The 57,671-nt window shown below is 67.9% G+C and carries 46 protein-coding genes and 2 pseudogenes (2 of these 48 running past the window's edge); 13 read left to right on the forward strand and 35 right to left on the reverse strand.

Annotated features, from left to right (window positions below; translation table 11 throughout):
• The 10 genes and pseudogenes from ACLJPD_RS17635 to ACLJPD_RS17680 form a co-directional block, all read right to left on the reverse strand.
• Positions 1 to 1,189: pseudogene (locus ACLJPD_RS17635) on the reverse strand (SDR family NAD(P)-dependent oxidoreductase) (its annotated part extends 3,365 nt beyond the left edge of the window); the annotation flags it as partial.
• A 16-nt stretch (positions 1,190 to 1,205) separates the two neighbouring features.
• The gene (locus ACLJPD_RS17640) at positions 1,206 to 13,976 is read right to left on the reverse strand and encodes an SDR family NAD(P)-dependent oxidoreductase (protein WP_410873280.1); all 12,771 of its coding nucleotides are present in this window, start codon (positions 13,974 to 13,976) and stop codon (positions 1,206 to 1,208) included.
• 169 nt (positions 13,977 to 14,145) lie between these two features.
• Entirely contained in the window at positions 14,146 to 16,953 is a 2,808-nt protein-coding gene (locus ACLJPD_RS17645; protein ID WP_410873281.1) for an AAA family ATPase, read from the reverse strand.
• A gap of 838 nt (positions 16,954 to 17,791) precedes the next feature.
• Positions 17,792 to 18,553: a thioesterase II family protein gene (locus ACLJPD_RS17650; protein ID WP_410873282.1), complete on the reverse strand. Its 762-nt coding sequence runs from the start codon at positions 18,551 to 18,553 to the stop codon at positions 17,792 to 17,794.
• 238 nt (positions 18,554 to 18,791) lie between these two features.
• Entirely contained in the window at positions 18,792 to 19,181 is a 390-nt protein-coding gene (locus ACLJPD_RS17655; protein WP_410873283.1) for a hypothetical protein, read from the reverse strand.
• A 178-nt stretch (positions 19,182 to 19,359) separates the two neighbouring features.
• Positions 19,360 to 20,808, reverse strand: a complete 1,449-nt coding sequence (locus ACLJPD_RS17660) for a S8 family serine peptidase (RefSeq protein ID WP_410873284.1) — start codon at positions 20,806 to 20,808, stop codon at positions 19,360 to 19,362.
• A gap of 69 nt (positions 20,809 to 20,877) precedes the next feature.
• Positions 20,878 to 21,150, reverse strand: a complete 273-nt coding sequence (locus tag ACLJPD_RS17665) for a hypothetical protein (RefSeq protein ID WP_410873285.1) — start codon at positions 21,148 to 21,150, stop codon at positions 20,878 to 20,880.
• On the reverse strand, positions 21,147 to 22,697 hold the full coding sequence (locus tag ACLJPD_RS17670) for a radical SAM protein (protein WP_410873439.1): 1,551 nt from the start codon (positions 22,695 to 22,697) through the stop codon (positions 21,147 to 21,149). The genes ACLJPD_RS17665 and ACLJPD_RS17670 overlap by 4 nt, the downstream gene beginning before the upstream one ends.
• A 5-nt stretch (positions 22,698 to 22,702) precedes the next feature.
• Positions 22,703 to 23,077: a hypothetical protein gene (locus tag ACLJPD_RS17675; protein WP_410873286.1), complete on the reverse strand. Its 375-nt coding sequence runs from the start codon at positions 23,075 to 23,077 to the stop codon at positions 22,703 to 22,705.
• Complete coding sequence (locus tag ACLJPD_RS17680) at positions 23,074 to 23,829, reverse strand: prolipoprotein diacylglyceryl transferase (RefSeq protein WP_410873287.1); 756 nt, start codon at positions 23,827 to 23,829, stop codon at positions 23,074 to 23,076. The genes ACLJPD_RS17675 and ACLJPD_RS17680 overlap by 4 nt, the downstream gene beginning before the upstream one ends.
• 233 nt (positions 23,830 to 24,062) lie before the next feature.
• Here ACLJPD_RS17680 and ACLJPD_RS17685 point away from each other — a divergent pair.
• Positions 24,063 to 24,716 (forward strand): annotated as a pseudogene (locus ACLJPD_RS17685) (DUF1906 domain-containing protein); the annotation flags it as partial.
• A 492-nt stretch (positions 24,717 to 25,208) separates the two neighbouring features.
• Positions 25,209 to 25,775 carry an LGFP repeat-containing protein gene (locus ACLJPD_RS17690; RefSeq protein ID WP_410873440.1) on the forward strand — a complete coding sequence of 189 codons (567 nt, stop codon included), beginning with the start codon at positions 25,209 to 25,211 and terminating at the stop codon, positions 25,773 to 25,775.
• Positions 25,776 to 25,779: 4 nt separating this feature from the next.
• On the opposite strand, the gene ACLJPD_RS17695 is transcribed toward ACLJPD_RS17690, so the two are convergent.
• Positions 25,780 to 25,965 (reverse strand): hypothetical protein, encoded by a 186-nt coding sequence (locus ACLJPD_RS17695; protein ID WP_410873288.1) that lies wholly within the window; start codon positions 25,963 to 25,965, stop codon positions 25,780 to 25,782.
• Positions 25,966 to 25,975: 10 nt separating this feature from the next.
• Positions 25,976 to 27,133 (reverse strand): hypothetical protein, encoded by a 1,158-nt coding sequence (locus ACLJPD_RS17700; protein ID WP_410873289.1) that lies wholly within the window; start codon positions 27,131 to 27,133, stop codon positions 25,976 to 25,978.
• Between the two features lie 350 nt (positions 27,134 to 27,483).
• Here ACLJPD_RS17700 and ACLJPD_RS17705 point away from each other — a divergent pair, with 350 nt between their 5' ends.
• The gene (locus tag ACLJPD_RS17705; protein WP_410873441.1) at positions 27,484 to 28,323 is read left to right on the forward strand and encodes an alpha/beta fold hydrolase; all 840 of its coding nucleotides are present in this window, start codon (positions 27,484 to 27,486) and stop codon (positions 28,321 to 28,323) included.
• A gap of 62 nt (positions 28,324 to 28,385) precedes the next feature.
• Here the strand turns inward: ACLJPD_RS17705 and ACLJPD_RS17710 are convergent, their stop codons facing one another.
• The 8 genes from ACLJPD_RS17710 to ACLJPD_RS17745 all read right to left on the reverse strand — a co-directional run bounded on the left by ACLJPD_RS17710 (position 28,386) and on the right by ACLJPD_RS17745 (position 34,108).
• Positions 28,386 to 29,012 carry a CatB-related O-acetyltransferase gene (locus ACLJPD_RS17710; protein WP_410873442.1) on the reverse strand — a complete coding sequence of 209 codons (627 nt, stop codon included), beginning with the start codon at positions 29,010 to 29,012 and terminating at the stop codon, positions 28,386 to 28,388.
• Between the two features lie 90 nt (positions 29,013 to 29,102).
• Positions 29,103 to 29,843 carry an ABC transporter permease gene (locus tag ACLJPD_RS17715; protein WP_410873290.1) on the reverse strand — a complete coding sequence of 247 codons (741 nt, stop codon included), beginning with the start codon at positions 29,841 to 29,843 and terminating at the stop codon, positions 29,103 to 29,105.
• Positions 29,843 to 30,742, reverse strand: a complete 900-nt coding sequence (locus ACLJPD_RS17720) for an ABC transporter ATP-binding protein (protein WP_410873291.1) — start codon at positions 30,740 to 30,742, stop codon at positions 29,843 to 29,845. The genes ACLJPD_RS17715 and ACLJPD_RS17720 overlap by 1 nt, the downstream gene beginning before the upstream one ends.
• Complete coding sequence (locus tag ACLJPD_RS17725; RefSeq protein ID WP_410873292.1) at positions 30,739 to 31,503, reverse strand: SDR family NAD(P)-dependent oxidoreductase; 765 nt, start codon at positions 31,501 to 31,503, stop codon at positions 30,739 to 30,741. Before ACLJPD_RS17725 ends, ACLJPD_RS17720 begins: the two co-directional genes overlap by 4 nt.
• A gap of 13 nt (positions 31,504 to 31,516) precedes the next feature.
• A complete protein-coding gene (locus tag ACLJPD_RS17730; protein ID WP_410873293.1) occupies positions 31,517 to 32,137 on the reverse strand; it encodes a TetR/AcrR family transcriptional regulator in 621 nt (206 codons plus the stop codon).
• Between the two features lie 167 nt (positions 32,138 to 32,304).
• Positions 32,305 to 32,943, reverse strand: a complete 639-nt coding sequence (locus ACLJPD_RS17735; RefSeq protein WP_410873294.1) for a DUF4097 family beta strand repeat-containing protein — start codon at positions 32,941 to 32,943, stop codon at positions 32,305 to 32,307.
• Positions 32,944 to 33,077: 134 nt separating this feature from the next.
• Complete coding sequence (locus ACLJPD_RS17740) at positions 33,078 to 33,608, reverse strand: pyridoxamine 5'-phosphate oxidase family protein (RefSeq protein ID WP_410873295.1); 531 nt, start codon at positions 33,606 to 33,608, stop codon at positions 33,078 to 33,080.
• A gap of 107 nt (positions 33,609 to 33,715) precedes the next feature.
• Positions 33,716 to 34,108, reverse strand: coding sequence for a nuclear transport factor 2 family protein (locus ACLJPD_RS17745; RefSeq protein ID WP_410873296.1), 393 nt, complete (start codon positions 34,106 to 34,108; stop codon positions 33,716 to 33,718).
• A gap of 62 nt (positions 34,109 to 34,170) precedes the next feature.
• Here ACLJPD_RS17745 and ACLJPD_RS17750 point away from each other — a divergent pair, with 62 nt between their 5' ends.
• Positions 34,171 to 34,749, forward strand: coding sequence for a TetR/AcrR family transcriptional regulator (locus ACLJPD_RS17750; RefSeq protein ID WP_410873297.1), 579 nt, complete (start codon positions 34,171 to 34,173; stop codon positions 34,747 to 34,749).
• A gap of 2 nt (positions 34,750 to 34,751) precedes the next feature.
• On the opposite strand, the gene ACLJPD_RS17755 is transcribed toward ACLJPD_RS17750, so the two are convergent.
• Positions 34,752 to 35,873 (reverse strand): acyl-CoA dehydrogenase family protein, encoded by a 1,122-nt coding sequence (locus tag ACLJPD_RS17755; RefSeq protein ID WP_410873298.1) that lies wholly within the window; start codon positions 35,871 to 35,873, stop codon positions 34,752 to 34,754.
• Between the two features lie 90 nt (positions 35,874 to 35,963).
• Between ACLJPD_RS17755 and ACLJPD_RS17760 the strand changes: the two genes are divergently transcribed.
• Positions 35,964 to 36,662 carry a winged helix-turn-helix transcriptional regulator gene (locus tag ACLJPD_RS17760; RefSeq protein WP_410873299.1) on the forward strand — a complete coding sequence of 233 codons (699 nt, stop codon included), beginning with the start codon at positions 35,964 to 35,966 and terminating at the stop codon, positions 36,660 to 36,662.
• Between the two features lie 23 nt (positions 36,663 to 36,685).
• Here ACLJPD_RS17760 and ACLJPD_RS17765 read toward each other — a convergent pair whose 3' ends face one another.
• Positions 36,686 to 37,243 carry a hypothetical protein gene (locus tag ACLJPD_RS17765; RefSeq protein ID WP_410873300.1) on the reverse strand — a complete coding sequence of 186 codons (558 nt, stop codon included), beginning with the start codon at positions 37,241 to 37,243 and terminating at the stop codon, positions 36,686 to 36,688.
• Between the two features lie 129 nt (positions 37,244 to 37,372).
• Here ACLJPD_RS17765 and ACLJPD_RS17770 point away from each other — a divergent pair, with 129 nt between their 5' ends.
• Together ACLJPD_RS17770 and ACLJPD_RS17775 are read left to right on the forward strand one after the other, a co-directional pair.
• Positions 37,373 to 37,606 carry a hypothetical protein gene (locus tag ACLJPD_RS17770; protein ID WP_410873301.1) on the forward strand — a complete coding sequence of 78 codons (234 nt, stop codon included), beginning with the start codon at positions 37,373 to 37,375 and terminating at the stop codon, positions 37,604 to 37,606.
• Between the two features lie 108 nt (positions 37,607 to 37,714).
• Entirely contained in the window at positions 37,715 to 38,917 is a 1,203-nt protein-coding gene (locus ACLJPD_RS17775) for a site-specific integrase (RefSeq protein ID WP_410873302.1), read from the forward strand.
• Here ACLJPD_RS17775 and ACLJPD_RS17780 read toward each other — a convergent pair whose 3' ends face one another.
• Together ACLJPD_RS17780 and ACLJPD_RS17785 are read right to left on the reverse strand one after the other, a co-directional pair.
• Positions 38,918 to 39,325: a nuclear transport factor 2 family protein gene (locus tag ACLJPD_RS17780; protein ID WP_410873303.1), complete on the reverse strand. Its 408-nt coding sequence runs from the start codon at positions 39,323 to 39,325 to the stop codon at positions 38,918 to 38,920.
• A 91-nt stretch (positions 39,326 to 39,416) separates the two neighbouring features.
• Complete coding sequence (locus ACLJPD_RS17785) at positions 39,417 to 39,899, reverse strand: nitroreductase family deazaflavin-dependent oxidoreductase (RefSeq protein WP_410873304.1); 483 nt, start codon at positions 39,897 to 39,899, stop codon at positions 39,417 to 39,419.
• A 374-nt stretch (positions 39,900 to 40,273) separates the two neighbouring features.
• On the opposite strand from ACLJPD_RS17785, the gene ACLJPD_RS17790 reads away from it, so the two are divergent.
• Positions 40,274 to 41,596, forward strand: a complete 1,323-nt coding sequence (locus ACLJPD_RS17790) for a family 1 glycosylhydrolase (protein WP_410873305.1) — start codon at positions 40,274 to 40,276, stop codon at positions 41,594 to 41,596.
• A gap of 38 nt (positions 41,597 to 41,634) precedes the next feature.
• On the forward strand, positions 41,635 to 42,357 hold the full coding sequence (locus ACLJPD_RS17795; protein WP_410873306.1) for a TetR/AcrR family transcriptional regulator: 723 nt from the start codon (positions 41,635 to 41,637) through the stop codon (positions 42,355 to 42,357).
• 16 nt (positions 42,358 to 42,373) lie between these two features.
• On the opposite strand, the gene ACLJPD_RS17800 is transcribed toward ACLJPD_RS17795, so the two are convergent.
• From ACLJPD_RS17800 to ACLJPD_RS17815, 4 genes are all read right to left on the reverse strand, one after another.
• Complete coding sequence (locus ACLJPD_RS17800) at positions 42,374 to 43,372, reverse strand: AurF N-oxygenase family protein (RefSeq protein WP_410873307.1); 999 nt, start codon at positions 43,370 to 43,372, stop codon at positions 42,374 to 42,376.
• A gap of 122 nt (positions 43,373 to 43,494) precedes the next feature.
• A complete protein-coding gene (locus ACLJPD_RS17805) occupies positions 43,495 to 44,088 on the reverse strand; it encodes a hypothetical protein (protein WP_410873308.1) in 594 nt (197 codons plus the stop codon).
• A gap of 83 nt (positions 44,089 to 44,171) precedes the next feature.
• On the reverse strand, positions 44,172 to 44,912 hold the full coding sequence (locus ACLJPD_RS17810) for a TetR/AcrR family transcriptional regulator (RefSeq protein ID WP_410873309.1): 741 nt from the start codon (positions 44,910 to 44,912) through the stop codon (positions 44,172 to 44,174).
• A gap of 7 nt (positions 44,913 to 44,919) precedes the next feature.
• The gene (locus tag ACLJPD_RS17815; protein WP_410873310.1) at positions 44,920 to 45,633 is read right to left on the reverse strand and encodes a MerR family transcriptional regulator; all 714 of its coding nucleotides are present in this window, start codon (positions 45,631 to 45,633) and stop codon (positions 44,920 to 44,922) included.
• Between the two features lie 99 nt (positions 45,634 to 45,732).
• On the opposite strand from ACLJPD_RS17815, the gene ACLJPD_RS17820 reads away from it, so the two are divergent.
• Together ACLJPD_RS17820 and ACLJPD_RS17825 are read left to right on the forward strand one after the other, a co-directional pair.
• The gene (locus ACLJPD_RS17820; RefSeq protein WP_410873311.1) at positions 45,733 to 47,460 is read left to right on the forward strand and encodes a GMC oxidoreductase; all 1,728 of its coding nucleotides are present in this window, start codon (positions 45,733 to 45,735) and stop codon (positions 47,458 to 47,460) included.
• 100 nt (positions 47,461 to 47,560) lie between these two features.
• Entirely contained in the window at positions 47,561 to 48,496 is a 936-nt protein-coding gene (locus ACLJPD_RS17825) for a saccharopine dehydrogenase NADP-binding domain-containing protein (protein WP_410873312.1), read from the forward strand.
• A gap of 16 nt (positions 48,497 to 48,512) precedes the next feature.
• Here the strand turns inward: ACLJPD_RS17825 and ACLJPD_RS17830 are convergent, their stop codons facing one another.
• From ACLJPD_RS17830 to ACLJPD_RS17860, 7 genes are all read right to left on the reverse strand, one after another.
• On the reverse strand, positions 48,513 to 49,394 hold the full coding sequence (locus ACLJPD_RS17830) for a DUF5995 family protein (protein WP_410873313.1): 882 nt from the start codon (positions 49,392 to 49,394) through the stop codon (positions 48,513 to 48,515).
• Between the two features lie 149 nt (positions 49,395 to 49,543).
• Positions 49,544 to 51,127, reverse strand: a complete 1,584-nt coding sequence (locus ACLJPD_RS17835; RefSeq protein WP_410873314.1) for a regulator — start codon at positions 51,125 to 51,127, stop codon at positions 49,544 to 49,546.
• Positions 51,128 to 51,142: 15 nt separating this feature from the next.
• The gene (locus tag ACLJPD_RS17840) at positions 51,143 to 51,826 is read right to left on the reverse strand and encodes a cysteine hydrolase family protein (protein WP_410873315.1); all 684 of its coding nucleotides are present in this window, start codon (positions 51,824 to 51,826) and stop codon (positions 51,143 to 51,145) included.
• Positions 51,823 to 53,208, reverse strand: a complete 1,386-nt coding sequence (locus tag ACLJPD_RS17845) for an allophanate hydrolase (protein ID WP_410873316.1) — start codon at positions 53,206 to 53,208, stop codon at positions 51,823 to 51,825. Before ACLJPD_RS17845 ends, ACLJPD_RS17840 begins: the two co-directional genes overlap by 4 nt.
• A gap of 57 nt (positions 53,209 to 53,265) precedes the next feature.
• A complete protein-coding gene (locus ACLJPD_RS17850; RefSeq protein ID WP_410873317.1) occupies positions 53,266 to 53,931 on the reverse strand; it encodes a GntR family transcriptional regulator in 666 nt (221 codons plus the stop codon).
• Between the two features lie 42 nt (positions 53,932 to 53,973).
• On the reverse strand, positions 53,974 to 55,281 hold the full coding sequence (locus ACLJPD_RS17855; RefSeq protein WP_410873318.1) for a hypothetical protein: 1,308 nt from the start codon (positions 55,279 to 55,281) through the stop codon (positions 53,974 to 53,976).
• A 195-nt stretch (positions 55,282 to 55,476) separates the two neighbouring features.
• Entirely contained in the window at positions 55,477 to 56,409 is a 933-nt protein-coding gene (locus tag ACLJPD_RS17860) for an IclR family transcriptional regulator (RefSeq protein ID WP_410873319.1), read from the reverse strand.
• Positions 56,410 to 56,495: 86 nt separating this feature from the next.
• On the opposite strand from ACLJPD_RS17860, the gene cysD reads away from it, so the two are divergent.
• Complete coding sequence (gene cysD, locus ACLJPD_RS17865; RefSeq protein ID WP_410873320.1) at positions 56,496 to 57,401, forward strand: sulfate adenylyltransferase subunit CysD; 906 nt, start codon at positions 56,496 to 56,498, stop codon at positions 57,399 to 57,401.
• Positions 57,401 to 57,671 carry the 5' end (the start) of an adenylyl-sulfate kinase gene (gene cysC / locus ACLJPD_RS17870; protein ID WP_410873321.1) on the forward strand. The gene runs 1,598 nt beyond the window's last position, so the window shows 271 of its 1,869 coding nt (coding positions 1-271); it begins with the start codon at positions 57,401 to 57,403; the stop codon falls past the right edge of the window. The genes cysD and cysC overlap by 1 nt, the downstream gene beginning before the upstream one ends.

A 57,671-nucleotide genomic window follows, 5' to 3' on the forward strand; every position in this document is an offset into this window, starting at 1 on the left:
GATTGCGCAGGGCCATGACCATCTTGATCACCCCGGCGATGCCCGCCGCCGCCTGGGTGTGCCCGATATTCGACTTCACCGTGCCCAGCGCCACCGGTTCCTCCCGGCCGCGGCCATAGGTCGCCAGGATCGCCCCGGCTTCGATCGGGTCGCCCAGCGTCGTCCCCGTGCCGTGCGCCTCCACGACATCCACCTCGGACGCGGACAACCCGGCATTGGCCAGCGCCTGTCGGATGACCCGTTGCTGCGCGAGCCCATTGGGCGCGGTCAGGCCGTTGGACGCACCGTCCTGATTGACCGCCGACCCCGCGATGACGCCGAGCACCGGATGCCCGAGTCGACGGGCGTCGGACAATCGCTCCAGCAGCACGAGTCCGGCGCCCTCGCCCCAGCCGACACCGTCGGCCGCGTCGCCGAAGGCCCTGCAGCGGCCGTCGGGCGACAATCCGCGCTGCCGACTGAACTCCACGAGCACCGCCGGGTTCGCCATCACCGCGGCCCCACCGGCCAGCGCGAGCGTGCACTCTCCGTTGCGCAGCGCCTGCGCCGCCAGGTGCAGCGCGACCAGCGCGGACGAGCACGCGGTATCGATCGTCACAGCGGGGCCTTCCAGCCCGAGCGTGTACGCGATCCGGCCGGTCAGCACGCTCGGCACGGTGCCGATCAACAGATTGCCCTCGACGCTCTTTGGCGCGAGTCCCGGGTCGCCGCCGTACTGGAACGAGGTCGCGCCGGCGAAGACGCCGGTAGCCGATCCGTCCAGCGACTGCGGATCGATACCGGCCCGTTCGATTGCCTCCCAGGCGATTTCGAGCAGCAGGCGCTGCTGCGGATCGGTGGCCAACGCTTCTCGCGGCGAGATGCGGAAGAACTCGGCGTCGAAATCGCCCGCGTCATAGAGGAACGCGCCCTCGGCGGTGGTACAGGAGCCAGATCGGGTGGGGTCCGGGTCGTAGAGCGTGCCGAGATCCCAGCCGCGATCGGTGGGGAAGTCCCCCACCGTGTCGACGCCCGCGGCGACCAGATCCCACAGGTCTTCCGGGCTGCACACCCCACCTGGGAACCGGCACGCCATCGAGACGATCGCGATCGGCTCATTGTTGCGCGCCTCGGCTTCGCGCAGCCGCTGTCGGGTGCGTTGCAAGTCGGCGGAGACTCGCTTGAGGTAGTCGAGCAGCTTTTCTTCGGTCGGATTCGACATGGCCTCACGCCCCGAGTTCGTTGTCGATGAAGTCGAAGATCTCCTCGGCGGTCGCGGCGCCGACCTGGTCGACGCCGAGCGCGGGGCTCTCGTCGAACCGGGCGAGCAGCACCCGCAGCCGGGCCGCCACCTGCGTGCTCTCGGCCACCGAGCCGGGACCGAGCCGGGCGAGCGCCTGTTCCAGGCGGTCCAGTTCGCCGAGGACCGAGTCGTCGGTTCCGAACAGCTCGGCCAGCAGATGTTCGGCGATGGACGCCGCGGACGGATGGTCGAAGACCACAGTGGTCGGCAGCCGAAGGCCGGTTGCCAGGTTCAGTCGGTCCCGCAGTTCGACCGCGGTCAGCGAATCGAAGCCGAGGTCGGTGAAGGCCGCGTCCGCGGCCAGCGCGTCCGGGGACACGTGCCCGAGGACCGCCGCGGCGTTCTCACGCACCATCGCGTGCACGGCGGCGGATCGGTCCGCGACAGGCAGGTCGGCCAGTGTCGCGGGCAGTGTGATGCCGCCGGGCTCGTCCTCGGTCGCGGGCGCGCTGTAGGCGCGGACCTCGGGCAGGTCGGCGATGAGTGGGCGCGCGCGTGCCGCGGTGTAGCCGGGTGTGAATCGGTCCCAGCGCACGTCCGCGAGGACCGCGCCCGCGGCCGATGTGGTGATCGTGTCGCGCAGTGCGGCGATGGCCAGATCGGCGGGCATCGCCGCCAAACCGCGGCGCTCGAGCAATTCCTCGACCTCGGCGCCTTCGATCATCCCCTCGCCTGCCCACGGACCCCAGGCGATCGAGGTGGCCGGGTGGCCCGCGGCCCGGCGCTGCTCGGCGATCGCGTCGAGCACGGCATTGGCCGCGGCGTACGCACCCTGACCGCCGCTGCCCCAGGTCGCGGCGATCGAAGAGAACAGCACGAACGCGTCGAGTTCGGCGGTGCGGAACAGGGAATCGAGTTCCAGCGCGCCGTTCACCTTGCCCGCGGCGGCCTCGGCCAGATCGGCCGCGGCCAGGTCGGCCACCGCGCCGAACCGGACGATCCCCGCCGCGTGCAGTACCGCCCGGATCGGCGGCCCGTCGGCCCGCACCCGCTCGATCAGCGCACGCACGGCGATGCGGTCCGCGGTATCGCAGGCTGCGATGACTACGTCCGCGCCGAGCGCGGTCAGTTCCGTGTGCAACGCTTCGGCGCCCGGCGCTGCGGAACCGCGCCGCGAGGCCAAGACGAGTCGGCTCGCCCCGTTGACGGCGGCCCAGCGCGCGATCTGCGCGCCGATTCCGCCGGTGCCGCCGGTGATCAGCACCGTGTCTCGCGGTGCCCATCCGGTGGTGGCGCGCAGACTCGCTCGACCGAGCCTGCGTGCGAAGACGCCGGACTTGCGGATCGCCAACTGGTCCTCGGTGCCGGACAGCGCGCCCGCCAACCGACTCGCCGTGTGCTCGTCCAAGACCGAGGGCAGGTCGATCAGGCCGCCCCAGCGACGGGGCTGTTCCAGTCCGATCACCCGGCCGAGGCCCAGGACCGCGGCCTGGGCGCCGCCGCGCGCCCGGTCGCCCTCGGCCACCACGAGCGCGTCCCGGGTCACCAGCCACAGCGGTGCGCCGACACCGAGCTCGTCGAGTGCCTGTACCAGTGCGAGAGTGGAGGTGAGACCCGTTGGAAGGCAGTCATATTCGGGGTGCGGCCGCTCGTCGAGGGCGAGCAGCGAGAAGACGCCGCCGATCGTCGCGCCGTGCTCGCCGTGAGCGGCGAGCACCGCGGCCCGGACCGCCTCCGCGATCGCGGCGGATTCGGCGCCCGCGGTGACGGCGACCCGCACTACATCCGCGCCGAGACCGCCGATCGCGGTGCGGACGAAGTCCTCGTCCGCGTGCCCGGCCGGAGCGAGCGCGAGCCAGCATCCCGACGGCGCGGCGGCGGGCGCCGATTCGACCGGTTTCCAGGTGATCCGGTATCGCCACGAGTCCACTTCGGAACGCTGTGGTGCCGTCGGCACCTGCGGAGCGTCGAACCAGAGGCGACGGCGCTGAAACGGATACGTCGGCAGGTGCACCCGCACACCGGTATCGGGCACCAACGCAGCCCAGTCGACCGGGACGCCGCTGGTATGCAGGCGAGCGAGGGCAGCCAGCGCGGCCTGATCCTCCGCGACACCTTTGCGTGCGACCGATTCCACAACCGCGTCGGCACCGGCGCAGTCACGTACCGCGGGCGCGAGTACCGGCGTCGGACCGATTTCCAGGAACGCGGTGACACCGTGCGCGGCGAGCGCGGCGAGGCCGTCGGCGAACCGGACGGTGTCGCGCACCTGCCGCACCCAGTAGTCCGGTGCGCCGAGTTCGGCGAGCGAGATCGCCGCACCGGTCACGGTGGAAACCAACGGGATCGTCGGCTCGGTGAACTCGATCGTTTCGACGATCGACCGGAACTCCGCCAGCATCGGGTCCATGCGGTGCGAGTGGAAACCGTGCGACACCTTCAGTGTGCTGATCCGATGACCGCTCGCCGAGAGCAGACCCGCCACCGCCTCGACCTCGTCGGCGTCGCCGGACAGCACCACGGCGCGCGGACTGTTGATCGCGGCCAGGTCCACGTTCGCCGACAGCAGTGGGCGCACCTCGTCCACACCTGCCGCCACCGCGACCATCGCCGCACCCGCGGGCAACTGCTGCATCAACCTGCCGCGCGCGGCGACCAGTCGGGCCGCGTCGGCCAGCGACATCGCCCCGGCCACGTAGGCCGCGCTGAGTTCGCCGATCGAATGCCCGGCCACATGATCGGGCCGCACACCCCAGGACAGGAACAGTTGGGCGAGCGCGGTTTCCACCGCGAACAACGCGGGCTGGGTGTATCCGGTCGCGTCGAGCAGATCGGCCTCCGTTCCCCACATCACCTCTTCGAGCGGTCGGTCCAGCAGCGGATTCAGCGCCGCCACGGCCGCGTCGAGCGCCGCGGCGAAAACCGGGAACCGGGCGTGCAATTCCCGGCCCATGCCGAGTACCTGCGCGCCCTGTCCGGCGAACAGGAAGGCGAGCTGACCGGACGAACGGACCACGCCCACCTCGAGACCGGGCGCGTCTTCGCCGGCGGCGCAGGCACGCAGCCCGCGCAGCAACTCCGCGCTGTCGCGCCCGAGCGCGACGGCCCGATGTTCGAAGGCCGTCCTGGTCCCGGCGAGCGCGCTACCGATCGCGACCGGATCGCCGACGACGGTGTCCAACCGGCGCGCCTGCTCGCGCAAGGCCTCGGGGGTGCGGGCCGAGATCGGCCACGCTTTCCATTCCGGTCCCGATGGCGCCGCGACCACCGGTGCCACCTGATCGCCCTCGGCCAGAATCACATGCGCGTTCGTCCCGCTGATACCGAACGCCGAGACGCCCGCGCGGCGCGGACGCCCGGTCGCGGGCCAGTCGAGATGTTCGGTCAGCAACTCCACCGCGCCCGCCGACCAGTCGACATGGGCGGACGGTTCGTCCACGTGCAGGGTCGCGGGCAACTGCCGATGCCGCATGGCGAGCACCATCTTGATCACGCCCGCGACACCCGCGGCCGCCTGGGTGTGCCCGATATTCGACTTCAGCGCGCCCAGCCACAGTGGACGCTCGCGGTCCTGGCCGTAGGTGGCCAGCAGCGCCTGCGCCTCGATCGGATCGCCGAGCCGGGTGCCGGTCCCGTGCGCTTCCACCGCGTCCACCTCCGCCGCGGACAGCCCGGCGTCAGCGAGCGCCTGCCGGATCACCCGCTGCTGAGACGGACCGTTCGGCGCGGCGAGCCCGTTGGACGCACCGTCCTGATTGACCGCCGAACCCGCGAGGCGCGCAAGCACTTCGTGCCCGTTGCGCCTGGCATCGGAGAGTCGTTCGAGCAGCACGAGGCCGACGCCCTCACCCCAGGCCGTGCCGTCGGCGGCAGTCGCGAACGCCTTGCAGCGCCCGTCCGGCGCCAGCCCGCGCTGCCTGCTGAACTCGACGAACAACCCCGGCGTCGACATCACCGTCACGCCACCGGCCACCGCGAGTGTGCACTCACCGTTGCGCAGCGCCTGCGCCGCCCAGTGCAGCGCGACCAGCGACGACGAGCACGCCGTGTCCAGCGTCACCGCGGGCCCCTCCAGCCCCAGTGTGTAGGCCACTCGGCCCGACACCACGCTGGCCGCCTTGCCGGTGAGCAGATAGCCCTCCAGATCCTGCGGCGCGTGCTGTAGGTGCGCGGCGTAGTCCTGACCATTGGTGCCGATGAACACACCGGTATCGGTGCCGCGTAACGAGTCCGGTGCGATTCCCGCCCGTTCGAACAGCTCCCACGCGCTTTCCAGTAGCAGTCGCTGCTGCGGGTCCATCGCGAGCGCCTCGCGCGGTGAGATCCCGAAGAACGCCGGGTCGAATTCGTAAGCGTCGTAGAGGAATCCGCCGGACCTGACGTAGCTCTTGCCGCGCCGGTCCGGATCGGGGTCGAACAGATCGTCGACGTCCCAGTTGCGATCCTCCGGAAACGCCGAGATCACGTCCCGGCCCTCGGCGACGACCTGCCACAGCTCGTCGGGCGTGCGCACGCCGCCGGGGAAACGGCAGCTCATTCCCACGAGCACGATCGGGTCGTCGGACAGGGCCGCGGTCCGGCCGAGTTCTGGCGCGGGCGCACGCTCGCCGCGCAGTTCCGCGTCGAGATGGGCGGCGAGCACGGCCGGGGTCGGGTAGTCGAAAAGCAGCGTCGTCGGCAGCGGCAGACCGGTCGCGGCCTTGAGCTGATTGCGCAGTTCGACCGCGGTGAGCGAATCGTAACCGGCGTCTCGGAACGCCTGATTCGCACCGACCGCGTCCGACGCGGCGTGTCCGAGCACCGCGGCCGCGTGCCCGCGCACCAGTTCGAGCAGCACCTGCCTGCGTTCGGCGGCGGGCATCTGCGCGAGCCGATCGGTGAACGAGGACTGCGCGGCGGTCGTGGCCGCCGCACGGCGCTTGCTCCGGACGCGGACCAAGCCGCGCAGCGGCGGCGCGACGCTGTCGCGTTCTGCCCTGGCGCGCAACGCGGTCAGATCGAGGTCGACCGCGAGCAGTGCGGGCGCATCGGCCACGAGGGCGGAATCGAAAAGGGCCAGGCCATCCGCCGAGTCCAGCGGACGGACGCCGGACTTGGCCATCCGCCGTAGATCCAGCTCGGACAGATGCTCGCTCATCCCGCTGCGCTCGGCCCAGAACCCCCACCCGATCGACAGCGCGGCCAGCCCCGCGGCCCGACGGTGCTGCGCGAGCGCGTCGAGGAACGCGTTGGCCGCACCGTATCCGGCCTGGCCCGCACCGCCGAGGGTGGCGACCATGGACGAGTACATGATGAACGCGGTCAGGTCGAGATCCGCGGTCAGCTCGTGCAGATTCAGGGCGGCGTCGACCTTGGCCCGCAGCACCCGGTTCACCTGTTCCCGGCTGAGTTCGGTGAGCACACCGTCGTCGAGGACGCCCGCCGCGTGCACCACCGCGACCAGCGGATGCGCCGGCTCGATCTCGGAAAGCAACTGGCGCAACGCGTCTCGGTCGGCGGCATCGCACGCCGCCACCGTGACCCGCGCGCCGAGTTCGCTCAGCTCCGCGACGAGTTCGGCCGCGCCTGCCGCGTCGGGGCCGCGACGGCTCACCGCCAGGATGTGGCGAACGCCGTGCGCGGTGACCAGATGACGGGCGAGCAGCGCGCCGAGTGTTCCGGTCGCGCCGGTGATCAGCACCGTGCCGGTGGCCGGGAACACGGGGGCAGCAGCCGCCGACCGAGCGACCCGGACGAGCCGGGGTGCCCGCACAACGCCCGACCGCACCGCCAGCTGCGCTTCGTCCACGGCGAGCGCCACGCCGAGCTCGGCCGAATCCCGTTCGAGGTCGACCAGCGCGATGCGATCCGGATGTTCGGCTTGCACCGATCGCACGAACCCCCACACCGCGGCGCCCGCCAGGTTCAGCACGTCCTGCCCCGGGTGTGCGGCTATCGCACCTCGGGTCACGATCACCAACCGGGCGTCGTCGAAGCGCGGCGCGCTGATCCACGCGCGGGTCACATCCAGCGCGCGGCCCACTGCGGTATAGACGTCGACCTCGCTGCCGAAATCGGCGACCACGACAGCCGGGCAGGGATCGGGCAGGACATCGAGATCGGCATAGTGTGCGGCCAGGAGGCCGAAATCGTGCGTTCCGAGCACTGCCACTGTGCCGGCGGACGGAACGCCGACATCATTCGAGGGGGTCCCCACCGCGCCGTGGGGCACTTCCGGCCATTCCACCTGAAACAGTGCGTCCAGCGACCGGGCCGCCGCGAGCCCGTCGGTGAACCGCACCGTTTCGATAGTCGCGACCGGCGTTCCGATCGCATCGGCGATCCATATCGACGCCGTATCGGAACCGGTCCGTGTGCACCTGGCCCGCACCGTGGTCGCGCCGATCGCATACAGCGAGAAGCCGTGCATTGTCGTCGGTTCACCCGAACTGCCTACGCGCAGAACTGTTTCGAGCAGCAAGGGGTGCAGGCCGAAGGAACCGGCGTCGGCGGGCAGCGTCGTTTCGATGTAGACGTCGTCGCCCGCCAACCAGACGGGATGCCCGGAGCGCACATCCGCGACAGCGTCCACGGGTGGCCACGCGGCGAGGTCGAAGTCCGCGGCCGGAGACCGTTCGACCAGGACACCGCTCGCGTACCGGGTCCACGGCTCCTCGGTGTCGATCGGGCGCGCGTACACGGTGACCGGCCGTTCGCCCGCGTCGTCGGACGCCGCCACCGCGACCTGGACGATCACGCTCGCGCGGTCCGCGATGGTCAACGGGGCGCCCAGCTCGAACCGGGTCAGGTGGTCCGCGCCGATGCGGCTGCCCGCGTGGATCGCCAGTTCCGCGAGCAGGGCGGCGGGCATGCGGGTTACGCCGTCACCGGCGAATTCGGCCAGCCACGGGTGGGCGCGGGGTGCGAGTACGCCGGTGAGCACGACACCGGCATCGTCGGCCAATTCCAGGGCCGCGCTGAGAATCGGATGGTCCGCCACAGCCAGACCGGTGGACCGAACGTCACCGCCCGTGCGTGGCTTCAACCAATACCGGCTGCGCTGGAACGGATAGGTCGGCAGGTCGACCCGCGCGCGTGGCCCGCCGAACACCGCGGTCCAGTCGATGTCGACGCCGCACGCCCACGCCTCCGACAGCGAGGTCAGGAAACGCTGTTTGCCACCCTCTTCGCGCCGCAGCGACGCGACGGTGACCACCGGTCGTCCGGTGTCCTCGGCGGTGTCGAGCAGGGCGGCGGCGAGCACCGGATGGCTACTCGCCTCGATGAAGACGCGGTGCTCGCCCGCGAGCAGCGCGCGGGTGGCCGCCTCGAAGCGGACCGGTTCGCGCATATTGCGGTACCAGTACGCCGCGTCCATGGTGGTGGTGTCCAGCAGCGCACCGGTCACTGTGGAGTAGAATGGAATTCGCGCCGCGCGGGGTGCCACCGGAGCGAGCGCGGCGTAGAGCCGGTCGCGGAGCACGTCGACCTGGGCGGAGTGGCCCGCGGTGTCGACCCCGGCTACGCGACGGGCTTTGACACCCTCCTCGACCAGTTCGGCGAGCAGCGCGTCCAGCTCGGCGGGATCACCGGCCAGCGCCACCGATCCCGGCGAGTTCACCGCGGCGACTTCCACGCCGGCGGGCAACCGATCCACGATCTGCGCCGCGGCCAGGTTCACCGAGGCCATCGCGCCCTTGCCGCGCAGTTCCCACCACGCCTGGCTGCGCAGCGCGACCACTCGGGCCGCGTCCTCCAGCGACAGCGCGCCCGCCACGTACGCGGCCGCGATCTCACCCTGCGAGTGGCCGACCACCGCGTCCGGCGTCACGCCGTACGCCCGCCACAGCGAGGCCAGCGACACCATCATGGTGAACAGCACCGGCTGCACGACATCCACCCTGGACAGCTCCGGCGCACCCTCGACCCGCCGCAGCACATCGAGCACCGACCAGCCGGTGAACGTCCGCAGTGCGGCGTCACACTCGGCCGCCGTAGCGGCGAACTCCGGTGCGGTATCCAGCAGTTCCCGACCCATGTCGGGCCACTGCGGCCCCTGCCCCGGAAACACCAGGACGACCTTGCCCGCACTTTCGGCCCGCCCTCGAACCACACTCGGGTCCGGTGCCTCCGCGACGACAGCGGCCAGCCCCCGACGCAGATCCGTCACCTGGTCCGCGACCACAACCGCACGATGGTCGAACATCGCCCTGCCGGTCGCGAGTGCGTAGCCGACGTCCACAGCGGCGCCCGTCCGAGCCGGATCGTCCAGCCAGGAAAGCAACTGTTCGGCCCGCTCGCGCACGGCCACCTCGGAACGGGCCGAAAGAACCCACGGCACGGCGGACTTCGACGGTGCGGCCGCCGCATTCTCGGCCAGCACAGCAGCACTCACCGCTGGTATGACGGCACTCGGCTCCGAGGCAACGGCACTCGAGTCGGACGCACCTGCTACCGGAACCGCGGAGGTTGTTTCCGGTGGCGCCTGCTCCACGATGACGTGCACGTTGGTGCCGCTGATCCCGAAGGCGGAGACGCCGGCCCGGCGGGGGGCACCGGTGTCCGGCCACGGGGTGCTCTCGGTGAGCAGGTGAAGCGCGCCGGAGGACCAGTCCACGTGAGGGGAGGGCTCGTCGGCGTGGAGCGTTCTGGGTAGCTGCCCGTGTCGCATGGCCAGCACCATCTTCAGTACGCCCGCGAGTCCGGCGGCTGCCTGTGTGTGGCCGATATTCGACTTCAGGGAGCCGAGCAGCAGTGGCCGCTCTCGTTCGCGACCATAGGTTTCCAGGAGCGCACCCGCTTCGACCGGGTCACCGAGGGCGGTTCCGGTGCCGTGCGCCTCCACGGCGTCGATGTCGGTGGCAGTCAACCCCGCGTTGGCCAGCGCCTGCCGGATCACGCTCTGCTGTGCCAGGCCGTTCGGCGCGGTGAGCCCGTTGGACGCACCGTCCTGATTGACCGCGGACCCGCGGATCACGGCGAGCACTTCGTGGCCCGCGGCGCGCGCGTCCGCGAGCCGTTCGACGAGCAGCACGACCGCGCCCTCGCTCCAGCCGGTGCCGTCGGCGGCGGCCGAGAAGGCTTTGCATCGCCCGTCCGGGGACAGCGCCCGCTGCTTGCTGAGTTCGATGAAGATGTCGGGGTTCGCCAACACGGTCACGCCGCCGACCAGGGCCAGTGGACTCTCCCCGCTGCGCACGGACTGGCAGGCCAGATGCAGTGCCGTCAGTGAGGCCGAACACGCGGTGTCCACCGTGAGCGCTGGGCCGTGCAGGCCGAGGGTGTACGCGATCCGGCCCGAGGCGACGCTCGTCGTGCTGCCGGTGAGCAGATACCCCGCGAAGCCGTCCGGGACCTGGTCCATGCGCGGCGCGTAGTCCTGTGGCATCGCACCGACGAACACGCCGGTGCGGCTGCCGCGCAGGGTGTTCGGATCGATGCCCGCTCGCTCGATCGCCTCCCACGCGGTCTCCAGCAGCAGCCGCTGCTGTGGGTCCATCGCGGTGGCCTCGCGGGGGCTGATCCCGAAGAACTCGGCGTCGAAGGATTCCGCGTCGTCGAGCAGGCCGCCGGTTCGCACGTAGCTGTGTCCGGGTCGGTCCGGGTCCGGGTCGTACCAGCGATCCACATCCCAACCGCGGTTGTCCGGGAACGGCGCGATCGCGTCGCGACCCTCGGCGAGCAGCTCCCACAATTGCTCGGGCGTGTACACGGCGCCGGGCAGTCGGCAGCTCATCGCGATGATCGCGACCGGCTCGTCGTCCGCGATCGCCCCCCGCGCGGCGAGCGTGGGCACCTCGTCGGCCTGCCGGATCCCGGCGATATGGGCTGCCAGCGCCGCCGGGGTCGTGTGGTCGAAGACCACCCCGGGCGCGAGGCCGAGTCCGGTGGCCGCATTGAGTAGTCGCACCAGCTCCAGCAGGGCCAGCGAATCGAACCCGAGCTTGTTGAACGCACGATCCTGGTCGATGGCGTCCGCGTTGTCGTAGCCGAGCACGGCCGCCACCACCGTGCTCACCAGTTCGACCGGATCAGTCTGCGCCCCATCGAAATCGGGCTCGTCGGCCTGCTGCCCCGCATCGACGAATACCGCTGCCACATGATCCCGCTCGACCTCCGGCTCGGCTCGGCCCGCGTGCTCCCGCGTGAGAGTCGGGGCGTCCGCTCGCGTACCCGCTGGGGTATCGAACCAGTACCGCCGTCGCTGAAAGGCATACGTCGGCAGCGTGTGCGGGCGCGGGCGGTGGCCACCGAACAGCGCCGCCCAGTCGATCGGTATGCCGTCGACGTGCAGCGCAGCCGCGGCGCTGAGCAATGATTCCGGCTCGGGGTGGTCTTTGCGCAGCAGCGCGATCGCCGTGTGGTCGGGACCGACGATCGTGCGGGTGAGTCCGGTGAGGACGCCGCCGGGTCCGGACTCGATGTAGCGGGTCACGCCGTGGGCGGCCAGGAATTCGATGCCGTCGGCGAAGCGAACGGTGGTGCGGGCGTGTCGTGTCCAATATTCCGGTGCGGCAGCTTGGTCGGCGGTGAGCGGTGTGCCGGTGACATTCGAGATCACCGGAATGCCGGGGGCGCGGGTGGACACCGTGGCGAACACTCTGGCGAATTCGTCGAGTATGGGGTCCATCCGGAACGAGTGGAAGGCGTGCGAAACCGCGAGGTGTTTCACTCGGCGGCCGCGCTCGGCGATGACCGTCGCGACCTGGTGCACCGCGTCCTCGTCACCGGAGACGACCACCGCGGCCGGGCCGTTCACCGCCGCGATCTCGACACCGGGGCCGAGCAGTGGAACCACCTCGTCGACGGAGGCATCCAACGCCACCATCGCTCCGCCGGTGGCGAGCGCGCCCATCAACCGACCCCGGGCCACCACCACCGCCGCGGCGTCCGACAGCGACCACACCCCGCTGACGTGTGCCGCGACCAATTCCCCGATCGAGTGACCGATCAGGTGATCCGGGCGCACACCGATCGACTCGAGCAGCCGGTACAGGGCGGTTTCCACCACGAAAAGCGCTGCCTGGGTGTACATCGTCTCATCGAGCGCTGCCCGATCCGCGCCCCACAGCACCGATCTCAACGGCCGATCCAAGTGCCGGTCCACCTCGGCCGCCGCGTCGGCGAAGGCAGCGCCGAACACCGCCGAGCTCTCACACAGCTCCTGGCCCATCCCGAACCACTGCGCACCCTGCCCCGGAAAGAGCACGGCGAGTGGGCCATCCGGCCGGGCCACCCCGCGCACGACGCTCGCGGCGGGTGTACCCGTGGCCAGTGCCGTCAGCCCGCGACGCAGTTGGTCGCCGGTTCGCCCGAGGACCACCGCGCGGTGGTCGAAAGCCGTGCGCGCGGTCGCCAGGGCGTAGCCGATATCCGCCGGGTCGACATCCGCCGGGTCGGCGCGGTCGAGTCCGGCGAGCAACCGATCCGCCTGCGTCCGCAGTGCGCCGGCGTTCGGCGCGGATACCATCCACGGCGTGACCACGGGCGCGGGCACGGCCTCGGCGGCCACACTCGGCTGATCCGCCAGCACGACATGGCAATTCGTGCCGCCCATCCCCCACGAGGACACCCCCGCGACGAGCCGTCCGTCCGGTCGCGGCCACGCTCCGAGCCGGGTCTGCACCCGCAACTTCAGTTCGGCCAGCGGGATTCGCGGGTTGGGCGTCGAGAAATTGAGCGACGCAGGCAGTTGCCGGTTCCGCAGTGCCAGCACTACTTTCAGCAATCCGGCGATGCCTGCGGCGCCCTCCAGGTGGCCGATGTTCGTCTTCACCGAGCCGACGAGCAGCGGACGGTCCGCGGCCCGTCCGGTACCGAACACCGCACCAGCACTCGCGGCCTCGACCGGATCGCCGACCTCGGTTCCGGTGCCGTGCAGTTCGAGGTACTGCACCTCCGCCGGGTCGATGCCGGCCCGTTCGTGCGCCAGACGCAGGACCTCCTGCTGCGCCGCGCCGTCCGGGGTCGCCAGACTGTCGCCGCCACCGCTGTTCACCGCGCTGCCACGGATCACGCAGTAGATGTCGTCGCGGTCGGCGAGCGCGGTCACGAGCCGTTTCAGCACGACGATCCCGCCGCCTTCGCCCCGGACGTAGCCGTTGGCGCGCTCGTCGAAGGTGTAGCACCGACCGTCCGGGGAGAGCGCGCCGAACCGATCGGCGTTCACCGCGCTGCCCAGCGCCAGATTGAGGTTCACCCCGCCCGCGAGCACGGTGTCGGATTCACCCGAACGCAAACTCTCACATGCCAGGTGGACGGCGACCAACGAAGACGATTGCCCGGTATCGACAACCAGGCTCGGTCCGCGCGCGCCCAGAAAGTACGAGACCCGGTTAGCGACGATGCTCCGATGCTGTCCGGTCAGGGTGAAGTGGTCGATCGGTTCACCCGAAGCGGTGCGCAGTGCCGCGTAGTCGTCGAGGGCGACGCCGAAGAAGACGCCGGTCCGGCTGCCACGCAGAGACTCCGGGAGCAAGCCCGCGTCTTCCAGTGCCTCCCAGGCCAATTCGAGCATGAGTCGCTGCTGCGGATCCATCGCGGTCGCTTCGCGGGGGGAGATGCCGAAGAAGCCCGGGTCGAATTCGGCCACCTCGTCGAGGAAGCCGCCGTACCCGATCGCGCCGGGCAGGTGCGCGCCGGGCCAGCGATCACCGGGCGGGCCGGTGATCGACGCGCGCCCCTGGACAAGCAACTGCCAGAACGCCGCCGGATCGGCGGCGTTCGGCAGTCGGCAGGAACTCCCGACAACCGCGATATCGAAACCTTCAGACATTACTAAACCTCTTCGTGCGCGCATTAAAATGCTGCAATTCAAATTAACACGGCGGTCGGTACGTGGATCAACCCCTAGCCGCCCCTGTCATCAATTGACGAACCCCTACAGCGGCTCGACACGACCCCGAGTTATTACCTCGGGACGGGCTGTCAGAAAAAAGTACAGGCTACGACTGATTCGCTTGACCGAGTAGCAGTTCGACCGGCAGATCCGCGCGCTTTCTCACATCCAATTTGCGATACACGCTGGTCAGATGCTGTTCTACCGTGCTGACAGTGATGTGGATCTGGTCGGCGATTTCACGATTGGTATGCCCGACCGCGGCAAGAGAAGCTACTCGCTTTTCGGATTCCGTCAATCCGGCCCGAGTCGGCTCCGACGATTTCCTGACCTCGTCGCCGATCGACCTTTCAGGTGACCGTGCGAGGGCCGAATTACCCGCATCCGCACGAATTATCTTCACCAGTTTCGCCGCACTACATTTCAGTGCCGTCGCCTGTTCACGTTGGCCCAGAATCTTGTGCGCCTCACTCAACGCGAGCATTGCCCGGTTCAGCAGGAAGACATCGCCGGAAAGGCGAAGCGATTTGATCGCCTCGCGCAATATCGGCACCCGCTGCGGTGCGCTGCGCACGTGTCCGAGCAGCAGCAGCGTCAGGCCGCGGCTACGCAAACAGTCGCCATGGGCTTGATCGAGCAGTTCGATCTGCTCCTCCAGCAGGCGTTCGGCCGCGACAGGATCGCGCATCCGCAGCCGCACGGCGGCCGCGCCGCTGCGCCACGGCACGAAGGTCGGCGTGTCCATTTCCCAGCCGCGCATCAATCTGCCGCAGAACTCGAAATCGGCGAGCGCGGCCTCCAGATGTCGGGCCGCGAGGTAGTACTGCCCACGCGCGTAAAGGTATTGCGCGCCATAGCGACTGGCGAATGTCACGTCGGGCAGCGGGTGCTGCACATGGCGGGCCGCGGTCGCCAGATCGTCCAGCCTGGTCGAGGCGAGCACGAGCGCACCGAGCGTGCGGCCGCTCTGCGCGCCCCACCCGTGCGCCGGAATGACCTCGAGCGCGGCGGTCGCGTAATTCTTCGCGGCGACCAACTGTCCTTGTCGCAGTGCGATTTCCGCGCGAACCGAGCCGAGTATCCCCGACCAGAGCGGCACACCTCGGGCGTCGGCCTCCTCGAGGAGCTCAGAACACAGCGCCGCAGCCTGCGGCACCTGCTCACTGAACACCAGGGTCTCCAGCGCGGCCTCGGCGATATCGAGGGTGTCATCGCCGAGCTGCAGAGTGGACAGCACGCGCACCGCGCAGTCACCGGCCGCGTCGTCCGCGCCGTCGGCGAGCACACGCTGAAGCGCCTCGGCCGCCGTGGTGCGCAGCCCGTCGGACACCTGGGTTGGTCGCAGGCCCGGATCGGGCGGTTCGTGCGATTCGAGATCGCTGACCAGGCGAGGGAAGCTGGCCTGCAGCAACCGCCGATACGAGGTGAACCCAGGCGTGGCGTGCGACAAGTTGCCGTCGGCGGTCCAGCCGATCAGCGCCGACGCCTCGTCCACCATGCCGTGCCAGATCAACTGCCACAGCAGCATTCCACCGTCACAGTCGGTGAGGTGGTCGTTCTTGTACGCGTCGAGCAGCGAACCGATATGCCGTTTGGCAACGGCCGGGTCGACGCGCATCTCGGTGCGTGCCAGCATCGCCTGGATACCGGCGCGCATCCGTTCGCCGTTGGCCGCGGCCATGGCCAATTCCAGATAGCGGGTCGCCGAGTCGAAGTTTTCGGCAGACGTCAGCATTAATCCGGCGCGCACAAGAATGTCTCGGGCCAGCGGGCCACTCGACTCACCGGCGGCGACCAGATGGACCGCGACCCGCACCGGCGAGACCGCCGAATTGTCCACCGCCAACTGCCGAGCCGCGCGACGGTGCAGCTCGGCCTGCCGGTGCCGAGTCATCCCGGCCAGGATCACGGCCCCACTCGCCGGATGACGGAACGCACGGCCGCCATCCTCGGTGAGCCCCATGGTGTCGAGCGCGGACAGCGCGCCCGCGACGCTTTCGGGTTCCAGATCCGCCATCCGGGCGAGCGATCGAATGCTCATCGCTGCCAACGACTCCGAGGCCGCGAGTACCGCCGCTACCTCGGCCACCGCGGCGACCTGCACATCCGCCCTGGCCAGGCATGCCGCGACGGCCTGCCGAAAATATGACCCGGTAGTCGGCTCGATCGTGTCCGACGGCGACCAGTCGTCCTCGATCAACGCCCGGACCAGACGCGGATTGCCGCCGGTGGCCCCGTGATACGCGGCCGCGGTGGCCGCGACCGCAGGGCCGGCGACCCGCTCGGGCAGCATCGCTGCCACGCCCGCTTCGGTCATATTGCCGAGCACGAACCGGCGCCAGGCCCTGGATTCGATCGGCTCGAAGGCCAGCACCGGCTGTGCGGCAGGGGTGAGCATCGACACGGTGAACACCATCGCCAGGTGTGTTCGGGACAATCGCTTCGCGAGGTGGTGCAGGCAGATGAGGGAGGCCGGGTCGACCAGGTCGGCGTCGTCCACCATGATCAGTACCGGTGTCGAGGCCACCGTGCGGGCCAGGGTCGTGGCCCACCCGTGCGCCAGCCGCAGCGCCTCGGTGTTCATATTCGCCGCAGCACCGGCGAGGTTCGCTTCGTAGTCGACGGCAACCGAATCGAGTCGTGTGATATCCGGGACGAAGTCGTCCGAGATATGCGGGACGGAATGCAGCAATTGGCATACGATGCCGAGCGGAATCGCATTTCCCTCGGGCGAACCGGCTGCCACCAGATACTGCACGCCCTTCTGCGCTGCGTACTCCGCCAAATCGCGCAATAGATCCGTTTTTCCGGTTCCGACACTTCCTCCGAGCAGCGCAACCCCGCCGGGACGCCCGCAATCACTGTCGATCAGACCGCGGAGAAATGCGATTTCCTCGGACCTCTGTACAAGCATTCGATCCCACCTGACTTTTCAACAGCTGTGCGGTGGCGCATCGTTGCTACCTCGTTACCAGGAAGTAACGTATAAATTACCGAACCGAGTTCGACTCGCATAGCAACGTCACCGGACTGCGGACTCCGACCCGAAAACGTGCGCCATCTACCCTCTTCTCGCTAAAGCCTGACTGAGCGGTTCGGCCAGTCTAGCCCGATCTCACGGGATGATGTACCCCTATAGGTGGCGTTCAAAACCCTTGTGCAACAGCGCTGTTCACCACCAAGCTTGCCACTGTGAAAGTAGCGGGTTGCGGCGGAGTTACGGCGAGTTGAACCCTAAATGCCTCACCTGGAGCCGGCTGGGCACAGAAAAAATGCTTTCACCTGGGACGACACCGAATTCACGGACCGAACCGCTACCGACCGGCACAATTCTCGCCCAGCCGTGGCATTCGCGGGTTTTTCCCAGCGAGAACCACGTGCGCGCAATGCACCTGCCGCGCTGGCACGGCATGCACCCGAACCGAGCTATAACCGATAGATCCATCGGCCACCCGGCGAGATGGTTAGCTGGGAAAACCTGAGGTATGGAAGCGAGAAAATCAACGCTGCGGCTATATATTGCGACACCGGCAGCACATGCTACCGAATCAGGAGATTTCGCTGGTTGAATGCGAAATCCGTTTGTCACTTAATGGAACAATTCCGCCGAGGTTCGAATTCGAGCCGATTCTCCGCCACCCACATCATTCAGAACGGACACCCGGCTCAGTCCGGCCGGACGCAAGCCGGGGCCGTCCACCAACGTACGTGAAAATGCAATGATCGTGAATTCGACTTTGTCTGCGACGTAACTACGCGACGAGGTCTCGTAGGGTGTCGGCGATCACCGCGATGACGCGCGAGGAATGCTGTTCCAGATAGAAGTGGCCCCCGTCGAAGGTGTGTATCGTTCCGCCCCCCGAGGTGTGCTCATGCCACCGCTGTGCTTCCGTCACCGTCGTGCGGGGATCATCGACCGCGGTCAGCACGACGATAGGCGCCGCGATCCGCGCGGACGTGGCGGGACGGTAGCTCTCGACGGCGCGGTAGTCGTTGCGAATCGCGGGCAGCACCATCTCCCGCATTTCCGGGTCGTTCAGCACGCGCGAATCAGTGCCGCCCAGTGCGCGCATCTCCTCGATGATGGTGGCATCGTCGCGAAATCGTGCGCTCTCGTCGCGAAGTATGCTCGGGGCCCGGCGCCCGGACGCGAATACGGCCAGCGCCCCAGCCCCGTCGCTCTCTTCGAATCGGCGCGCTACCTCGAAGGCCAGCACGGCTCCCATACTGTGGCCGAAGAAGGCGACCGGACCCCGCATGACCGGGATCATCGCGGTGTGGATCTGATCGGCCAGTTCCTCGATGGTCTCGATCAACGGTTCGTGGCGACGATCCTGTCTGCCCGGGTACTGCACGGCATGGACCTCGAATTCGGGAGTCAGGGCTGCGGATACGGGAAAGTAGTAGCTGGCGGAGCCGCCCGCGTGCGGAAAGCAGATCAGTCGGGCCCGGGCGGCCGACGTCTCGTGATAGGTGCGGAACCATAACCTGGTGTCGACCGGAGTCGGTGTCATCTACGAATCCTCTCGGGTACGGATACGGTCCAACGATCCCACCCTCGCACCGGGTCCGCCATCGGTGAATCATGCACTGCCCCGACCACATTCAGTGAGCAGGCGCACCAGCATGTCGACACGGCACCCGCATGCTGGGTGCGAAACCATGGCGAAGTCGTCGAGTGCGACCGCGATGGCTCGGAGTTACCTGCCCGCGAACAGCCGTCGGAGTTCTGCCCGCGGGCGAGCCACTGGGCTACATCGCTTGGGCGTACACGAAGCCGTAGTCCGATCGGTTTTCCTCGCGGGCCATCATGCGTCCGTTCACATAGATCGCGGCATAGACGTAGTTGGCGTTATCGTGCGTGATGGCCGACCAGACGAACGTTTTCTCGGTCATCACCACGTCGACGTTGCGGCACCACATGTCGCCGTCGGTCCGATCCGCCAGGGTGACGATCTGCTCGCGCTTGCCGAGCCCGTCGTAGTAGGTGATTTTGTTGTTGTCCTGGGTGTTCGAGCAGAACACGTAGCGGACATTGCCCCATTTGGGGACATCGACGGCCTGCGCGGTGCCGGCCCCCGCAACAGCAGCTCCGGCGAGCGCTGCGGCGACGCCCCACGTGGCGAGTACCCGCTGCGGCATTGTCGGTGTCATATGAACACAGTCCCTTCGATGATGACCCGTCGACGGAAGGCTCCCGCCGATGGTCGTCGCATGGCGAAGCCAGCGAACCGCACAGTTAATCACGTCGTTGCGCTCTGCGCTCATCGAGATCGAACGAATTATGTTGTTGGGCTGCGTGATTCGCAGAGTGCGGACGTCAGCCTTGCTCAGCCATGGCGCGGAGGTCGGGCAGTGCGCCGATACGTTGGGTGGTGGGACGACCCGGGGCGGCGGTCTGTGCCGAACCTGTCGCGCGGAGCAGGGATCTGACCTGGTCGGGGGTCGCGCGGCCGGGACCGAGGGCGCGCATACCCTGGTAGGCGGCGATGGCGCCGACGACGATCGGGGAGGCGCTGGAGGTGCCGCTGAATTCGTCGGTGTACCAGAGGTCTTCGTCGGGGCCGCCTTGGAGGTCGCCGTAGCCGGTGGTGGTGACTTCGCGACCCCAGCCCTGGGCGTCGAGGCGGGTGCCGTGGTTGGAGAAATCGAGGCGGGAGCGGGCGGGGCCGTGGTCTCGGCCGTGCAGACCCGGCGGTGGGGCCCCAGCGCCGACCAGGATGGCGCCCGAGTCGGCGGGGCCCGCACGGAAGGGGTTGTGCCAGGTGGCGGGAAAGTCGCCGGGGCGGGTGTCGTAGACGGCGTCGTTCAGGTTTTCGCCGCCGTTGCCCGCGGCTTCGACGACGACGATGCCGCGGCTCACGGCGTAGCGGATGGCGGCGAAGTCGTCGGGCCACCATTCGACGGCGATGTACCCGCGCTGATCAGGGGTGCCCTGGTAGTCGAATCGTGGTCCGGGGCGGTGCAATTCGATGAGGACGATGTCGCCGGGGTCCAGAGCGTCGGCGGCCGAACGGATCGCGGCGGCCGAACCGATGCCGAAGACGGAGATAGCTCTGATGTGGGCGTCGGGTGCGATTCCGGTGACGCCCACAGCGTTGAGATCGCCGCTGATCTCACCGGCCACGGCGGTGCCGTGGTTGCGCCAGCCCACATCCGCCGACGCGGTGCCACCGATCATCCCGCCCTGGTTCTGACGCAGGTCCTCGTGGGTGAACCGCCACGCACCCTCGACATCGATCACCCGCACACCGGTGCCGAGCCCGCCGGGCTGACCGTGCGCCCACACCGCGTCGATGCCGTGGGGTGCCGCGTCCAGATAGGCCTGTCTGACCCGGAAATCAGGTGTCACGGCCGGTGCGCGCGGTGCGACGATGTTCTCGGCCAGCGGCGCCAGTGGCGGTTCCGCCGCCGGCTTCACATACGCGGCGGCGACGGTGTCGTCTTCACGCAGCCGATGCGCGAGCTCGCCGAGGTCACCCAGCTCACCGTGCACCGAGTAGTAGCTCAGGTACTGACCCGCCACCGGCGCCTGCGGTGTGTCGGCCAGTCTGGCCGCCAACCGATTGTCCGGACCGAAGATCGGCACCAGATGTGCGGTGGCGGGCAGCAATTCATCGACCCTGGTCCGCACGGAGCGGTTTTCGCGCAGGGCGACCGGGGTGATCTCGGGGCCGGTCGCCGCGGTGACGACGATCAGTTCACCCGGCGGAACGGCGGGTGCGGGCACCCCTGATCGGCGCTGCCTGCTGGATCGAGTGGAGGCCATGACTACCAGTCAACCGCGCCCCGCGCCCGCCCGCTACCGTTCTGCCACACCAGCATCGGCGACACGCCGTCACCACACCGCGGCGACGACCCCGCCCACGGCGATCGCCCCGACATACACCAGTACCAGTCGGGTATCGCGCAACCAACACCGACTGCGCCGCAACCCGGCCCGCCACGCCCGCCAATATCCGACGAACGCGAGCGCCCCGAATCCGACCACCGCCCACGGTCCCACCAACCACGTCAGCAACGCCACGGTCGCGACCACACACAATGTCAGCGGGTCGGGTGGCTGTTGCCCGCGCACCGCCTCCTCGTAGTAGACCCCGCGCTGGTTCACCGCACCTCCACCGGCAACAACGCCCGCCCCGACGGTGCCGACGCCGACAACCGCTGCCGCGACAGCGCGGGCCACGCCTGCACCGCACAGAACGGCGCGCACTGATCGGCGTCAGCGCGCGTGCCGACGTGCACGCAACACTGGGTGAGCCGTTCCTCGATCATCGTCGACATGTCCATGAACGGTTTCACCGTGATCCGCACAACCCGTTCCCCGAGCAGCGTCCGCAATCGTGTGCGCCGGCCGGGCAGGGCCGAGGACGCCAAGGTGAGCAGCGTCGACATCCCCAGATCGCAGTTCTCACAGATGTTGCGCCACACCCGCCCGATCTCCGGATGCGACAGCGAGGACTGCTCCGACAGCAACCCCAACAGCGATTCCCGCACCGCCACCCGCAGTTCGGCGGGCAGCGCCGAGTCCGCGATCCGGTTCGACACCAGCCCCAACTGCTGTTTCAACCTTTCGTGCCCGATCAGCGAAACCAGCGAACGCCAGTCCCCGGCGTCGTCACGCAGCAGGTAGCCGACCGAGCAGCAGTGCGGGTGCGAGCACGGCAGCGCGGTGAGGTCACGCCAGGTGACCAGCCCGTCGGTCTGCGGGCCGAGTCGGCGCAACACACCGGTGTGGGTGAGCCGGTCCATCGGGTCGATCACTCCCGAACGCCCGGAACCGAACTGGGGTTGGATCGACACACCACCGACAAAGGGTGTGTTCATGGCAGTGCGCAGGACCGCGCCGATCTCGTCGTCGTTCACGCCCAGCGCCACTGTCATCACCAGGGTGGTGAAGATGGCGTTCGACGACAGTCGTTGCAGCGCCTGCTGTTTACGTACCCGCAGATCACCGCCGCGGTGATGCCGTGAGGCTTGCGCCGTTTCCCCGTCGTACTGCAGATACACCTCCACCCGGTCGCGATGCGCGCGCAGCAATTCCAGCAGTTCGTCGTCGACGGCGAGGCGCAGACCGTTGGTGTTGAGCAGGATCCGGGTGATGGGTCGCGCGGTCAGCTCGGCGAGCAACCGCGCCAGCTGCGGATGCAGGGTCGGTTCGCCGCCGCTGAGCATCAGCACGTCCAAGCGCCCGTTCTCGCGGGCCAGGCGCTGGTCGACATTGGCGAGCACATCCTGCACCGAGACCACACCACGCAGTTCGGGTGAGGAGTCGGCGAAACAGGTGGGGCAGCGCAGATTACAGCTGTCGATGATGTCCTCGAGCAGAATGCAGGTGTGCTGGGTCTGCATCTCGGGCAGCCCACGCAGATACGCCGAGGGCACGGGATCGAAATTGCCCGCGGTGTCGGGCAGGTGCGCTTTGGTCGGGGCGGTCCATTCTTCGAGATAGGCCAGGATTTCGGGGTCCTCGTCGTAGAGGGTCCGCACCATGCCGTGGGTTCGGCAACCGCGTTCGAGGAAGACCTTCCCGTCTCGTTCGGCCAACCACCCCGACAGTCGCGCGACATCGGGCAACGGTGTGTCGGGGTGTTCGTCGTGGCAGCGGGGGCAGAACGCGGTGACATACCGCAGGATCCGGTCGCCACGCAGCGGCATTCCGGTCATCGCGCCATCCCGAAGAAGCCGGTGTACAGCTCCGGGTTGATGGCCGTGCACAACCCCGCGGTGAACACGGTGACCAGCGACCAGCCGATCATCAGCCCAAGCCCGAACCCTTTGGGCGCGGGCCGTTTGCGCCGGATCAGCAGCCAGCCGCCTCCGAAGGCCGCTCCCGCGCTGGCCACCGCGGTGAGCCCGAACAGCACCTTGGTCGCGGTGTCGTCGTTGACGGAGCCGACCACGATGAACATGAAGAATCCGGCCATCGCATTGACCACGATGAACACCATCGCCCCCGCCAAGGCCATCGCCGCGACTTGACCGCCCTGCCCCGGCGGTTTTCCGCCCTGCTGCGGTGGTGGGGGTGGAAAATTCATGCCATGGCCTTTCGTCGAAGTACACCGTCGTAGTTCCCGCGCCGGTAGCCGACGGTCCAGCGCACCGCCACCAGGACCAGTCCCGGCAGCAGGAACCATTGCGGGCGTGTCAGATCCAGCCATACCGTGTCGTTGGCGCGGGTGAACTCGACCAGGAACCGGAAGATCGCATACGCCCCGATATAGAGGGTGAACAGCTCCCCCGGTGTGCTGATCCGGTCCCGCAACCACCACAGTGCGCCGAAAGCGGCCAGCTGGAACACGATTTCGTAGACAAAACTGGGATGCATCGCCACCCCGGCCACACATCCGGGGCACTGTGGAACGGTCGCCGGCGCGTGGATCCCCCACGGCAGGCTCGTCGGCCGTCCCGGCGCTTCGGTGAGCAAGCATCCGATGCGTCCCACCGCCATGCCGAGCGCCACCGCGGGTGCGAACAGATCACCGGTCCGCTCCCGATATCCGATGATCCTTTTCGCGACCAGCACACCCACATACGCACCGAGCAATCCGCCGAGCACACTGCGCGCACCGAACATCCAGCTCTCGTACGGATCGAGCGTGTCGACCAGACTCGACAACCGCATACCGATCGCCCCGCCGACCAACGCCCCGGTGACCGCGACCAGCGATTCTTCGCGCAGCGCGTCCTGGCGCCTGCACTCGACGAAGAACACCACCGCGGCGACAGCGACCCCGAGCGCGACGAAGAACCCGTGCGTCGGGATCCCCCACATCAGCTGCGCCATCATGGCGAAAGAGTATCGGGCCGTACCGTCACCGGACGTGAGTGAAACTACTCCCTATTCTGGGTACTACCCTGTTCGTCGGTGAACGACGATGCGGGAGTGAGTATTTCACATAGAATGAGGCAGGGCGAGTTTCTCGCCCCCGGTACCGCTCCTCGGGTACCAGCGTAGATCAGCGCGATAGTTCCACCATCTCGGGAATTCCATCGGGTACGCAGTCATACAGGGGGTCAATCATGTCCACAGCTGTCGATTTCGCGGCCAGGCTCATCGATCCGCAGGCCATCGCCGCGGCAGGCCATTCGGCGGTTCTCGCCTACATCTCACCGAGCAGGCCGGGCGCGAACTTCGGTGCCAAACCGATCACCGCCGACTACGCTCGCGCGCTCACCGCCGCCGGGCTCGACATCGTCTCCATCTGGCAATACGGCAAACCCGGCAACGCGACACCCTCGGACTGGACCACCGGGTTCGACGGCGGCCGGCGGATGGCCGAACAGGCCCTGGCCACCCATCTGAGCGTGGGAGCGCCGCGACAGGCACCGATCTTCTTCGCCGTCGACGAGGACATCTCGCTGTCGCAGTGGAACAGCACAGCCGTCGAGTTCTTCCGCGGCGTCAACTCGGTGCTGGGTACGGCATGGACCGGGATCTACGGGCATTCGCGGGTGTGCGCATGGGCGATCGAGGACGGGGTGATCGGCGCGCGGGGCCAGTTCAGCTGGGCGTGGCAGACGAGGGCGTGGTCCGGCACCGAACGGGGACCGCGCGCCGTGCTCTACCAGCGGGTCATCGACACCCCGAGCAACCCGGGGCCGCTGATCGACGGCACCCGCGTCGACGTCAACGACATCCTCGCCCCCGACTTCGGGCAGTGGGCGCTGGATCGCTCGGTATCGGTGCCACCGTTCACCGAAATCGACCGCCTCGGACCTTCGCACTCCCCGCGCGAGGGCGCCCGGGTCACCAACTTCCTGCTGCACACCCAGGAAGGCAACGGCACCGCCGAATCCCTTGCCGCCTACCTGAACAACCCGGACAACGGAGTGTCCTACCACTACACGCTGCGCGATGCGGTGGTGGTGCGGGTGGTGCCGGAAGAACTCGCGTCGTGGTCGGTGCTGTCGGCCAACCCGTTCACCGTGAATCTGTGCTTCGCGGGCAGTCGGGTCGCGTGGTCGCGGCAACAGTGGCTGGCCATCGACGCCGATCTGCGGATCGCGGCGTACCTCGCGGTCCGCAGCGCGCACCGGCACGGGTACTCGACCGAGGTGATCGAGCCGGACTACCACGTGGGCGACGGCATCTCCGATCATCACTACGTCACGAGAGCGCTGGGCATCGGCTCGCACACCGATGTCGGCCCGAACTTTCCGTGGGATGTGTTCGCCGCCCACGTCGCCGCTTTCGCCGGGGGTACGAGGCCGACCGCGATCGATGCTCGTGCCGCCGCGTCCCCGTGGTTGGGTGCGCGCCGCACCGACGGCGAACTCGCCACCCCGGACGGGTCGGGGCGTTTCGCAGAATTCGAGCACGGCTACGTGTACTGGCACCCGGCCACCGACGCCCACGCCATCCCGACCGTGGTTATGGCCAAGTACGCCGAGTTGGGTTGGGAAGCCGGACCATTGGGGTACCCGACTGGCGAGCACGCCGAACTGCCCGATCCCCGAGGTTCCGGCCCCGGGCTGGCGCAAGCCTTTCAAGGCGGCACGGTCTACCGGCGCGCCGCGCAACCCGCGTACTGGGTGCACGGTGCGATCGGTGCGCGCTGGGCGGCCGCCGGGTCCGAGAACGGTGAGCTCGGCTGGCCGGCCTCTGATGAGGTCGCCCACGACGACGGGATCTATCAGGCGTTCGAATTCGGCCGGATCTACTGGGTGCCCGAACAGATCGTGGCCCTGCGCAATTCCGGCGACCCCGATACTCCGTTGGCTCGGCCCGCCTGAAGGGTCAGGCCAGCAGGATCGCGAGGGTGGTGGCGCCGGCGCTCAGTACCAGCGCCGCCACCACCAGGATCGCGATCAGCCGTACCCGTGATGTCGGGCCGGTGTAGGTTTCGTCGGCGTTCAGCATGTCGTTGATGTCGATGGCGGCGAACTCACGGGTCGATTCGAGAGGGCCGGGCTGCTCGGTCATGTGCGTGACGCTAGTCCAGGTCACCACTGCCCGCCGCCGATACCCCACTCAACTTTTGCTGGACGGGGGCGCGGGTGGTGGCGAGGAGTTCGTCGAGCTGAGCTTCGGCGCGCTCGGCACGGGCCAGGGTTTGCTTGCGGGCGTCGTCGAGCGCGGCCCACCGTTCGGCCGCTTCGGCGCGCACCTGTTCCAGGGCGGCCGCCGATTCGGTGCGACGTTGCTGGGTTTCGGTGGTGGTGGTGCGGCGCAGTTCGGCGAGTTCGGTTCGGGTGCGGTCGAGTTCGGTGCGCGCGGTGTCGAGTTCGGTGCGGGCGCGTCGCCACTCCTCGCGTGCTTCGGCGGCGGCTTCCACTCGTTCGGCGGTGGCTTGTTCGGCGCGTTCGGTGGCACGGTCGGCGTCGGCGGCCCGCTGGATCGCCAGATCGCGTTCGGCGCTCGCGGCCGCGATCCTGGCTTCGGCGTCGCGGCACTGGTGGGCGATCTCGGTGTCGGCGCGCTGTTCAGCGCGGGCGACGGTGTCGGCGGCTTCTTGTTTCGCGGTGTCGATGTCGTCGGCCGCTTGTCGTTGCGCCGCACGCACTTGCGTCTCGGCATCGCTGCGCGCCGCGAACACATCCTCGGCGGCCTGCCGGGTGAGCGCGTCCACCGAGGCGACGACTTCGTCTCTGGCCGCGAGCGCCTCGTGCACCGCTTGCTCCGCCTGCTCCGCGGCCGCTACGGCCTCTTCGGCGACCGATTCCGCGAGCGCCCGTGCTTCTTCGGCCTCACGTCGCGCCTGTTCTGCTGCCACCGTCGCCATCTCGGCCTCGGCGATCCGTCGCGCCGCGTCGGCTTGCACTGCCTGGACCTGCGCCTCAGCTACTGACGGGTCTCCGATCGTCTGCAACTCGGCGACTGCCGCATTCAAGGTGGTCCCCAATTGCTCTGCCAGTCCCCGAAACTGCCCGAGCAGCTCATCGGCCCGCAACCGCGCCACGGTCACCGGCCCCTGAGCCGTCACAGTGACGGCAGCCGCCGCACTCTCGGACTCCTGTTGTTGCCGTTGCCTTTCCCGCCACGCCCGCCACCGGGTGTGGTCCGGGTGATCGCAGTACTCGGAGGGACGACCTGGCCCACCGGCGCGGGTAATGGGGCGGGCACAGCCCGGGTAGTTGCAGACGCTCGACACGGGAGAATCGTAGCGTTGGTTTCGTCATTTGCGTACGTATTAGACGAAACGAAACCCGTGTCGCCCCTTGGGAAGCCGAATCCAGCAATGCTGATCCTGACCCCCGATAAGTGAACATTATCGGGGGTCAGGGTTCCCGACAGTTCCAAACGAGCTCTCTTTATTTTCGTTTACGTTTGGTTGTAGTCAACGAAACGATACCGCTACGTAAACCGTCGAAAACTGTGCTCGGCTGTACGGGCGTACCAATGCCGGTACCCACCGATGACTTTCATGCCTCTCCGTCGTCGGTACCTCTGGGTACACCGACAGATAGGAGTTCAGGCGTGACGCAACCGATTCGAAGTGGCATGCCCTCGGTGCGGGCGAACGGTGTGGACCTCGGCATCGACAGCTTCGGCCGCGACGAGGACCCGCTGGTCCTGCTGACCGGCGCCACGACGATGTTGTCCTGGCCCGACGCACTGTGCGAGCGGCTCGCGGCGGGCGGGCGGCGCGTGGTCCGCTACGACCTGCGTGACTCCGGCGCGTCGACGACCCTGGACCCGGAGAATCCGGCATACGACCTACGCGATCTCGCCGCTGACGCGGCCGCGCTGGTCACGATGCTCGGTGCGGGAACCGCCCACCTCGGTGGTGTCGATGTCGGCGGGATGGTCGCGCAGGTCGCCGCGTTGGACCACCCGGACGTGTTCAACGCACTGACCCTCGTCGGCACCCGGCCGGTGGCCCCCGGTCCGGTCGACGAGGACCTGCCCGACCACGACCCCGCGGTCATGGGTGCGCTGTTCTCCCGTCCGCAGCCGGACTGGACCGACCGGGACGCCGTCGCGGCGTTCGCCGCCGAAGGTGCCGAGCTGATGGGCAACGATCCGGAGCAGGAGCGGGCGACAGCGGCCCGGATCTGGGACCGGACGCCATCGAGCGATCCCGCGGTGCACCAGGCGAACCAGCTCGGCATGGTGTTCTCCCGCATCGACTGCACCCCACGATGGCGGGAACGCCTCGGCGAAGTCGACCTGCCCACCCTCGTGGTGCACGGTCGCGCCGACCCGTTCTTCCCGGTTGGCAACGGCGAGGCCCTCGCCGCCGAGATCCCCGCGGCACGACTGCTCGTCCTCGACAACATGGGCACCGCCCTGCGGCACACCGCGGCCGATCAGGTCGCTGCGGCCATGCTCGCCCTCTGACTCCTCGTGAAGCCCGAGGCCGGACGGGTTTGCGCTAGATCACAATTGCTGTTGACCTCGAGTCAGGGTGAAAGCTCGTCGCAGCTCGAGGATTCGGCGGCGGCTTCCAGGTCCTCGATGCTGCCCGACATGATCGTCGGCACGTGTGCGGTGATGTGTTCGGCGGGCCAGTCCCACCACGCCACCGCGAGCAGCCGGTCGATATCGCGGTCGTCGAAGCGGGTTCGGATGAGGCGGGCCGGATTTCCGCCGACGATGCCGTAGTCGGGGACATCACCGGTGACGACGGAGCCGGTGCTGATGATCGCGCCGTGACCGATACGCACGCCGGGCATCACCGTCGCGCCGTTGCCGAACCAGACGTCGTTGCCGACGACGGTGTCGCCTCTGCCCGGCAAGCCGGTGAGCAGGTCGAAATGGTTCGACCAGGAGCCGCCCATCGTGGGGAACGGGAAGGTCGACGGGCCGTCCATGCGGTGGTTGGCCCCGTTCATGATGAATCGCGTGCCGGTGCCCAGCGCGCAGAACTTCCCGATGATCAGTTTCTCCGGCCCGTAGTGGTAGAGGACGTTGCGCGTTTCGAACGCGGTCGGGTCGTCGGGGTCGTCGTAGTAGGAGTACTCACCGACCTCGATGAGGGGCGAGGTGATCAGCGGTTTCAGCAGCACGACTCGCGGCTGCTCGGGCATCGGGTGCAGGACTGTCGGGTCAGCGGGAACAATCGTGGAATCGTGCGGCACGCGAAACTCCTTCGGCGGGCAGGCAATCGGGCGACGGTCTCAGTCGAACCGGCGGATCTGGTCGCGACGGTAGCCCCAGACCGTGAGCCCGGCGAACACCGCGATCCACACCGCGAGCATCACCAGCGACAGCGGACCCGCCGACTCCCCGGTCAGCGCGAGCAGGACCAGGTCGGTGGTTCCCCGGGTGGGCACGAAGGGCGCGATCTGCGCGATGAGGGACGGCGTGTCGGCGCGGTCGAAGAACATGCCACCCGCCACCGCCAGCGGCAGGAAACCGATGGAGTTGGCGATGATGGCGACCCGCAGCGACATCAGATAGCCCATCGCCAGTCCCAACAGGGTGAAGGTCACCACAGCGATCAGCACCGCTCCCGCCGCCAGCAGCACCCGCGCAGGCGGCGCCGAAGCGGCGGTGAACAATCCGGCCACCAGCAGGATCGGGATGATCGCCGCGGCGACGACCACCAGCCCGACCAACAGGTGGCCCAACATCTGCGGCGCGATTCCGCCCGGGAGGGTGCGCAGATAGTTCCCCCATGCCGATTCGCGCTGCGCCGCGATCACCACACTGAAGTGGCCGACGCACGCCAGCAGCACCCCGAACACCACCAGCGTTGCCGCGGCGGAGGTCATCGCCGCGGCGTCCTGGCCGATGAACGGGACCACGAAGAAGAGCATCACACCGACCGGGACCAGTGCCACGGTCAGGAACATCGTGGGCGTGCGAAGGGTCTCGGCGAGATTGCGCCGGGTGTAGGTCATGGTCAACGACGACATCATTGTCCTTTCAGGTCGGACGGTCGAACGCTCCGGTCGCCGGTGATCGCCAGGAAAGCGTCCTCCAGCGAGGCGGATGCGATCTCGATGTCGGTGAAGGACGCGCCGGTGGCGACCAGTTCCCGGACCAGTGCGGTGGCGTCGTCGGTGAGCAGATGGGTGCGGTCGGCATCGATCTCGATCGAGGTGACCCCGCGCAGTTCGGGCAGCACCGGGTCGGTCAGCGTGACCCGTTTGAGCCGCACCCGGCCGCGGATCTCGGCGACGCCGCCGTCTGCGAGCACCCGGCCGCGATCCAGCACCACGACCCGGTCGGCCAGTGCTTCGACCTCTTCGATGTAGTGGCTGGTCAGCACGACCGCGCCGCCGTCGGCGTGAAAGGACCGGATGCCGTCCCACAGTGCCCGGCGAGCGTCGACGTCGAGGCCGGTGGTCGGTTCGTCGAGGAAGACCAGCCGGGGCCGCCCAGCGAAGGCCAGCGCCACCGCGACCCGGCGCTGTTGGCCACCGGAGAGGCCGCCGATCTGCCGGTCGGCCAGCTCGGCGAGGTCGAAGCGGTCGAGGAGTTCTGTCCGACCCACCGGGTCGGGGAAGTGCGCCGAGACGAAGTCCACCAGTTCGGCGACCCGCCAGGTCTCGGGCAGTCCGGTCTCCTGCGGCGTCACCCCGATCACACGGCGGGTCGCCTCGTTCCGAGGGTCGCCGCCGCAGAGTTCGACGCTGCCGGAACTGGGGCGAAGCAGCCCGACCATCACATTGATCAGCGTGGACTTTCCGGCGCCGTTGGGGCCGAGGAGCCCGAGCACCTGCCCGGCCGGGATGTCGAGGGACACGCCGTCCAGCGCGGTTTTGTCGTCGTACCTGCGAGTGAGGTCGCGCGTGCGGGCGAGAATCGTCATGCGGGGGCCTGTCGGTTCGGGTCGGTCATGATCGGCGGGAGGTCGGGAAAGACGAAGGGCTCGGGTTCGCCGTGGGGTACCACCGGCCACGCCTGCCCGGTGCCGCCGCGCGTGAGCACCAGTTCGGCGACCTCGGCGACCCGCTCCGGTGGCAGAACGGCCACCCCCATCCCGGTGATGAACGGGGTCGCCTCGCCGAGCATCGTGGTGTCGACGAAGGTTGGGCACAGCGCGTTGACGGTGATGCCGTTCGCGGCCACGATCGGTGCGACCGATCGGACCAGCCCGACCACGGCGTGCTTGGTGGCCGCGTACAGCGGATTCATGGGGCTCTCACTCAGCCCTGCCAGGCTGGAGGTGACCAGGACCGCGCCGCAACCCTGCGCGGTGAACACCGCCAACGCGGCGTGCAGGCCGTAGACCACTCCGTCGAGGTTCACCGAGACCAGGTCGCGGTAGTGCTCGGGCCGGAATTCCTCGACGAAACCGCCCTTTTCGCCGATTCCGGCGTTGAGTACCGCGATGTCGAGACCGCCGAAGTGCTCGGTCGCAGCCTGCACCGCCGCGACGTTGTCGGTCCGCCGGGTCACGTCGGTGTGGACGAACACCCCGCCCAGCTCGTCAGCGACGGCCGCGCCGGCCTGGTCCACATCGGCGATGAGGACGCGGGCACCGCCCGAGGCGAACCGCCGGGCGATGGCGGCGCCGATGCCGCCGGCGCCGCCGGTGATGAGTACGACCTTGCCGTCGAGGGGGCTCATATGTTCTCCAGGGTCAGATGGGCCGGGTAGCGAGGTCGACGGCGGTGGTGATCTCGCGCAGGTAGCGGTCGATGTCGAGGTCGGGATCGTGGGACAGCGCGGTGGGGACGGCGTCGATCACGCCGCGGACGATGCGCGCCATGACGGTGACGTCGAATTCCCGGAACTCGCCGGCTGCCTGGCCCGCGGTGAACAGTTCCACCAGCGGCAGCAGCATCTGCCGGTCGGATTCGGTGGGGTCGATGCCGGGCAGGTCGGCCAGGCCACCCCCGGTGACAATCTCCACGAGCGCGACCATCCGCGCCGGGTGGGCGCGCATGTATTCCAGGTTCGAACGGATGTAGGCGCGCAACTGGGCGGTGGGCGTGGTTTCGGCGTCGATCATCGGTGCTATGAACGCGGCCCCGTCGGCGTAGACGGTTGCCATGACCTGCCCGATCAGTTCGGCCTTCCCCGCGAAGTGGTACGAGATCAGCCCGCGGCTGATCCCCGCACGGGCGGCGATCCTGCTCATCGACGCTCGGGAGTAACCGACCTCGGCGATGGTTTCCACCGCCGCGGTCACGATCTGAGCCCGGCGCGCCTCTTCGATGAAGGAACGCGACTGGCCGTCCTGATCAGAATTTGGCACCATAGCCAGAATTTAGCACATGGTGTCAGGTTTTTCGGCGGATACGTACAGCTAACTCGACAAACGGCAGCCGCAGACCATCCGGGGATGGTCTGCGGCTGCCGGAACGGCCGGGGCGCCGGTCGGCCATGCGAAGCCCTCGGGCGCAACAGCTTTGACTACTCAGGGGGTTACACGAGGACTCCGTGCCCGACGGTGACGTTCCCGTACAGGTTGCGTGCGAACACCTGCACAGCCTCCCCGCGCCCCTGTGACACCGGATCCATCAGGTTCTGCACGTTGCCGTACATGGCGTTGACCTCCAGTCGCGCGGCGCTGCCCCGACGAATCCCCACCTCCAGGTCACCCATCGATGTCTCCAGCCGGAGCACCCCACGCGAGGCTTCGTCGACGCGGATGTTGCCTTTGGCGGTCTTCGCGGTCACCGCCTCACCCGGGCGATCGACCACGATGTCGCCGGCGGCGACATCCAGGTCGCACCGGTCGAATTCGCCGACACTCACCAGTCGCCCCATGGCGAGGGTCGCGTCGAGCACGGAGCCGGTGGGCACCTGCACGGTCACCGAGAGCTCCGGATTGCCGCCGAACGGCGTGAAGGCCTTCCACTTCTTCGGAGCCTTGACCGTCAGCTTGCCACCGACGAACTCGACCTGAAGCTCTTGCGCGGCACGGACATCCGCCTTACTGGACGCATCGGCGGGTCGGACCTCGACGACGGCGTCGGTGCGGTCTGTGGCGACCACGGTGACATCACCGCAGGGCACATCGACGGTAACGGTGATGGGCTGCGGCGTCTGGAAAGTAGGCATCTGAACTCCTAGGGTGCGAACTCGGTTATACGTAGATGTATACGTACATTGCGTGCTCTCACTATAAGTAGATGTATACGTATAGCGCAACCCCTGACTTCCGCAGCCTCAGACGAGTGGCCACAGCCGACACGTCAGGGCGCGGGCGTCGCGGCGAGCCTCGCGATATCGGGGGCATAGACGGCCATCCAGTGCGGACGCAGTCGGTAGCAGACCACCTCGTTGTCCCAGTCGAAGGCGTCCTCGCCGTAGAAGTCCTGGAAGTACGTACGCAGCGCAGGCCAGTCAGCGGCAAGCTCACCTCCCTGCCCGTTGAGGATCTCGACCGTTCCGTGCGTGAACACGCCCAGGTTCTCACCGCGCATATGCGCCACGCTCGCAGCAGGCCGCGCCGCGAGGTGGCGAGCCTTAGCGGCGTTGCGCGCGGTGGCGAAGTGCCACATTCCGTGCAGGAAATGGCCGTCCACGCCGCTGATCCGCGGTTCGCCCTTCGCTGTCACGGTGGACAGGGCGAGGGTGCACATCCCGGTGAGGACCTGGGTGAGTTCCGCCGCGGACAGCGTGTTCTCCTCGTCGATGATCGAGCGAAGGTGAGAGGTCGAACCGGTGAGGGAGGAGTCGAGGAGTGTCTGAAGCTCAGCGAGTTCTTCTGGTGTTTCGCGCAAGGATGAAGCCCTTATCTATCCGTGGTGTGCCGACCGACAAACCCATCCTCGACCAAAACCTTGACACCTTCTGCCATCTTTGGACCACGGGTTTCCTGCGGGGTGAGCTAACGACAAGCGTCATGCCAGCGCTTGGTGTCAGTTATCTGAACCAGCGACGTGATCTTGCCGTCGTGGAAGGTCAAGTCGTGGGCGAAGGCGGCTTCGAAACTTTTGCTCGTCGACCGACAGGTTCCCCTGTAGTCCCCGAATACGATGACCCGGTCACGAGCTACTTCGACGAACTCCGCGGGGACGGGAGCGACGTCATACGCGACGAACACGGCACCCCAGACCTTGGACAGCATGGTCCGCGGATCGGCGACCGAGCCACCGACATTCAGCGGCATACCCGCACTCACGTGCGCTGTGAACGAGGGATCCAGTAGGCCCGCAAGCGCTTGGCCATCGGATTTCTCGAATGCCGCGTACAGCTGCTCAGCCACATCTCGTGCCGTCATGTCGACTCCTACGATTTTAGAGAGATACCCCTAAAACAGAATTAGAGCATAGTCTCTAATTCATGGGAAGACCCCCGCTACATGACCGAGACAGCTTCCTGGACTCCGCGGCACGCCTCTTCGCCGCAGGCGGGGCGCGTTCGGTAACGATGGCCGCTGTCGCGCGGACGGCTGGGGCGCCGAGCGGCTCGGTCTATCACCGCTTCCCGGACCGCCCCGCATTGCTCGCTGCGCTCTGGCTACGTTCGAGCCGCAAGTTCTTCGACGAATACACCCGGTCCGTGGGTACGACACCAGGGCTCGACGACGCTATCGCCGCGTCGGCCTGGATCGTCGACTGGTGTCGCGACAACTTCGCCGAGGCGACCGTGCTGCAAGCCGGTACTCGCGCATTCGAACCCGATGAATGGCCACAGGTCGCCCGAGCCGAGCTCGCCGAGCAGGCCATGGCCCAGAAGCAGGCGTTGCAGGCTGTCGTCCGAGCGCTCGCCGTACAGTCCGGCCACTCGCATGACCGCATCACCTTCGCCCTGATAGACATGCCACTGGCGGCGGTGCGCCCCTATTTCAACCAGGGCGAACCGCCACCGCCGCGAGCCACCGAACTGGTCCGGGAACTCGCCGCGACTCTCCTCACCTGAACTCACCCGATGGGGCTGTGCCCCAAGAGAACTCGCCCGCTGAAGCGGGTCTGTTTGGCGCGGGGCAGGGGGTGGAATTGGACGCCGTGGATGTCGCGGTAGAGGCGTTCGAGGTCGCAGGTGCGGGAATAGCCTGCGCCGCCGGTGGTTTCGATGGCCAGGCGGATGGTGGTGATGAGGGCGTCGGCGGCGACGGTTTTGCGGCTGAGGGCGCGGGCGGCGTAGGAGTCGGTGTTGGGGAAGGTCAGGTTCTCGGAGTCGGTGAACATGGCGGTGATGAGATCCTCGGCGGTGGTGTAGGCGTTGAGCATTTCGCCTGCCGACTGGACCGTGTGGGCGTCGGAGCGGCCGTCCAGTAGGCGCGCGGTGAGGTCGACGGCCGCGTCCGCGACACCGAGATAGGCGGCCAGGACCAGTGGAAGTGCCGCGCCGATCACCACATTCAGCACCGGCGGCCACGGACCGGCCGGACGGGTCAACGAGATCGCGGCATCGGGGACGAACACATCGTCGAGCACGACCGTGTGCGAACCGCTCGCCCGCAAACCGAACGAATCCCACGTCTTGTCGATGCTCACGCCCGCGGCGGCAAGCGGGATCGCGAAGTGCAGTACCTCGTCGTCGAAGCGAACGCTGGTGACGAGCACATCCCCCACCTCACACCCACTCGCCGGCGCCTTGCGCGCACTCACCCGATACCCACCGTCGACGCGCACGGCCTGCCCGTTGGAGTCGACCCAATCCGAAGCGCCGGTGCTGACCAGAATCGCTCCGCCTGCCACTTTCGCGAACACCGCCGACGCATCGACACCGTGGTTGTGCCGCCACACCTGCGCGGCCACCAGATGCGAATGCATCGCGAACGCCACCGCCGTCGACGGATCGTGTCTGCCGAGCTCGCGCAGGATCTCCCCCATCTCCTGATGGGAGGCACCCCCACCGCCGAACTCGACCGGCACGAGCGCCGCGGACAGACCGCTCGACCGCAGACGGTCGAACGCGGCGACGGAGATCTCGCCGGTGCGGTCCCGCTCCGGGACCTCGAGCCGCAAGGTTTCACCGATCTCGCGGGCGAGGCAAACCCGGTCGGCGCTGGACGTGGTGTCGGAAATTGTGGAAGTCATGTTTCGAAGGTAGGAAGCGCCGCGATAACCAGATAGTCCAGAAAGTGGACTCCCCCGGTCCAGAAAATGGACCCTGTCGGCGAGGTGACCATGACAAGCACGACCGCAGGCTACGGCCAGTACTGCCCGATCTCGCGCGCCCTCGATGTGCTCGGCGAACGGTGGTCGCTGCTCATCCTGCGCGACCTGTTCCTCGGCACCACCCGCTTCAACGACCTCGCCCGCGGCCTACCGGGTCTGTCCCGCAGCCTGCTCGCCAAACGCCTGCGCCAGTTCGAACGCGCCGGACTCATCGACAAACTCGGCACCGAACACGTACTCACCGAAGCCGGGACCCAACTCGAGCCCATCCTGTTCGGCCTGGGCGAATGGGGCGCGCGCTGGACCTTCAGCGCACCACAGGACGAGGAACTCGACGCCGCGCTGCTGGTCTGGTGGATGCACACCCGCGTCGACACCTCGATGCTCCCGGGCCGACGACAGGTGCTGCAGGTCCGATTCACCGACGACGTGCGCCGGTTCTGGATCGTGGTCGAAGCCGCGGTGCCGTCGGTCTGCGAGACCGACCCCGGCTATCCCGTCGACGTCACCATCAGCGCAGACCTCGCCGGCCTGTACGAGGTGTGGCTGGGGCGCATGCCGCTCACGCACGCACAGCGCACCGGGCGGGTCACGTTCACCGGCCCGCCCGCCCTCACCCGTCGCATGCCCGCCGTTCTCCGGCTCAGTCCGGTCGCCGGATACGTCGCCGAGGCCGCGCGACCGGACCAGGCGGCGCGCGCATCGTGACTCGAAAACTGCCGTCGCTGCGCCTATTCCGGCAAGTCACCGGTGCGCGCGGCGATCCGCATCGCCCAGCTGTAGAACTGCGCGGGATCCCCCAGGGTCGCCCGTGCCGCAGGCCGCGCGAGGACACCGTTCGCCGCGGACAGCAGGTCGTCCAGGCCGAGATGTGCCCACTCCCACAGCATGCTGTCGAAGTTGTACGACATCATGGCCGGTCCCACGCGCTCACGGATCGCGACGATCTCCTCCTGCGACAGCCCCGCACGATGCAGTCGCGTGTCGGTTGCGCGCTGATCTTCGGCGTCGAAGGAGGTATCGAGGAACGGCTCGAGCAGATCGCCCCAGATATCGGGACCACGATGCGTCTCGATCCCGTTGCGGCGGCAGAATTCATCGAGCGCGGGTCGGTCCGCGGCGCGCAGGAACAACGTTTCGCCGTCGACGGTACGGACCTGGGGCGGGAGCGCGCGCGGATCGGCATCGGCGATCTCGGATATCGCGATCACGCCGTCGGGATACACCGATGCGCCCGCGAAAGGGTAGTCGGCAAACCGGATCTCCGTGTCGGCGATGACCACCCGCATCGCACTATCATGCCGACCCGAGTCGGCCCAGAGCTAGTGTCATGAACTATATCGAACAAAACGTGGCAGTTATCACTACTTGTCGCGTCATGTTGGCAACCGTCGTAATCAAAACGTTAGGCTTCGAGCATGGCACGTACCGGAGCAGCACACTCAGAGCCGTACGGACCGAGTGTTCCTCTCCCCCAACACCGTCCGGCGCGTCTCGAACTCGTCAGCGAAACTCCTGACCCCGCAGCGGCAGGAGGTGCTGACGAGCACTTCCCGCGACTGGGCGACACGAGTTTTCTCACCGGCGCGGCCCGGCACCGCCTCGCTGCCTACATCCACACCCAGCTCGCCGAACTCGAAGAGATGCCGTAGCTCCTCGCCGATGACTCCGCGCGCCTGCGCCATCGAGCCTGCGCACGATTAGGCTGCACACGCCGAAGACATCGGCGGCAGCGGCGATTCACGCGAGGAGGGGCGAGCTTGAGCGACGCATCGGTCGTGCTTCCCGAACAGGTCCGCACCGAACTGCGTCGCGGTGTGCGCAGTGTCCTCGTCGATACCGCCGCCCTGCGCCTGGTCCGCGAACGCTTCGACGACAACCAGGCAGGCGCTCTGCGCCGCTACCTCGAAGCGTCCCAATCGGCGAATACCCTGCGCGCCTATCGGACCGACTGGATCGCCTGGGCAGGCTGGTGCGCGGTCGAACAGCGACAGGCCCTCCCCGCCGACCCACTCGATGTCGCCGTCTATCTGGCCGCCTCCGCGGACGCCCGACGAGAAAGCGGCGCATGGGCATTCAGCCCGGCCACCCTTGACCGCAAGTCCGCCGCCATCGCCGCCGTCCACGCCGCGAACGGTCTCCCCTCACCGACGCGCTCCGATGTCGTCCGGCTCACCCTGCGCGGTATCCGCCGCACCCGCCGCACCCCACCGACCCGCAAACGGCCGGTGCTGCTGCACACCCTCGACCAACTCCTGGCCGAACTGCCCGCACCCGACTGGCCCACCGAACCCGCACGCCGCCGAGATGCCCTCGCCCTGCTGGTCGGTTTCGCCGGCGCGCTGCGGCGCAGTGAACTCGCGGGCCTGCGCATCAGCGATGTGCACGTGCGCACCGACCACACCACCGGCGAACCACTGCTCATCGTGCACCTGCCGACCACGAAGACCGACCCGACCGGCGTCGCCGAACAACGCATCGCCCTGCCGCGCGGCAAACACCCACGCACCTGCCCGGTCTGCGCGTTCGCCGACTGGGTCCGGCTATTGGAGGTCCACGCCGACTCCGGTGACGCGGGCGCACGATCCTGGACCGCGAACACCCTCGCGGCCGACACCACCATCCACCGCTGCCACGGCTTCACCGGAACCCGGCTCAGCACCGACGAGGACCGCCCGCTGTTCCCTACGATCAACCGGCACGGTTCGATCGGTGCCACCGCGCTGTCCGGCCGGGCCGTCGCCGAACTCGTGAAGCGCTACGCGGCTCGCGCCGGCCTCGACCCCGACCTGTTCTCCGGACATTCCCTGCGCGCGGGCTTCGCCACCCAGGCCGCCCTCGGCGGCGCCAGCGACCGCGAGATCATGCGCCAAGGCCGGTGGGCCAACCCACGCACCGTCCACGGCTACATCCGCACCGCGAACCCACTCGAGGACAACGCGGTCACCAAGCTCGGACTGTGATCAGCCCTTGTCCGGTGCGTCGGCGACGACGCTGGCGTGTGCCGCGACGACCCGCCATCCTGACTCGCCCTCGTCGGTCCACGTGCGGGTGTAGCGCATCCGGGCGGCAATTGCTTCGCCGCCGATTGTGGCTTCGAGATAGCCGAGGAACCACGTGACACCGAGATGCGCCGTAACCAGCACCTCGACGTCTTCCTCGTCGACGCGGCCCATGACCAGGTGCCCCGTCTCGTGCGCGCGCAGGTCGTCCTGCTTGGACAAGAGCACCCCGTCCGGGCCGGTGAATCGCGCCGAATCGTCGATCAACTCGGCCAGCACCTCAACGTCGGAAGTCAACTGCGCGGCCTGAAGTCGGCGTTCGGCGGCCAGCAGGCTCTCGGCGCGGTCTCGCTGTTCTTCGAATCCCATGGCCCGACCGTGCCACACCGCCACGCGCCGCGCGCGGCGTTCTGCCGTCGGCGAACCCCCGCGCAACTACCGCCGCTATACCGCTACATCATCAGCGGATGCGGTCGAGCCGGAAGATGCGGAACTCGCGACCGCCCGAGAGCTGGAATTCCATCTCGTAGCCGGGCCAGAACTCGACGGCCTGATCCCATACGCGCTTGCGCTCGACCCCGGTGATCTCGGCGACCGACACAGGGAACGCGGAGCTGCCGTCGAAGCGGGCCGAGGCGGTGCGGGCCGCGCGCAGGTTCGCCGACCATGCCGGATGCTGCGGCTTCCCCCAGTTCGAACCGACCAGATAGAAGCCCTCGCCGTCGGGCACGCACAGCAGCGAGGTGGTGCGCGGCTGGCCGGACTTGCGACCGACCACCGTGACCTCGATCGATGGCAGCCCGGCCAGGTCGAGTACACCCCACCGACCGCCGCTGAGTCTGCGCAGCAACCGCTCCGTCGGCAGAATGAGGCCGGCGCCACGCATTACCCAGGGCTGCGCCGCGACCACGCGGACAAAGCCCGGCAAGGGATTCCAAACCATCTCCGAATCCTGGCTCGAGCGAACCGCAATCGCCCACTCACGATGGCGCGCTGAGAGGCAACTCACTCGATGCGCTGGACCGCCGATCGCCGCGGGCGGACCATACCGGTCGCGTAGCGATCGATTTGGCGACCTAGCTGAAGCCCCTCCCCTGCCTGTGCTGGTGAGTCGTTGTGTCGCGCGGACATGTTTTGAATGTTGGCGGGTGTGTGGGGGCCTACGGTTAATACATGTTTAGATGCGCATATCTACGTACCTTAATATAATTAATGGACAATCTCCAAGGTCCCGCCGCTCCGTGCCTAATTCCCCCGCACAACTACTTCGATGTCGCACACTGATCTCACTCCCCTCCCCTAGCCGCCAGGAGTGCCATGCCCTCCCCCAATGGTCGCCACTTCCTGGCCTCGGTCGCCCTGGTGGCCGCAGCGTTGCTCGCGACCAGCCCCTCCCCCGCCCTTGCTCGGCCTTCGGCGCCTGCTCGAGTGGCGCCGCTCGGACCCGAATTCCTCTGGGGCGTAGCAGCTTCCGGTTTCCAAGCCGAGGGCGATGCGCCGGACAGCAATTGGCGCCGCTATGTCGAATCCGGGACCACGGCAGACCCCTATCTGAACTCGGTCGACTTTCGCAATCGCTACCGCTCCGACATCGCCCTTGCCGCGAAACTCGGTGTGCGCGTGTACCGCATCGGCATCGAGTGGGCACGGGTCCAACCTCAGGCCGGAGTCTGGGACGAGGCTGCGCTCGCGTTCTACGACGACGTCATCGACGCGATCACCGAGGCCGGGATGCGGCCGATGCTCACTCTCGACCATTGGGTGTACCCGGGTTGGGCCGCCGACCGCGGCGGGTGGCGTGATCCGGAGATCGTCGCGAACTGGCTGTCCAACGCACGCCGCGTCGTCGACCGGTTCGCCGGCGTCGATCCGTTGTGGGTGACGTTCAACGAACCCACGGTGTACATGGTCAACGAGCTGCGCCACGGCGGCATCGGCGCCGCCGACGTCCTCACCATGGGTGAACGAATCACTCAGGCGCACAACAGCATCTACGACTACATCCACGCCGTACACCCCACCGCCCAGGTCACCAGCAATGTCGCCTACATTCCCGCCTTCGACGACGCGGTCAGCGGACTACTGCTCGACCGGATCTCGGCTCGCCTGGACTACATCGGCATCGACTACTACTACGGCCTGTCCCCCACCCAGCCGCAGATCCCCGATCCCGACAAACTCTGGACGATTCCACTACAGCCCGAAGGCATCTACTACGCGCTCGATCACTACGCGCGAAAGTTCCCCGGCCGCCCGCTCTACATCGTCGAGAACGGCATGCCGACCGAGAACGGACGTCCCCGCGCCGACGGCTACACCCGAGCGGATTCGCTGCGCGACACCGTCTATTGGCTGCAGCGCGCGGTCGCCGACGGCATCCCACTGATGGGCTACAACTACTGGAGCCTCACCGACAACTACGAATGGGGTTCGTACACAGCACGTTTCGGCCTGTACACGGTCGACGTGCTGACAGACCCGACGCTGACCCGCACCCCGACCGACGCGGTCGCGGCCTACCGCGCGATCACCGCCGCGGGCGGCGTCGCCCCCGATTACCGGCCGACGCGCCCCGTTGCCCCGTGTTCGCTCGTCGACGGGCTCGCCAGTTGCACCGATCCCGTGTCGGTCCCTCGGTAGCGGTTTGCGGAACCGTTGGTTGCTCTACACTCGGGCGGGTGTCGAGCACAGCGCCACGCCCCGCCAGCGCCGTGAGCGGCAGGCAAGCCCGATGGCAGCCGCACAACGACAGCCGCCGGGAGCAGATCGTGCTGGCCGCGGTCGAGCTGCTCGAGCAGGCCCCCGCCGGTGTGGAGGTGCCGATCATCCAGATCGCCGAGCACGCTGGGCTCGCTAAATCGGTGGTCTACCGGCAGTTCGCGGGTCGCGACGAGCTGGATCGCCGGATCAGAAGCCAGATCGCCGACCGTTTCGTCAGCGACATCGAGGACGCGCTCGACATCGCCGAGGGCTCGATTCACGAAATCCTGGTGCGCACGATCAGCGCTGTCGTCACCTGGATTCAGGATCATCCACGCCTGCACGACTTCCTGCGGACCGGGCCGTCGGAGGCCGATCCCGATATCGACGCGATGAGCGCGCTGATCACCACCATCGCGGGGTCGACCAGAGCTCTGGTCACCGGACTGGCCGGGGTGGTCGGTGTGACCGACGAGGCCTCGGCCGACACGATGACCTTCGCCATCGTGTCGATGACCGAGGCCACCGTCACCCGCTGGGCCAACGATCCGAAACCGGCTCTCACCAGAGACCAGCTGATCGAGGAGGTCGCCTCCTACGCTTGGCACGTGGTCGACGGCGTCGCCCGGCGCCACGGTCTGAACCTGGACCCCGACCAGCAACTCACCGAGATCATCACGCAGCTGATCGCCCGCGGCTGAGCCGCGGGCGATCAGCTCAGGCGGCGCGGCGCGCGCTGCGTTCGGGCTCGCTGCGGTAGCGCGACACGGGCCCGTCGATGCCGAACTTCCGCCACAGCAACTTGGCGGTCGGGTTCATCAGGCCGAGATCGTTGGCCAGTTTGCGCATGTCGCCGAAGTAGCTCGACAGGATCTGCTGGGACCGCTCCGACTTCCAGAATGCCTGCTCGATGACGTCGCGCGGAATATCGAACTCGCGCTCGAACGAACGCGGCGGCGCCATGATCTCGCTGACCAGCCAGCGCATCGCGATCGGGAACGCCAGCGAGCAGACACCACGATTGAACTTGCCCATCCGTCCGATGTGCGCGGTGAGGAAATCCCCGGCGAAGGAGATGTGGCGCGCTTCCTCGGCGATGTGGATCTCCATGGTGCGCAACACCATCGGCGGCAGCGACGCGCCCTCGCGGATCATTGCCTTCTGGTAGTGGTCGATCGGTTCCTCGCCGCCGAGGATGCCGATGAACAGGATGGTGTGGGCATAGCCGCCGGCGACCCCGATCAGCGGGGACAACGCCCGGAACAGCGGCCGCATGCCGGGCACGTCGACGTCGATTCGGTTGACCAGCTCCTGGAACATCTGGATGTGGTTGCACTCTTCGGTCATCTCGTGCAAGCAGTACCGGAACTCAGGCGAGCCGTTCGGCAGCTTCATGATGTATTGCATCATTCCGCGGATGAGGATGCTCTCGAAGGCCGCGCCGACCTTGATCGAATTGGCAGTTCGCCACTTGCCGATCTCGATCCGCCGCTCCAGCGGTTGGTCGCGATACCACTGCGTCGCGCCGAGGGGATCGATCTCCGGTGAGAGCACCCACCGCACATCGTTCGGGTCAAGGGCGAGCTCGGGTGAATCCCAGTCGATATCGAGGTAGGGATCGAAATGGCGGTCGACAGACCCCTGTGACAGGGTTGCCAGCGCCTCTCGATACTCCTCGCTGATGGGTCCGCCACGGCTCGATTCGGTCAGCGTCATCGGTGCCTCCTCGGTTCGCGTCGGGCGTGCCCGGCGCTGTTAGCGCCGTCACACCGTTGCTCCAAGAATAACTGAGACCATCAGTCTCATACAACCCTGGCTCGATAACGTTTTCCTGCGAACTACTCGACGAGCAGAACCACCAGCTGGCGAGCCAACTCGCTGTCACCGGGGCCGCCGAGCCAGATAAGGGGGCGGCGCTGGTCGAGGTGGTCCAGCGCTTCGGGCAGCGACACGTAGACGCGATCGGCGCGGACGACACACACCTGGGGCACGACCTCCGAGACAGCGGGCCCACCGTCGACATCGAGTGCCAGCGAGCCGGTCGACGCGTCGCCGGCCACCGCGTCGCGAACCACCGCGTCGCCTGCCTCGGCCGTGTCCGAACCGCTGTGGACGACCTGGTGTCCCGGCGCACCGGCCCAGTGATCGAGCCACGCCGGGCCCGGCTCGACCGCGGCGAGCACCGTCTGCACGCTCATGCCGTAGAGCACGTCGGCGACCGCGGCGGGCAGGCCCGCGATGTCGACCGTGCGCACCAGCGAGCCGTGTTCGCGCAACCGGTCGACGAACCGTTCGAGCACCTCGGCCCGCTCGGCCGGGTCCACGATCGCGTGCCTGCCCGCGGATCGACGCATGGGTACCCGGCGCTCGTCCTCGGGCAGGTCCAGCAGCCCGTCACGGACTCGGCGCAAGATCTCCTCGCGAGAATTCACTGGGGCACTCTCCTTCGTTGGCGACGCCGATGCCGCCGTTCACACATTCCTCTCCCCACATACCGCGGGAACCCTTCAAATCGCTACCGTACCGACCGGTCCACATGATCCGGGCACGGCACGACGAAGCCGAGCAGGTGCAGTAGCTGGTCGACATTCAGGTCGAATACTTCCGCGCGATCGGCGAAGGTGTCGCGGCCGTACATGTCGAACACGTCGAAATTCACCGCACCGAACAGCGTGGTCCACGCGGTGAGGGCGGCCGTGATCACCCGATCGGGGACGGCAAGACCGAACTGCTCGCGAATGGTCGCGAAATCGGCTGCCGTACGCGCGGAGATCGCGGGGTCGGCCGCGGGGACGCTGAGCTGACCCTGGCGATAGGCGCTGTCGACGATGCCGAGCAGGACCGCGATCACCCGGATGCCCGGTGCCTCGGTATCGGCGGCGGGTGCGTCGTAACCGGGGACCGGTGTGCCGAAGAGCAGGCCGTACCACGCGGGTTCGGCCAGCGCCCATTCCCGCACGGTCCGCGCGGTCACCCGGAAGCGGGTCGCTGGGTCATCGGGGGCGTCGAGCAGTGCCGCGTCGACGGTGTCGCCCAGGGCGTTGTAGCCGTCGACCACCAGCATGGTCAGCAATTCGTCCCGACTGCGCACGTACCGATATACCGCCGAGGACACCATGCCCAGGTCGCGTGCGACGGCGCGCAACGACAATGCCGCGGCCCCGTGCGTGGCCAGATGTTCGCGGCCGATGCGCTTGATGTCGGCGATCGTCCGCGCGCGAGCCAGTGCGCGCGGACCGGGCCGGTCGGAGCTCATAGTTCGATCATCGCCCACTCGCGGCGCGGGCGGGATCCCGGCGTGCGTCCGTGTCGTCGGCGGCGGCGGCGCGTTCGATCTCGGCGGCGAACGTCGCGCCGCCGACCGCCCAGGCCATGGCGAGCAATCGGTCCCGGAAGCGGCTCAGGTCTATCCCTACCCCTTCACCGCCGTAGCCGGTGCCGGTCGCGTCGCGAACCGTGCACACCACCTCGTCGGCAAGATCGGCGATGCGCGACTGGATCAGCGTCCGCAAGACCCCGCTGAGCGTGATGTCGAAACCGACGTCGTAGAGGACGAGTGCGGCCTTGAGCATCGTGCGGTCCGCGACGAACCAGCGTTGTCCGCGTCGTTCCAGGTATCCGGCTGAGGCCAGTTCGCTGAGCACGTCGGTGCCGCGCTCCCCCAGCATCGCTGTGAGCTCGGCGTCGTCGAGGTAGGACGAGCGTTCGACGGACTGTCCCGCGCGCGGATCGAACAGCGTGCGCCAGTCACCGGCCTGCGGTTCGGTGTCGAATACCTCACGGATGGCGTCCAGTCGCAGCCCGCGCGCCTGCATCGCGACGATGTCGCGCAGCCGGTCGAGGTGCTCGCCGGAATAGACGACTTCCTTGCCCGCGCGGCCGGGCTTGGGCAGCACGCCGAGCGAGTGGTAATAGCGGATGGTGCGCGACGCCACGCCGCTGACGTCGGCGAGTTCCGCTCGGGTGTATCGGGCCACCCGACCAGCATAGGGCGAACCGGAGCCTACGTTGACAGCTCTGGCTGTCGCCATTAGCGTTAGCCGCGTCACTGTCGACACCGATCGAGGAGCTCCCCCATGCCCGAGCGCACCACCGATTTCGACGTTCTGATCGTCGGCTCCGGGTTCGGTGGCAGTGTCACCGCACTGCGCCTGGTGGAGAAGGGCTACAAGGTCGGCGTCATCGAGGCCGGCCGCCGCTTCGCCGATGACGAACTCCCCAAAACCAGCTGGGACCTGCGCAAATTCGTGTGGGCACCGAAGCTCGGCTGCTACGGCATCCAGCGCATCCACCCGTTGCGCGACGTCCTGATCCTGGGCGGTGCCGGCGTCGGCGGTGGCTCGCTGAACTACGCCAACACCCTCTACGTGCCGCCGGAGCCGTTCTTCCAGGACCCGCAGTGGCGCGAGATCACCGACTGGCGCACCGAGCTGACCCCCTATTACGAGCAGGCGAAGAAGATGCTCGGTGTGGTGACAAATCCCCACATGACTCCCGCCGACGAGATCTTCAAGTCCGTCGCCGAGGACCTGGGTGTGGGCGAGACCTTCGTGCAGACTCCCGTCGGCGTGTACTTCGGTACCCCGGGCGAGACTAAGGCCGACCCCTACTTCGGTGGTGTCGGTCCCGAGCGCACCGGCTGTGTGGAATGTGGCGACTGCATGGTCGGTTGCAAGTTCGGCGCCAAGAACACCCTCGTGAAGAACTACCTCTACCTCGCGGAGAAGGCCGGCGCGCAAGTCATTCCGATGACCACGGTGTCGTCGCTGCGACCGCTGCCCGACGGCACATGGGATGTGGCCACCGAGCGCACCGGCGCGTGGTTGCGCAAGGCGCCCAAGACCTTGACCGCCAAGCATGTCGTGCTCGCGGCGGGCACGCTCGGTACGCAAAAGCTGCTGCACGCGATGCGTGATGAGGGTGCGCTGCCGAATCTGTCGGACAAGCTCGGCCTGCTGACCCGCACGAACTCCGAGTCGATCGTCGGTGCGGCGACCCGAACGCTGGGGCCGGACCAGGACTTCACCAAGGGTGTCGCGATCACCTCGTCCATCCACCCCACCCCCGATACCCATGTCGAGCCGGTCCGCTACGGCAAGGGCTCCAACTCGATGGGCATGCTGCAAACGCTCATGGTCGACGGCGGCGGCCGGGTGCCACGATGGCTGCGGTTCCTGGGCCTGGTGCTGTCCAATCCGCTGACCTTCTTCCGCTTCATGAGCACGAAAAACTGGAGCGAGCGCACAATCATCTCCCTGGTCATGCAGCACCTGGACAACTCGATCACCACCTACACCAAGCGCGGGCTGTTCGGCGGCCGCAAGCTGACCTCCAAACAGGGCCACGGACAACCGAACCCGACGTGGATCCCCGCGGGCAACGATGTGACCCGTCGGGTCGCGGAGAAGATCGGCGGCGTCGCCGGTGGTACCTGGGGTGATGTGTTCAATGTGCCGATGACCGCGCACTTCCTCGGCGGCGCGGCGATCGGCGCCGACCGCGAGCACGGCGTGATCGACGCCTACCACCGCGTGTACGGCTACCCGACACTCAGCGTCGTCGACGGTGCCGCCGTCTCGGCCAACCTCGGCGTCAACCCGTCGCTCACCATCACCGCCCAGGCCGAACGCGCGGCCGCCTACTGGCCGAACAAGGGCGAGCTCGACACCCGCCCCGAACAGAGCGCCGGCTATGCCAAGATCGCTCCGGTCCGCCCGAACCAGCCTGCCGTGCCCGCGAGCGCACCCGCGGCGCTGGTGCTGCCGATCGTCGAGATCCGCAGCTCGGCGAAGACAGCCGGCTGATTCGACAAAGCAGGCCCCGGCCTCGCGGTTACCGACCGCGAGCCGGGGCTGTTCCGTTTCTCGGCCACGTAGCATCGGTGCTGACGACGGGGAGGCTTCGATGGCGGTACTGGTTCTGGGCGGATACGGAACGGTCGGCACGCACCTGGTGCGATTGCTGCGTGCCGAGGGCATCCCCGTGCAGGTGGCAGGGCGTGATCCGGCCAGGGCGGAACGGGTGGTCGATATCGGCGACAGCGCCAGTGTCGACGCGGCCTTGACCGGGATAACGCTCGTGGTGAATTGCGTAGGTGCGGAGGATATTCGGCTGGCACGGTCCTGTGCCGAGCGCGGGATCACCTTCGTCGACATCTCAGCGACGTCGGACTATGTTCGGTCGCTCGAGGACATCGACGGGCCCGCGGTGCTCGGCGTCGGATTGGCACCCGGTCTGACCACCCTGCTCGCCGTCGACGCGTTCGAACACCATCGCGGCCCGGTCGACATCATGATCGGCCTCGGCTCCGGCGAAGCCCACGGGCCCGCCGCGACCGCGTGGACCTACCGGCTTCTCGGTCAGCGTTTTCCCGACGCGGACGGCACGAGAATTCGCAATTTCACCGGGCGCCAACGCTTTCCGCTCCCTGAGGATGCCGGCTACCGACCGTTTCCCGCAGTGCGCGCCGACTTCGCCGATCAGCACCGCCTCACCCGCGAGCTCGGAGTCCCGGTGCGCACCTACTTGCGCCTCGACTCCCGACTCGCGACTCTCGGCCTGGCAGCTCTCACCTGGGCGCCCGCCCTGCAATCGTTGGCACCGGCACACATGCCCGGTAGCAGCGACCGGTGGGTAGCGGTTGCCAGGTCCGCCGACGGTTACACCACATCCGCTATCGGCCGGGGCCAATCATCGGCCACGGCCGTGGTCGCCGCCATCACGGTGCGCACACTGCTCCGAACGCCGATCACCGCACCGACCTGGATCCACCAACTGCTCGCGCTCGACAGCATCCGTCATGACCCACTCGCGGCCGACATCCGGTTCTCCCGCTCCTGAAGGGACAGTCTCGCGTTCAGAGCGCGTTGATGCGAGCCAGTGCCTCGAAGGCGAGGTCGCCCGCCTGCCACAACGCCGTGATCTCGGTGCGGATCGTGGGTGCGAGGACGGGGTCTTGCAGGGCGAGGCCATTGGTGAGGATCACCGTGTTCGCGCCGAGGTCGGCGGCGATGAGCAGCTGTTCGGTGGCGACTCCCGCGCCGAACAGCTGGTCGAGTCCCTCGCCGACGAAGTAGAACCGCCACAGCGGCCCGAGGTCGGCGCCGTAGGCCGCCTTCGTCCGGTCGATGATCACGTCGCCGACCGAGGCGATTCCCGCCACGATCTTGAAGTAATCCGGCGCGTTCTCCGGCTTGCTGGCGACGGCTGCCACCGAGTACGTCAGGTCGACGGTGAGGTGCGCGTTGTATCCGGCCATGGCCGTGCGCGCGCGGGATGCCCCACAGTCCTTGGCGAGCGAAAAGTAGTGCGTCCACTGCGGTTCCGTGGTGCCGCCGGTGAACTCGGCGTGCAGGTTGTCGAGGAATCGGCGCAGGAGCTCGAAGCTGATCGCGTGCGCGTACTCACGATTGACGAACGCCGACGGATCGCGCTGCATCGGCATCACCGCGGCGTATTCGACGCCATCTAGCCCGATCGCGAACAGCCCACGTAGGTCGCGATGTTCGACGAGGATCTCGGTGATCCGATGGTGGCGGGCCACCGCGTCCTCGAGCCGGTCCAGGCTGCCCACACCGGAGATCGCCGACGTGTCCGACAACCGCGCGAGCTCGACGATGTCGGCCGACGACAGGGTCGACCCGCATGCCGTGTCCTGAACCGCACCGGCCGCCGGGCCTATGGGCAGGGCGAACGCCACGACCGCGACACAGGCTGCAATTCCACTCGATACACGCACGCGCCGATTCCACCACCTCACCGGGTGATCCGCGCTTCGACGCGCGCACCGACGCGCCCGATGGGCGTGTCGGTGGCGAACCTGCCGCAGCAACCGATGCCTTTCGACCGCACCAGCCCGTCAGCTTTCAACGATTCCGGTGGACGACCTCACACGGCGACCTCGTCCTCGGCAGACGTCACCGCGGCCGTGGATGGCAGCAGCGAATAGGCCAGGCAGACGAGCGCGAAGAGCAGGTAGCCCAGAGCCACGCCGGGCGCGGCGGCCCATTCGACCGCATGCGCGTGGATCAGACCGATCCAGCTCAGTCCCGCGCCGACGAGCGCTGCCCCGCCGGCCGCCCGGAACCGTTTGTCGAGGATGAATGTCACGATCGCGCCGAGCACCAAGCCTGCCAACACCGCACCGGAACCGAACACCTTCAGTCCGTCATAGACCACGCCCGCTTGACCGAGCGCGTCCGATCCGACCTTCGCCGCTGATGTCCCGGCGGCGGCCAGCGCATTGTCGATCTGGGTGACGGCCCATTCCGCCAGGTTCGGCAGGATCGCCGCCACGACCGCGACCGCGTGGATGCGCGGCACCGCCTGAAAGGCTTGCGCCCCGATCAGCAGGCCGATATAGAGCAGGATCGGGACGATCGCCGGAATCGGCAACAACGTCGCGAGAATACCGAAAAGGCCGAGCAGACACATGATTCCGATGGTCAAGCCGCTCGCGAGCGAATAGCCGGTGCGCCCGCCTGCGTCCTTCCATCCCGGGTGGCCGATGTAGACCGCGGGCGGGAACGGCGAGCCGAACCCCGCCCCGATCACCGCGCCGAAGCCGTCGGCCAGCAGCACGCTGCGCAGGTTGTAGTTGTCGCCCGCCGCCGCGGCGCTTTCCACATTGCTCATGGCTTCGGTGAAGTTGTAGATGCCGAGGGGAATGGCGGTGGCCAGCAACGGGGCGAGGTTGCCGAGGCCGTCGAAGAGCAGGTCCAGGCGCAGGTCGGGCAACCCGAGCGCGATGTCGTCGGCGGCCTGGGCGACATCGGGTGCCGACATGTACCCACCGATCCAGCCGATCGCCGTGCCGACCAGCAATGCCACCAGACCGACCGGGATATTGCCCGGCAGCCGCACATCGGTGAAGAAGCCGATCAGGATGATGGCCAGCACCGGCAGCCCGATCCAGGCCACCTCCCACATCTGCGCGGCGGGGCGCATGGCGATGAAGGTGATCGAGATGCCGGCCAGGGTGCCGAGCATCGCGGCACGCGGGGTGAGCTTGCGGATGTATGGGCCGACGAAGGCACCGATCATCACGATCACGCCGATCATGAACGCCCAGGCCAGACCGGCTGCCCACGCCTGCAACGGATCTCCGGTCGCCAGGTAGATCGGCAGCATCACCACGAACACCACGATGAACATGTGCGGAACGCTCGGCCCGTAGGGCAGCGCGGTGACGTCGGCGCGCCCTTCGCGCCGTGCGAGGCGCCGCGCCAGCACCATGTAGTACAGATTGCCCAGCACGAGGGCGATCCCGAGAGCCGGGAGCACCGTGCCCAGCACATCGGTGCTGGGGATCTTCACCACCGCGATGGTGAGCGTGGTCAGGGTGAGGACATTGACCAGGATGTTGAACGCCAACCCGAAGAAGGCGTTGGTGTCTCCTCTGGTCCACCATGGAAGTGCCAGTGGCGCAGGTGGTTCCGGTGTAGTGGTTGTTTTCGAGGTGTCGACGGACATGGTGGATCCTGTTCGCTAGGCCGTGACGGAGGCGGGGGTGCCGAGCGCGGCGATGACGTCCGCGGAGTCGGCGACCCAGCCGAAGATCGCGCCCTGTGCGGCGATCATCGCCAGTCCGACGCGCTGGAATTCGGGGAAGTACGAGCCGACACAGTCGGCGACGACGAGGCATTCGTACCCGCGGTCGTTGGCCTCGCGGACGGTGGTGTGGACGCAGACCTCGGTGGTGACGCCGGCGACGAGCAGGGAGGTGATCGAATTGTGCTGCAGCACAGTGGCCAGTTCGGTCGCATAGAACGCGCCTTTGCCCGGTTTGTCGATGACGGTCTCGCCTGCGAGTGGTGTCAGTTCGTCGATGATGTCGTGGCCGTATTCGCCGCGAATCAGGATGCGTCCGAATCGTCCCGGGTCGCCGATGCGCTGAGCTGGGTTGCCGCGCTGCAATTTCGACGGTGGACAGTCGGAGAGATCGGCGAGGTGCCCTTCCCTGGTGTGGATCACCGTGATGCCCGCTGCTCTGGCGGACGAGAGCAGGGCCGCCAGTGGCTCGATGACGGTGCGCAACAGCGCGACGTCGTTGCCGAGGCTTTCGCCGAATCCGCCGGGGAGCAGGAAGTCTCGCTGCATGTCGATGATGACGAGCGCGGTCGTCGCGGGATCGAAGGTGAACGGGCTCGGGTCGGCGGGGATTTCGGTCATCGTCGCTCCTGCAGGGATACTCGGCCGCGGTGGTGGGGTGCTGTCGGGGTGCGTGGTTCGTCGAGTAGCCGTGCGGCGGCGGCGAGGACGACGTCGTCGGCGAGCGCCGGACCGAACACCATGAGCGAGACCGGTCTGCCGTCGCGGGTGGTTCCGGCGGGGACCGCGATCGCGGTCAGGTCAAGGAGATTGCCGAAGTGGGTGTAGTGGCCGAGCACGGTGTTGGTCGCGATCGGATCTGCCAGTACCTGGGCGACGGTGAAGGTGGTGCCGATCGTCGGCGTGACGATGACGTCGACCTCGTCCCACATCCGGGCGACCACAGCGCGCAGGTGCTGCAATCGCTGCTGCGCGCGGAACACATCGACGGCGCTGAACTTCCGTCCGCTGTCGAGGATTTCCCGGATCACGGGCAGGATCGAGTCGGGGCGTTCGGTCAGGAACTGCTCGAATTCGACCAGGCGTTCGGCGACCCATGGCCCCTGGTAGAGCAGTGCGCCCGCTGCCAGGAATGGTGCGAGCGTGGTTTCGACGCAGGTGAATCCCCTGCCCGGCAGCCTGTCTCGCGCACCGTGATGTGCTGCGCACATCGCATCGTCGCCGAAGAACTCGAGCTCGTCCGGTGCCGGTAGTCCGAGACGGATCGGGCCGCCGGGGAATCGACCTCCCCTGGCGCGGGTCCACGGATCGTCGTAATCGACCGCCATGACCACCTCGGCGACCAGATCCAGGTCTTCGACGGTGGTCGCCATCAGGGTGAGGCAGTCCAGCGAACTGCAGGCGGGTACGAGCCCGACGGTGCTGATCAGACCCCGGGACGGTTTCCAGCCGACGATGCCGTTGAGTGCGGCGGGCACACGGCCCGAACCTGCCGTATCGGTGGCCACACAGAACGGCACCTGGCCGAGCGCTACCGCGAGCGCCGATCCCGAACTCGAACCACCGGAGATCAGGTCGCCGCCGAAGACGCTGCGTGGCACCGGATACGGAGTTCTGGTGCCGTTGAGGCCGGTGGCGAACTGGTCGAGATTGGTCTTGCCGACGAACAGCGCGCCCGCGTCGAGCAGGCGCTGCACAGCGGGCGCGGTCCGGGTGGCGACGTAGGCGTAGTCGGGGCAGGCCAGCGTTGTCGGGTAGCCGACGACGTCGATACTGTCCTTCACTCCGAACGGTACGCCGTACAGCGGCAGCGTCCGCGCGCCCGGCCTACGTTCGATAGCCGCTGCGGCAGCGAGTAATTCGGCACGGGGCACCGGGGTGATCCAGGTGCCGTCGTCGCCGCGCGCGGCGATCGCGTCGGCCACTCGCGCCGCGGTTCTGGTCGGTGAGCCGTTTCCGCCCTGGTGCTGGGCGAGTATTTCCGTGACCGTAGAGCCTGACATGTTGTCGATTGTCGACAGAATGTGTGACGGCGGAGAGATCGGCCTGTGTCGGATGTGTTAGCAGATACCGAGTTTCAGGTATGTTTGCTCGCCGTGCCTGCGTAGCGCGGCCTCCGCCTGGACCGGATCGTTGGTCTCCAGTGCCGCGAGCAGTTCGCCATGGCGGCGCACGCCCTCGCGACGGGCACCCGCCTCGGTTTCCTCGCGCAGATTGCGGGCCATGGCCAGTTGTAGTTTCACCAGGACCTGCTCGTACACCAGGTCCAGCTGCCGATTGCCCGCCAATGCGACGATTTCGACGTGGAAGCGGCGGTGTGCGTCGTCGCGGGCGACCCAGTCCTTGCGCCGGTCCGCCGCGGTCAGCTCCGTGAGCGCGGTGCGCACCCGGCCCAGTCGTAGCTTCGGGCTCGGAAGCGCGGCGGTCACCGCGTGTCGCTCCAGGGCCCGCCGAACGTCGAACAGCTGCACGATGTCGTCCGGCGACCACACCACGACGCGGTAACCGCGCCGTGGCAGGTGTTCCACGAGCCCCTGTTCGGCCAAGCGGCGCAACGCTTCACGCACCGGCGCGCGACTGATCCCGAGCCGCGCGCACAGCGCTTCCTCGCCGACCCGCTCCCCCGGCGCCAACGCACCGCTGAGCACCTGCGCGCGCACGTGTTCAGCGGTCATCTCCACCAGACTCGCCGGGAGCTCGGCGGAATTCGATGCGGCTGCCGTCATGAGTCGAGTCTACGAACAGCGACGGCGGTGATGTCGGCGCCGTTAGACCAGGCGCAGGCCGTTGATCATCTTCTTGGCCTGCTCGGCGCTGAGTTCGCCGGTGGTACCGCGGTCGACGAGGATGGTCAGGACGAGGACGGTGTTGGCGGCGTTGCGGAAGCCGAAGGTGTAGACGGAGTAGGCGTTCGCCGTGCAGCCCGGGACCGTCGGGGTCCACAACCCGGAGGTTTCCACGAACTGGCCGCTGACTCCGCTCTGGGTCTTCAGCGTCGTCGGGTAGCTCAGTTTTCCACCGGTGGGGTCCGAATATCCGCCGGCCGCAGAAATTTTCGCGACCGATGTGGCCGCGGCGGCGAGATCGGTTTCGGTGGTCGAGGTGACAGCGGCCATGGCGCGATAGACCGAGCCCGGGCAGTAATCGGCGCCCTCGGTCGCCTGGCCGCGGCCGTTGACGGTGCCGGCATCGGTGCTGAACGACATCGGGTCGGAGTCGGCATGGATCGTCCACGCGGACGGAACGTCGTAAGCGACGCGATAGGCCGGGATTAGCACGCCTTTGGATCCGGGCGCCAGTGGTGCGGTGCTGGTGCCGGTCAGCGGGCCCGTCTTCGTCGTGGTTGTGGCTGCCGCCGTGGAGGTTTCATCGGACGAACCGACGGCAAACGCGACAGCCACGACCACCCCGATCACCAGCACCACGACCACAGCGATCACCGCGATGATCGCACCCGATCCACCCTTACGACGTGGAGGTGTCGAAAATGGTTGCGGCGCAGGAGCATAGCCGTAGGGCTGCTGACCGTACCCCGGCTGGGCGAATGGTTGCTGGCCCGAGCCGAACTGCTGACCGTACGACTGTTGGCCGGTCCCCGGTTGGGACGTATAGGGTTGCGCGCTGCCCGGTTGCGGCGCGTAGGGATCCATCCCTGGTTGCTGACCGAAAGGCTGCTGTCCGGTCCCCGGCTGTCCGTAAGGCTGCTGCCCGGGCCCAGGCTGTCCGTACGGTTGCTGCCCGGTCCACGGCTGCCCGACCATGGTCGGCGGCGCAACCGGATACTGTCCGCTGCCCGGCTGTCCCGTTCCGGGCTGTTGCCACGATGGCTGTTGCCCGGTCCCTGGATGGGCGAAGACGGTGGGCGGCGCGACCGGATGTTGGCCGCTGCCAGACTGTTTCGCCAACAACGGGGAGTCGGCGGACTGTTGCGCGCCGTCTTGCGGTCGGGCGGCGGGCTGCTCGGGCGGGTTGGTCGGCGACCGTAGAAGGGTGGGGTCGGCGGGAGGTTGGGCGGGGTCAGGGGTGGGGCCTGACATTCCGGGCGCCTCCCACCACCGATCACTGTCGTTTGCCACGTCCGAATTCCTTCCTCGCCCTCTGACGCTGCGACCGCCGAGCAGGCCGCATTCGATCAGATCCACCCTTCAGCGTAACGGCGAATTGCCCCTGCCGAGAACTCGAGACCTGGCGGACGCGACCTGTTCGGTACACGCCGAGACAACCGGGCGCCGATCGGGCGAGAGCAGCCGCGGTGGCACGCAGGATCCGACTCAGACCCCGGCCGACGCACCCGCGGTGACCAGGTCCGCGGCCACCACCGTCGCCGCACCCAATTCGCTCAGTGCCCTGGCGGACAGCCGGGTGTCAGGGCAGCTGACAACCGCGGCCACCACAGCGCCGTCGCGATCGCGGATGGGGGCGGAGAGGGTGACGACCGCGTTCTCGGGACCGAGTTCGTCGGGGAGGTAGTCGATGGTGATCAATTCGGTGATGACCGAGCCGAGTTGGGCGCGCAGGGCAGCCGTGATCGGTGAATCACGCAGGCCCGCGAGCACTTCCAGCATCGGTGTCGAATCGTCGACGAGGCGCTCGACGGAGTAGCCGCGGGTGCGGATCTCGGCGAGCACGTGGGCGAGGCGGTCGCGGTGGGCCGGATCGGCCCTGGCGAGCCAGGCCCGCTGGACCGATTCGGTTGCCCAGGCGACAAATTCACGGCAGACGGGCGGCGCGAGCGGCAGGCGCCTGCCAGGGCGAATCCAGCCGGCCGACGGTTGCCCGACGACCTCGGTGACCACGATGCTGTCCCCGGCGCGTTCGGCGAGAAACACCGGCACACCGGCCTGCTCCGACAGCGCTCGCAGATGCGGCACAGCGGTGCGGCGCAGCGGAAACGCGGCTTCGGCACGCCTGGCCACCGTCAGTAGCCGTAGCCCGATGCCGTAGCAGCCGTCGTCGTCGCGCACCGCCCAGCCATCGGCGGTGAGCTGGGTGAGCACAGCGTGTGCGGTGGCGCGAGAGAGCCCGGCTTCCCGCACGATGCGGGCAAGCGACAGTCTTTCGGTCGCCCGCCGTGACAGCAGCTCGAGCACCTTCACCACGCGCTGCGTCGGCGGCGACGCGGCGCCGACAACATCGGCCTCGCCCATCGAATCCGGGCTCACCTCTTGACCGGCATGCTCGGCCCGGCTTATCGTCGGTGTCACAATACCGAACAATAGCGTCGAATATTCGACATCGCAACCCGCCGGGGAAATTCCGGCGAACCGCGCGAACACGAAGTGGGTGAACAGTGCAGGCGGGGTACGAGTTATCGCATCTGGCGGCCTTGGAGGCCGAGTCGGTGCACATCTTTCGGGAGGTCGCGGCAACCCTCGCGCGACCGGCTTTGCTCTTCTCCGGCGGTAAGGATTCCGCCGTGCTGTTGCATCTGGCGCGCCGCGCGTTCTGGCCCGCGCCGCTGCCGTTTCCGTTGCTGCACGTGGACACCGGCCACAATTTCGACGAGGTGATCGAGTTCCGTGACCGCACCGCCGAACGCACCGGCGCCCGCCTCGAGATCGCCCTGGTCCAGGACGACATCGACGCGGGCCGCGCGGTAGAACGCCCCGGCGGTACCCGCAACCCGTTGCAGACCACCACCTTGCTGCGCGCGATCGGCGAACACCGGTTCGACGCCGCGTTCGGCGGCGCGCGCCGCGACGAGGAGAAGGCTCGCGCCAAGGAGCGAGTCTTCAGCTTCCGCAACAGTTTCGGTGAATGGGACCCGCGAGCGCAGCGGCCCGAGGTCTGGAACCTTTACAACGGCCGCCATCAGCCCGGCGAACACATCCGGGTGTTCCCGCTGTCGAACTGGACCGAGCTCGACATCTGGGAGTACATCGACCGCGAGGCCGTCGAATTGCCGTCGCTGTACTACGCGCACCGACGTCAGGTCATCGAACGCGACGGAATGCTGTTGTCGGCGACACGTTTCATCACACCGGCGCCGGGTGAACGCACCTTCGAAGCGACCGTCCGTTTCCGCACGGTCGGTGACGCCACCTGCACCGGCTGCGTCGAAAGCACCGCCGACACCCCGGCGAAGGTGATCGCCGAGACCGCCGCGACCCGACTCACCGAACGCGGCGCCACCCGTGCCGACGACCGGATCTCCGAGACCGGCATGGAAGACCGCAAGCGAGAGGGCTATTTCTGATGCGCCGCAATCTGTTACGACTGGCGACCGCGGGCAGCGTCGACGACGGCAAGTCCACCCTCATCGGCCGACTGCTCTACGACTCCAAGTCCCTGTTCGACGATCAACTCGCCGCCATCGAACGAGTCAGTACCGAACGTGGCGGCGCCGCAGCCGATCTCGCGCTGGTCACCGATGGTCTGCGCGCCGAACGCGAGCAGGGCATCACCATCGACGTCGCATACCGCTATGTCACGACCCCGCGCCGCAAATTCATCATCGCCGACACCC

The sequence above is a fragment of the Nocardia sp. A7 genome (assembly GCF_046549215.1).
In the GTDB taxonomy this organism is placed as follows: Bacteria; Actinomycetota; Actinomycetes; order Mycobacteriales; family Mycobacteriaceae; genus Nocardia.

Coding starts and splice junctions, on each gene's coding strand:
- ACLJPD_RS17640 (WP_410873280.1), bottom strand. CDS start 13,976: ATGTCTGAAGGTTTCGATATCGCGGTTGTCGGGAGTTCCTGCCGACTG.
- ACLJPD_RS17645 (WP_410873281.1), bottom strand. CDS start 16,953: ATGCTTGTACAGAGGTCCGAGGAAATCGCATTTCTCCGCGGTCTGATC.
- ACLJPD_RS17650 (WP_410873282.1), bottom strand. CDS start 18,553: ATGACACCGACTCCGGTCGACACCAGGTTATGGTTCCGCACCTATCAC.
- ACLJPD_RS17655 (WP_410873283.1), bottom strand. CDS start 19,181: ATGCCGCAGCGGGTACTCGCCACGTGGGGCGTCGCCGCAGCGCTCGCC.
- ACLJPD_RS17660 (WP_410873284.1), bottom strand. CDS start 20,808: ATGGCCTCCACTCGATCCAGCAGGCAGCGCCGATCAGGGGTGCCCGCA.
- ACLJPD_RS17670 (WP_410873439.1), bottom strand. CDS start 22,697: ATGCCGCTGCGTGGCGACCGGATCCTGCGGTATGTCACCGCGTTCTGC.
- ACLJPD_RS17675 (WP_410873286.1), bottom strand. CDS start 23,077: ATGAATTTTCCACCCCCACCACCGCAGCAGGGCGGAAAACCGCCGGGG.
- ACLJPD_RS17680 (WP_410873287.1), bottom strand. CDS start 23,829: ATGATGGCGCAGCTGATGTGGGGGATCCCGACGCACGGGTTCTTCGTC.
- ACLJPD_RS17695 (WP_410873288.1), bottom strand. CDS start 25,965: ATGACCGAGCAGCCCGGCCCTCTCGAATCGACCCGTGAGTTCGCCGCC.
- ACLJPD_RS17705 (WP_410873441.1), top strand. CDS start 27,484: ATGCCCTCGGTGCGGGCGAACGGTGTGGACCTCGGCATCGACAGCTTC.
- ACLJPD_RS17710 (WP_410873442.1), bottom strand. CDS start 29,012: ATGCCCGAGCAGCCGCGAGTCGTGCTGCTGAAACCGCTGATCACCTCG.
- ACLJPD_RS17715 (WP_410873290.1), bottom strand. CDS start 29,843: ATGTCGTCGTTGACCATGACCTACACCCGGCGCAATCTCGCCGAGACC.
- ACLJPD_RS17720 (WP_410873291.1), bottom strand. CDS start 30,742: ATGACGATTCTCGCCCGCACGCGCGACCTCACTCGCAGGTACGACGAC.
- ACLJPD_RS17725 (WP_410873292.1), bottom strand. CDS start 31,503: ATGAGCCCCCTCGACGGCAAGGTCGTACTCATCACCGGCGGCGCCGGC.
- ACLJPD_RS17730 (WP_410873293.1), bottom strand. CDS start 32,137: ATGGTGCCAAATTCTGATCAGGACGGCCAGTCGCGTTCCTTCATCGAA.
- ACLJPD_RS17735 (WP_410873294.1), bottom strand. CDS start 32,943: ATGCCTACTTTCCAGACGCCGCAGCCCATCACCGTTACCGTCGATGTG.
- ACLJPD_RS17745 (WP_410873296.1), bottom strand. CDS start 34,108: ATGACGGCACGAGATGTGGCTGAGCAGCTGTACGCGGCATTCGAGAAA.
- ACLJPD_RS17750 (WP_410873297.1), top strand. CDS start 34,171: ATGGGAAGACCCCCGCTACATGACCGAGACAGCTTCCTGGACTCCGCG.
- ACLJPD_RS17755 (WP_410873298.1), bottom strand. CDS start 35,873: ATGACTTCCACAATTTCCGACACCACGTCCAGCGCCGACCGGGTTTGC.
- ACLJPD_RS17760 (WP_410873299.1), top strand. CDS start 35,964: ATGACAAGCACGACCGCAGGCTACGGCCAGTACTGCCCGATCTCGCGC.
- ACLJPD_RS17765 (WP_410873300.1), bottom strand. CDS start 37,243: ATGCGGGTGGTCATCGCCGACACGGAGATCCGGTTTGCCGACTACCCT.
- ACLJPD_RS17770 (WP_410873301.1), top strand. CDS start 37,373: ATGGCACGTACCGGAGCAGCACACTCAGAGCCGTACGGACCGAGTGTT.
- ACLJPD_RS17780 (WP_410873303.1), bottom strand. CDS start 39,325: ATGGGATTCGAAGAACAGCGAGACCGCGCCGAGAGCCTGCTGGCCGCC.
- ACLJPD_RS17785 (WP_410873304.1), bottom strand. CDS start 39,899: ATGGTTTGGAATCCCTTGCCGGGCTTTGTCCGCGTGGTCGCGGCGCAG.
- ACLJPD_RS17790 (WP_410873305.1), top strand. CDS start 40,274: ATGCCCTCCCCCAATGGTCGCCACTTCCTGGCCTCGGTCGCCCTGGTG.
- ACLJPD_RS17800 (WP_410873307.1), bottom strand. CDS start 43,372: ATGACGCTGACCGAATCGAGCCGTGGCGGACCCATCAGCGAGGAGTAT.
- ACLJPD_RS17810 (WP_410873309.1), bottom strand. CDS start 44,912: ATGAGCTCCGACCGGCCCGGTCCGCGCGCACTGGCTCGCGCGCGGACG.
- ACLJPD_RS17820 (WP_410873311.1), top strand. CDS start 45,733: ATGCCCGAGCGCACCACCGATTTCGACGTTCTGATCGTCGGCTCCGGG.
- ACLJPD_RS17825 (WP_410873312.1), top strand. CDS start 47,561: ATGGCGGTACTGGTTCTGGGCGGATACGGAACGGTCGGCACGCACCTG.
- ACLJPD_RS17835 (WP_410873314.1), bottom strand. CDS start 51,127: ATGTCCGTCGACACCTCGAAAACAACCACTACACCGGAACCACCTGCG.
- ACLJPD_RS17840 (WP_410873315.1), bottom strand. CDS start 51,826: ATGACCGAAATCCCCGCCGACCCGAGCCCGTTCACCTTCGATCCCGCG.
- ACLJPD_RS17845 (WP_410873316.1), bottom strand. CDS start 53,208: ATGTCAGGCTCTACGGTCACGGAAATACTCGCCCAGCACCAGGGCGGA.
- ACLJPD_RS17850 (WP_410873317.1), bottom strand. CDS start 53,931: ATGACGGCAGCCGCATCGAATTCCGCCGAGCTCCCGGCGAGTCTGGTG.